At 65.8% G+C, this 56,660-nt stretch carries 49 protein-coding genes and 1 other RNA gene (2 of these 50 cut by a window edge); 37 read left to right on the top strand and 13 right to left on the bottom strand.

Annotation, left to right across the window (positions count from 1 at the left end):
• Both QQZ18_RS05295 and QQZ18_RS05290 read right to left on the bottom strand, forming a co-directional pair.
• Positions 1 to 243, bottom strand: the start of a protein-coding gene (locus tag QQZ18_RS05295; protein WP_284538599.1) for a 50S ribosomal protein L11 methyltransferase. It extends 630 nt beyond the left edge of the window; 243 of the gene's 873 nt are visible here — the first part of the coding sequence; the start codon lies at positions 241 to 243; the stop codon falls past the left edge of the window.
• A 108-nt stretch (positions 244 to 351) separates the two neighbouring features.
• Positions 352 to 1,404, bottom strand: a complete 1,053-nt coding sequence (locus tag QQZ18_RS05290) for a LacI family DNA-binding transcriptional regulator (RefSeq protein WP_284538597.1) — start codon at positions 1,402 to 1,404, stop codon at positions 352 to 354.
• A 200-nt stretch (positions 1,405 to 1,604) separates the two neighbouring features.
• Between QQZ18_RS05290 and QQZ18_RS05285 the strand changes: the two genes are divergently transcribed.
• The 10 genes from QQZ18_RS05285 (at position 1,605) to QQZ18_RS05240 (ending at position 13,941) form a co-directional block, all read left to right on the top strand.
• Positions 1,605 to 2,591, top strand: a complete 987-nt coding sequence (locus tag QQZ18_RS05285) for an ABC transporter permease (protein ID WP_284538595.1) — start codon at positions 1,605 to 1,607, stop codon at positions 2,589 to 2,591.
• A gap of 91 nt (positions 2,592 to 2,682) precedes the next feature.
• On the top strand, positions 2,683 to 3,666 hold the full coding sequence (locus QQZ18_RS05280; RefSeq protein WP_446728611.1) for a substrate-binding domain-containing protein: 984 nt from the start codon (positions 2,683 to 2,685) through the stop codon (positions 3,664 to 3,666).
• 106 nt (positions 3,667 to 3,772) lie between these two features.
• Positions 3,773 to 5,320 (top strand): sugar ABC transporter ATP-binding protein, encoded by a 1,548-nt coding sequence (locus tag QQZ18_RS05275; protein ID WP_284538590.1) that lies wholly within the window; start codon positions 3,773 to 3,775, stop codon positions 5,318 to 5,320.
• Entirely contained in the window at positions 5,317 to 6,357 is a 1,041-nt protein-coding gene (locus QQZ18_RS05270) for an ABC transporter permease (RefSeq protein ID WP_284538588.1), read from the top strand. Before QQZ18_RS05275 ends, QQZ18_RS05270 begins: the two co-directional genes overlap by 4 nt.
• A 12-nt stretch (positions 6,358 to 6,369) precedes the next feature.
• A complete protein-coding gene (locus QQZ18_RS05265) occupies positions 6,370 to 7,371 on the top strand; it encodes a dihydroxyacetone kinase subunit DhaK (RefSeq protein WP_284538586.1) in 1,002 nt (333 codons plus the stop codon).
• Positions 7,372 to 7,381: 10 nt separating this feature from the next.
• Positions 7,382 to 8,020, top strand: a complete 639-nt coding sequence (locus QQZ18_RS05260; protein WP_284538584.1) for a dihydroxyacetone kinase subunit L — start codon at positions 7,382 to 7,384, stop codon at positions 8,018 to 8,020.
• Between the two features lie 310 nt (positions 8,021 to 8,330).
• Positions 8,331 to 8,981 carry a TetR/AcrR family transcriptional regulator gene (locus QQZ18_RS05255; RefSeq protein WP_284538583.1) on the top strand — a complete coding sequence of 217 codons (651 nt, stop codon included), beginning with the start codon at positions 8,331 to 8,333 and terminating at the stop codon, positions 8,979 to 8,981.
• Between the two features lie 109 nt (positions 8,982 to 9,090).
• Complete coding sequence (locus tag QQZ18_RS05250; RefSeq protein WP_284538581.1) at positions 9,091 to 10,173, top strand: efflux RND transporter periplasmic adaptor subunit; 1,083 nt, start codon at positions 9,091 to 9,093, stop codon at positions 10,171 to 10,173.
• The gene (locus QQZ18_RS05245; RefSeq protein WP_284538579.1) at positions 10,170 to 13,217 is read left to right on the top strand and encodes an efflux RND transporter permease subunit; all 3,048 of its coding nucleotides are present in this window, start codon (positions 10,170 to 10,172) and stop codon (positions 13,215 to 13,217) included. Before QQZ18_RS05250 ends, QQZ18_RS05245 begins: the two co-directional genes overlap by 4 nt.
• Before the next feature lie 217 nt (positions 13,218 to 13,434).
• The gene (locus tag QQZ18_RS05240) at positions 13,435 to 13,941 is read left to right on the top strand and encodes a hypothetical protein (RefSeq protein ID WP_284538577.1); all 507 of its coding nucleotides are present in this window, start codon (positions 13,435 to 13,437) and stop codon (positions 13,939 to 13,941) included.
• Between the two features lie 102 nt (positions 13,942 to 14,043).
• On the opposite strand, the gene QQZ18_RS05235 is transcribed toward QQZ18_RS05240, so the two are convergent.
• Both QQZ18_RS05235 and QQZ18_RS05230 read right to left on the bottom strand, forming a co-directional pair.
• Positions 14,044 to 15,678: a bifunctional metallophosphatase/5'-nucleotidase gene (locus QQZ18_RS05235; protein WP_284538575.1), complete on the bottom strand. Its 1,635-nt coding sequence runs from the start codon at positions 15,676 to 15,678 to the stop codon at positions 14,044 to 14,046.
• A gap of 138 nt (positions 15,679 to 15,816) precedes the next feature.
• The gene (locus QQZ18_RS05230) at positions 15,817 to 18,243 is read right to left on the bottom strand and encodes an ATP-dependent helicase (RefSeq protein WP_284538573.1); all 2,427 of its coding nucleotides are present in this window, start codon (positions 18,241 to 18,243) and stop codon (positions 15,817 to 15,819) included.
• A gap of 296 nt (positions 18,244 to 18,539) precedes the next feature.
• Here QQZ18_RS05230 and QQZ18_RS05225 point away from each other — a divergent pair, with 296 nt between their 5' ends.
• On the top strand, positions 18,540 to 18,755 hold the full coding sequence (locus tag QQZ18_RS05225) for a hypothetical protein (RefSeq protein WP_284538572.1): 216 nt from the start codon (positions 18,540 to 18,542) through the stop codon (positions 18,753 to 18,755).
• Positions 18,756 to 18,992: 237 nt separating this feature from the next.
• On the opposite strand, the gene ligA is transcribed toward QQZ18_RS05225, so the two are convergent.
• Positions 18,993 to 21,149: an NAD-dependent DNA ligase LigA gene (gene ligA / locus QQZ18_RS05220; protein ID WP_284538570.1), complete on the bottom strand. Its 2,157-nt coding sequence runs from the start codon at positions 21,147 to 21,149 to the stop codon at positions 18,993 to 18,995.
• 70 nt (positions 21,150 to 21,219) lie between these two features.
• Entirely contained in the window at positions 21,220 to 21,789 is a 570-nt protein-coding gene (locus QQZ18_RS05215; protein ID WP_284538567.1) for a hypothetical protein, read from the bottom strand.
• 269 nt (positions 21,790 to 22,058) lie between these two features.
• Here QQZ18_RS05215 and QQZ18_RS05210 point away from each other — a divergent pair, with 269 nt between their 5' ends.
• From QQZ18_RS05210 to QQZ18_RS05180, 7 genes are all read left to right on the top strand, one after another.
• Positions 22,059 to 25,724 carry an AsmA family protein gene (locus QQZ18_RS05210; RefSeq protein ID WP_284538565.1) on the top strand — a complete coding sequence of 1,222 codons (3,666 nt, stop codon included), beginning with the start codon at positions 22,059 to 22,061 and terminating at the stop codon, positions 25,722 to 25,724.
• Positions 25,721 to 26,248 carry a GNAT family N-acetyltransferase gene (locus QQZ18_RS05205; protein ID WP_284538563.1) on the top strand — a complete coding sequence of 176 codons (528 nt, stop codon included), beginning with the start codon at positions 25,721 to 25,723 and terminating at the stop codon, positions 26,246 to 26,248. Before QQZ18_RS05210 ends, QQZ18_RS05205 begins: the two co-directional genes overlap by 4 nt.
• Positions 26,239 to 26,760 carry a dihydrofolate reductase gene (locus QQZ18_RS05200; RefSeq protein WP_284538561.1) on the top strand — a complete coding sequence of 174 codons (522 nt, stop codon included), beginning with the start codon at positions 26,239 to 26,241 and terminating at the stop codon, positions 26,758 to 26,760. Before QQZ18_RS05205 ends, QQZ18_RS05200 begins: the two co-directional genes overlap by 10 nt.
• Positions 26,761 to 26,961: 201 nt before the next feature.
• On the top strand, positions 26,962 to 28,086 hold the full coding sequence (gene hflK, locus QQZ18_RS05195; RefSeq protein WP_284538560.1) for an FtsH protease activity modulator HflK: 1,125 nt from the start codon (positions 26,962 to 26,964) through the stop codon (positions 28,084 to 28,086).
• A complete protein-coding gene (gene hflC / locus QQZ18_RS05190) occupies positions 28,086 to 29,000 on the top strand; it encodes a protease modulator HflC (protein WP_284538558.1) in 915 nt (304 codons plus the stop codon). Before hflK ends, hflC begins: the two co-directional genes overlap by 1 nt.
• The gene (locus QQZ18_RS05185; protein WP_251730531.1) at positions 28,997 to 29,185 is read left to right on the top strand and encodes a DUF2065 domain-containing protein; all 189 of its coding nucleotides are present in this window, start codon (positions 28,997 to 28,999) and stop codon (positions 29,183 to 29,185) included. The genes hflC and QQZ18_RS05185 overlap by 4 nt, the downstream gene beginning before the upstream one ends.
• A gap of 207 nt (positions 29,186 to 29,392) precedes the next feature.
• Positions 29,393 to 30,943 carry a DegQ family serine endoprotease gene (locus QQZ18_RS05180; protein WP_284538553.1) on the top strand — a complete coding sequence of 517 codons (1,551 nt, stop codon included), beginning with the start codon at positions 29,393 to 29,395 and terminating at the stop codon, positions 30,941 to 30,943.
• A 92-nt stretch (positions 30,944 to 31,035) separates the two neighbouring features.
• Here QQZ18_RS05180 and QQZ18_RS05175 read toward each other — a convergent pair whose 3' ends face one another.
• From QQZ18_RS05175 to QQZ18_RS05165, 3 genes are read right to left on the bottom strand one after another with little or no spacing between them, the layout of a single operon-like run.
• The gene (locus QQZ18_RS05175; protein ID WP_284538552.1) at positions 31,036 to 32,052 is read right to left on the bottom strand and encodes a DUF4424 domain-containing protein; all 1,017 of its coding nucleotides are present in this window, start codon (positions 32,050 to 32,052) and stop codon (positions 31,036 to 31,038) included.
• Entirely contained in the window at positions 32,049 to 32,843 is a 795-nt protein-coding gene (locus QQZ18_RS05170) for a thymidylate synthase (protein WP_284538549.1), read from the bottom strand. Before QQZ18_RS05170 ends, QQZ18_RS05175 begins: the two co-directional genes overlap by 4 nt.
• A gap of 34 nt (positions 32,844 to 32,877) precedes the next feature.
• Positions 32,878 to 34,203, bottom strand: coding sequence for a chloride channel protein (locus QQZ18_RS05165; RefSeq protein ID WP_284538548.1), 1,326 nt, complete (start codon positions 34,201 to 34,203; stop codon positions 32,878 to 32,880).
• Between the two features lie 112 nt (positions 34,204 to 34,315).
• On the opposite strand from QQZ18_RS05165, the gene ssrA reads away from it, so the two are divergent.
• The 5 genes from ssrA to QQZ18_RS05140 all read left to right on the top strand — a co-directional run bounded on the left by ssrA (position 34,316) and on the right by QQZ18_RS05140 (position 36,686).
• Positions 34,316 to 34,682: a transfer-messenger RNA gene (ssrA, locus tag QQZ18_RS05160) on the top strand.
• Positions 34,683 to 34,824: 142 nt separating this feature from the next.
• A complete protein-coding gene (locus QQZ18_RS05155) occupies positions 34,825 to 35,424 on the top strand; it encodes an SspB family protein (protein ID WP_284538546.1) in 600 nt (199 codons plus the stop codon).
• Between the two features lie 6 nt (positions 35,425 to 35,430).
• Positions 35,431 to 35,643 carry a DUF4169 family protein gene (locus QQZ18_RS05150; protein ID WP_284538542.1) on the top strand — a complete coding sequence of 71 codons (213 nt, stop codon included), beginning with the start codon at positions 35,431 to 35,433 and terminating at the stop codon, positions 35,641 to 35,643.
• Entirely contained in the window at positions 35,640 to 35,876 is a 237-nt protein-coding gene (locus QQZ18_RS05145; RefSeq protein WP_284538540.1) for a ribbon-helix-helix domain-containing protein, read from the top strand. Before QQZ18_RS05150 ends, QQZ18_RS05145 begins: the two co-directional genes overlap by 4 nt.
• A gap of 21 nt (positions 35,877 to 35,897) precedes the next feature.
• On the top strand, positions 35,898 to 36,686 hold the full coding sequence (locus QQZ18_RS05140) for a TSUP family transporter (protein ID WP_284538537.1): 789 nt from the start codon (positions 35,898 to 35,900) through the stop codon (positions 36,684 to 36,686).
• A 158-nt stretch (positions 36,687 to 36,844) separates the two neighbouring features.
• Here QQZ18_RS05140 and serB read toward each other — a convergent pair whose 3' ends face one another.
• Positions 36,845 to 37,735: a phosphoserine phosphatase SerB gene (serB, locus tag QQZ18_RS05135; RefSeq protein ID WP_284538535.1), complete on the bottom strand. Its 891-nt coding sequence runs from the start codon at positions 37,733 to 37,735 to the stop codon at positions 36,845 to 36,847.
• Positions 37,736 to 37,749: 14 nt separating this feature from the next.
• Here serB and miaA point away from each other — a divergent pair, with 14 nt between their 5' ends.
• From miaA to QQZ18_RS05105, 6 genes are all read left to right on the top strand, one after another.
• Entirely contained in the window at positions 37,750 to 38,697 is a 948-nt protein-coding gene (gene miaA, locus QQZ18_RS05130) for a tRNA (adenosine(37)-N6)-dimethylallyltransferase MiaA (RefSeq protein WP_284538533.1), read from the top strand.
• A 245-nt stretch (positions 38,698 to 38,942) separates the two neighbouring features.
• Positions 38,943 to 40,709 (top strand): acetolactate synthase 3 large subunit, encoded by a 1,767-nt coding sequence (locus QQZ18_RS05125; protein WP_284538531.1) that lies wholly within the window; start codon positions 38,943 to 38,945, stop codon positions 40,707 to 40,709.
• 60 nt (positions 40,710 to 40,769) lie between these two features.
• Positions 40,770 to 41,327 (top strand): acetolactate synthase small subunit, encoded by a 558-nt coding sequence (gene ilvN / locus QQZ18_RS05120; RefSeq protein WP_446728599.1) that lies wholly within the window; start codon positions 40,770 to 40,772, stop codon positions 41,325 to 41,327.
• Positions 41,328 to 41,634: 307 nt separating this feature from the next.
• On the top strand, positions 41,635 to 43,380 hold the full coding sequence (locus QQZ18_RS05115; RefSeq protein ID WP_284538529.1) for an acetolactate synthase 3 large subunit: 1,746 nt from the start codon (positions 41,635 to 41,637) through the stop codon (positions 43,378 to 43,380).
• Positions 43,381 to 43,388: 8 nt separating this feature from the next.
• The gene (locus QQZ18_RS05110; protein ID WP_284538527.1) at positions 43,389 to 44,045 is read left to right on the top strand and encodes a VOC family protein; all 657 of its coding nucleotides are present in this window, start codon (positions 43,389 to 43,391) and stop codon (positions 44,043 to 44,045) included.
• A 62-nt stretch (positions 44,046 to 44,107) separates the two neighbouring features.
• Positions 44,108 to 44,857, top strand: a complete 750-nt coding sequence (locus QQZ18_RS05105) for a pyridoxine 5'-phosphate synthase (protein ID WP_284538525.1) — start codon at positions 44,108 to 44,110, stop codon at positions 44,855 to 44,857.
• Positions 44,858 to 45,031: 174 nt separating this feature from the next.
• Here QQZ18_RS05105 and QQZ18_RS05100 read toward each other — a convergent pair whose 3' ends face one another.
• On the bottom strand, positions 45,032 to 45,745 hold the full coding sequence (locus tag QQZ18_RS05100; protein WP_284538524.1) for an aspartate/glutamate racemase family protein: 714 nt from the start codon (positions 45,743 to 45,745) through the stop codon (positions 45,032 to 45,034).
• Positions 45,746 to 45,908: 163 nt separating this feature from the next.
• Between QQZ18_RS05100 and QQZ18_RS05095 the strand changes: the two genes are divergently transcribed.
• The 4 genes from QQZ18_RS05095 (at position 45,909) to QQZ18_RS05080 (ending at position 49,529) form a co-directional block, all read left to right on the top strand.
• The gene (locus QQZ18_RS05095) at positions 45,909 to 46,373 is read left to right on the top strand and encodes an Lrp/AsnC family transcriptional regulator (RefSeq protein WP_284538522.1); all 465 of its coding nucleotides are present in this window, start codon (positions 45,909 to 45,911) and stop codon (positions 46,371 to 46,373) included.
• 117 nt (positions 46,374 to 46,490) lie between these two features.
• Positions 46,491 to 48,176 carry a methyl-accepting chemotaxis protein gene (locus tag QQZ18_RS05090; RefSeq protein ID WP_284538520.1) on the top strand — a complete coding sequence of 562 codons (1,686 nt, stop codon included), beginning with the start codon at positions 46,491 to 46,493 and terminating at the stop codon, positions 48,174 to 48,176.
• A 119-nt stretch (positions 48,177 to 48,295) separates the two neighbouring features.
• Positions 48,296 to 48,805, top strand: coding sequence for a DUF1993 domain-containing protein (locus QQZ18_RS05085; protein WP_284538518.1), 510 nt, complete (start codon positions 48,296 to 48,298; stop codon positions 48,803 to 48,805).
• 133 nt (positions 48,806 to 48,938) lie between these two features.
• On the top strand, positions 48,939 to 49,529 hold the full coding sequence (locus QQZ18_RS05080; RefSeq protein WP_284538516.1) for a hypothetical protein: 591 nt from the start codon (positions 48,939 to 48,941) through the stop codon (positions 49,527 to 49,529).
• Positions 49,530 to 49,574: 45 nt separating this feature from the next.
• On the opposite strand, the gene fumC is transcribed toward QQZ18_RS05080, so the two are convergent.
• The gene (fumC, locus tag QQZ18_RS05075) at positions 49,575 to 51,038 is read right to left on the bottom strand and encodes a class II fumarate hydratase (protein WP_446728598.1); all 1,464 of its coding nucleotides are present in this window, start codon (positions 51,036 to 51,038) and stop codon (positions 49,575 to 49,577) included.
• Between the two features lie 147 nt (positions 51,039 to 51,185).
• Between fumC and QQZ18_RS05070 the strand changes: the two genes are divergently transcribed.
• The 4 genes from QQZ18_RS05070 (at position 51,186) to QQZ18_RS05055 (ending at position 56,166) form a co-directional block, all read left to right on the top strand.
• Positions 51,186 to 51,809, top strand: a complete 624-nt coding sequence (locus tag QQZ18_RS05070; RefSeq protein ID WP_284538512.1) for a TetR/AcrR family transcriptional regulator — start codon at positions 51,186 to 51,188, stop codon at positions 51,807 to 51,809.
• A 77-nt stretch (positions 51,810 to 51,886) separates the two neighbouring features.
• Positions 51,887 to 52,906 carry a ketol-acid reductoisomerase gene (ilvC, locus tag QQZ18_RS05065; protein ID WP_284538863.1) on the top strand — a complete coding sequence of 340 codons (1,020 nt, stop codon included), beginning with the start codon at positions 51,887 to 51,889 and terminating at the stop codon, positions 52,904 to 52,906.
• A gap of 532 nt (positions 52,907 to 53,438) precedes the next feature.
• Entirely contained in the window at positions 53,439 to 55,112 is a 1,674-nt protein-coding gene (locus tag QQZ18_RS05060; protein ID WP_284538510.1) for a methyl-accepting chemotaxis protein, read from the top strand.
• A 343-nt stretch (positions 55,113 to 55,455) separates the two neighbouring features.
• Entirely contained in the window at positions 55,456 to 56,166 is a 711-nt protein-coding gene (locus tag QQZ18_RS05055) for an NUDIX hydrolase (protein WP_284538508.1), read from the top strand.
• Positions 56,167 to 56,248: 82 nt separating this feature from the next.
• Here the strand turns inward: QQZ18_RS05055 and QQZ18_RS05050 are convergent, their stop codons facing one another.
• Positions 56,249 to 56,660: the 3' portion of a BA14K family protein gene (locus QQZ18_RS05050; RefSeq protein ID WP_284538506.1), read on the bottom strand. 35 nt of this gene lie beyond the right edge of the window; 412 of the gene's 447 nt are visible here — the last part of the coding sequence; the start codon falls outside the window, past its right edge — the gene reads right to left on this strand; its stop codon occupies positions 56,249 to 56,251.

The raw sequence follows: 56,660 nt of genomic DNA, 5'->3' as shown, positions 1-56,660 counted from the left end.
ATCCTCCGGCACCGGCTCCACCGTCACCGAGGCGGTATCGACGATGCCGTCGAGCGCGGCGCGGGCCGGCGCCAGGATCTCCTCGGCATCGTCGGCAAAGAAGAAGCCGTCCACCGCCCAGCCGCCGTCGGTCTCGTACCAGCTCACCGGGCCCGCCTCGACGAACGCGGCCTCGACCGCGTCGGCGATCGTCTCGGCAGCCGCCGCGTCGGCGGCGGGAATGTGAAGCTGGTACTGGCGCATGGCGGTTCCTGAGCTGAAATCCGGGGCTGGCGGGGGTTTAGTCGGAGCCCGATGGCTTGTCAAAGCGGTACCGCGTCGTCGTGTCGCTCCGGGTGGTCCTGTGGCTTCCTAGGCTTTCTTCCGCTTTGCGTGCTTGTCGCTCGACCGCACGACCAGTTCGGCGCCGACCAGGATTTTTACCGACGGTTGGCGTTCGGAAGCGTTGATCAGGTCGTCGAGGATGGTGATGGCGAGGTAGCCGATCTTGCGCTTGGAAACTTCGATGGTGGTCAGCGGCGGGTCCATGGTGACGCTCATCGGCAAATTGTCGAAGCCGATGATCGACACGTCGAGGGGAATGCGAATGTTGTGTTCTCTCAGGGCCTTGATGAATCCGTAGGCGATGACGTCGTTGGTGCAGAAGTAGCATTGGGCCAACTTGCCGCCTGCGGCGAGATGTTGCGCCGTCGCCTCGTAGGCGCCGTCGAAGGTGGACTCCACCCAAAGCGTGTTGTCGTCGCGTATCGGCAGATCGAGCCGCAGCATGTTCTTGGTGAAGGCTTGCCTGCGCAGGCCGAAATTGGTCGTCTCGACGGGACTCGCCACGAAGCCAACGTCGTGAAAGCCCTGCGATTTGAAGTGCGAGAGAACCTTGTAGACGGCATCCTCGTTGTTCATGTTGACGAAATTGGCGTCGATCAGTTCGTGAAAGGTGTCGATGAACACGGTCGGGATGCCGGTGGTGAGAAGCAGGCGGATGTCGGCCTCGCTGAGCTCGGTTCCCAAGGCGACCACGCCCTTGATGCCGGTGCCGGCCAGCGACTGGACGATGTCCTGAATGGCTTCCCGCTCGTGGCTGACCACTTCCAGGGAGTAGCCGCGCCGCGTCGCTTCCTGCGACATGCCGTCGATGTAGTCGGAAATGAAGTGGCTATGGTCCCGATTCACGGTGTGTCCGTGCTTGGCGATCTTCAGGAAGCGCAAGGTGTCGTTGGTGCTGTCGGACGCCCGGATTCGCGCCGGCCGCGGCACGTAGTTCAGGTCGGCCACGACATCGAGCACCTTGGCGCGCGTTGCCCCTGATATTTCGCCCTTCCCGTTTAGGACCAGCGACACGGTTGCTGCGGAGACGCCTGCCGCCTTGGCTATGTCCCTCATTGTCAAGGTGTTCTTGTCGCTCATTCCGCCCTTGCTTCTTCGATTTCTCACACGCGGCCACCACTTTAGCGCGTTTACTAAACCAAAGCCAACTTGACCCGCCAACGCTGCCCGAAGCGGACTCGACTTTTGGCTAATGCATGGACTTGGCCTTGCGTTGCCAATAAACGCCGCCTATGATTTACTAAACTAACGGCTTATTCAATAAACAAATGGAGGGGGCGGTGCGGAGAGTGGACGGCCAGTTTCTGGTCCTCGCTGCCATCAATGTGATCCTCTTGGCGCTGGGGGCGGCCATCTCGGACGGGTCTTTCCTGTCCATCTTCAATCTGCAATCGATGGCCGGGCAGGTGCCCGAGATCGGGCTGCTTGCCATCGGCGTCATGCTGGCCATGTGCGCCGGCGACGGTGGCATCGATCTTTCGGGCATCGCGCTGGCCAATCTGTCCGGCGTGTTGTCGGCGGTGATCGTCGCCAGCTTCGTCTCCAGTGCGGAACAGGAGGGGCTCTACACCGCCCTGTTCATTTTCGGCGCGTTGGCCATCGGTTTCTTGGGCGGTCTCATCAACGGAACGCTGATCACACGTTTCGGAATCACGCCAATTCTCTGCACGCTCGGCACTCAGATGGCCTTCACCGGCCTGTCGGTCATCGTTTCCGGCGGCAAGGCAGTGGTGGTGGGCAGCCCCGAACCGCTGTCGTCGATCGGCAACGAGTTCTGGTTCGGCGCGCCGATCAGCTTCATCCTGTTCATTGCCGTGGCCACTCTGGTGGGAGTCACGCTGAAGTTCACGCCCTTTGGACGGTGGCTGATGCTGTTGGGATCCAATCCCAAGGCGGCGCTCTATGCCGGCTTCCCTCGGTCGACGGTGGTGACGGCCACATATGCGCTGAGCGGCACGCTTTCCGGGCTGTCGGGCGTGATCATCGCTGCGCGTAACGTAAACGTTAAGTGGGATTACGGTGCGTCCTATCTGCTGATCGCCATTCTGATCGCGGTGATGGCCGGCGTTCGCCCCGAAGGTGGTTATGGACGAGTGGTCTGCGTCGTCTTCTCGGCCGTCGCCCTGCAGCTCATGTCCAGCCTGTTGAACTTCGGCGGACTATCCAACTTCGTTCGTGATTTCGCCTGGGGTGCGCTGCTGCTCACCTTCCTTGCGATCGCCCGATACGACCTCGTCGGCTTCGTGTTCCCCGACCGGAATCGCTAGGTCAGCCGACCACGCGCCCCCCACGCGTCGGACGGGAGAACCTGGGGGAATAGTGGAGGAGAAAGAAATGAAGAGAAGCATTCGCACGGTTATGGCCGCGCTGATGACCGCCACGGCCATCGCCGCGACGACGGGTTTCGCTGCCGCCGCCGACAAGCCGGTGATCGCCACCGTCGTCAAGATTTCGGGTATTCCCTGGTTCGACCGCCTCGAGACGGGCGTCAAGGCGTTCCAGGCCGCCCACGAGGATGTCGTTGCCACCCAGTACGGTCCGGCAACGTCCGACTCGGCGCAGCAGTTGCAGATCGTTCAGGACCTCGTCGCCAAGGGCGTCAACGCGCTGGCGGTGGTTCCCATGGACCCGGCCGTTCTCGAAGGCACGCTGAAGCGGGCCATGGAGCGCGGCACCATCGTGGTCACCCACGAGGCCGACAACCAGGTCAACACCATGGCCGACGTCGAGGCCTTCGATAACTCCTTCTATGGCGCCGCCCTCAACGAGCGCCTTGCCTCGTGCATGGGCAAGAAGGGCAAGTGGACGACCTTCGTCGGTTCGCTCGGCAGCCGCACGCACATGCAGTGGGTCGGTGCCGGCGAGGAGAATGCCAAGAAGTACCCGGACATGGAGCTGGTCGATCCGAACAACGAGTCGTTCGACGACGCCAACGGCACCTACGAGAAGGCCAAGGAGCTGCTGCGCAAGCATCCCGATCTCGCCGGCTTCCAGACCTCGGCCGGTAACGACGTGCTCGGCGTCGGTCGCGCCATCGAGGAAGCCGGTCTTGCCGGCAAGGTCTGCCTCGTGGGCACCGGCCTGCCGAACCCGTCGGCGCCTTACCTCGATTCCGGCGCCATCACGGCCATCGGCTACTGGGATCCGCAGAAGGCCGGCATGGCGATGAATGTCGTCGCCAAGCTGCTCCTTGAAAAGAAGGAGCTCAAGACCGGCATGGACCTCGGTGTCGAAGGCTACAACAGCGTCACCGTCACCAAGGGTGCCGGCAACGGCCTGCTGGTCGTCGGCAACGGCATGGTTCTCGACGACAAGGATAGCTACAAGGCTCATCTCTTCTGATCGTCCAGCCATTGCAACGAGACCCCGAAGGACTTCGGTCCTTCGGGAGTTCCTGCGGCTGTCCGTAGCGCCGGCCCCGGGGTGAAATCATGAAAGGATTCTGGGAGTGGCGGAAGACTCGCAGACCGACCATTGTTTCCTGCAGCTCAAGCAGATCCACAAACGCTTCGGCGGCGTTCACGCGTTGCGTGGTGTCGATCTGAAGATTGAGCTCGGCCAAGCCTATCATCTGCTCGGCGAGAACGGCTGCGGCAAAAGCACCGTCATCAAGGTGATGTCGGGCGCCATCTCGCCGACCGAAGGCGAAATCATCCTGAATGGCGAGAGCTTTTCGGCCCTGACGCCCATTCAGTCGCTCGCCGCCGGCATCGAGACGGTCTATCAGGATCTGTCTCTCATTCCCAATCTGACGGTTGCCGAGAACGTGGCGCTCAGCGAACAGCTGGTGCACGGCGAGGGCCGTCTTGTTCGCCGGCTGGACCGAAACCAGCTGCGGGTGACCGCCAGCGCGGCACTGGCCTCGGTCGGTCTGCCGGCCACGCGGGCTTTCCTGACTTCCGTCGTGTCCGACCTGCCGCTTGCCCAGCGCCAGCTCGTGGCCATCGCCAGGGCGATCGCCACCAAGGCCAAGCTCGTCATCATGGACGAGCCGACGACGTCGCTCACCCGACGCGAGGTCGAGAACCTGATCGAGGTGGTGGCGCGTCTGCGGGCGGACAACATCGCCGTGCTGTTCGTCACCCACAAGCTCGACGAATGCTACCGCATCGGCGGCCATGCCATTGTCTTCCGCGATGGCGAATGCGTGGCGCAAGGGCCGCTCGCCAGCTACGGCAAGGCCGACATCGCCGAACTGATGACCGGTCGCAAGATCGACGCGCATCGCTATCGCGTCGGCCAGCCGGCTGACGAGACGTTGCTGTCCGTCGAGCGGCTGACCGCCGCGCCCGGCTTCTTCGATGTCGACTTCAGCCTTCGCAAGGGCGAAATCCTCGGCATCACCGGTCTCGCCGACTCTGGCCGCAACGAGCTGGCGCTGGCCATTTCCGGCGTTCGGCCGGCCGCTTCCGGTTCGATCTCGGTCGGCGGGGTCGCCGCTCGCATTCGCTATCCCTCCGACGCCATCCGCCACGGCATCGGCTATGTGCCGGAAAATCGGCTCGACGAGGGCCTGTTCCTTGAAAAGTCCATCCTGGACAACGAGACCGCGCTGGTGGTGGCCAAGCTGGCCAATGCCTGGGGCATCATTGATGACGGCAAGGGGCGCGCGATCGCTGCCGAGGTTGCCAAGGACATGCGCCTCAACACCACCGACATCGACATGCCGGTCGGCTCGCTGTCCGGCGGCAACCAGCAGCGCGTGCTGATCGGCCGCTGGCTGACCATCGAGCCGAAGATCCTGCTTCTGCATGGTCCGACCGTCGGCGTCGACGTCGGGTCCAAGGACACCATCTACCGCGCCATCCAGGTTCTGGCGGAGCGGGGGATCGGCCTCATCGTGATCAGCGACGACCTTCCGGAGCTGCTGCAGAACTGCGACCGCATCCTGGTCATGAACGGCGGGCGCTTCGTTGCCGATCTCGACGCCTCCGAGGCGACCGAGGAGGACATCTATCACGCCATGCTGGCGTCAATCTCGGAGACCGTCCAATGACCCTGTTCCCGATCGAAAAGGCGCGGGCGGCCGAACGGGACGGCGACCGCGTCAGCCTCGGCGGCTTCATCCACAAGCATCCGGAGACGGTGACGGCGGTGCTGCTGGTGGTGATCTGCGTCGTGGTCGCCATCCTCAATCCCGACTTCCTGCAGCCGTCGTCGCTGATCGACATCGGGCGTGCCAGCGTCGTCACCGGCCTGTTCGCGCTCGGCGTGTTCGTCATCCTCGCCGCTGGCGGCATCGACGTGTCGTTCACCGCCATCGCCGCCCTGACGATGTATTCGATCACGCTGCTGACGACGCGCTATGCGCCGGGCCTGCCGATGATCCTCGTTCTGGCCATGGCGGTGGGCGGCGGCATGCTGCTGGGCATGTTCAACGGCCTGCTGGTCTATACCTTCAGCGTGCCGGCGATGATCGTCACCATCGGCACGCAGTATCTGTTCCGCGGCATCCTGCTGGCCTTCGTCGGCACGGTGTGGATCATGGCCTTGCCCGAGCAGATGCTGGCCTTCGGCCGGGCGCCGATGCTGCAGTTCGCCAACTCCAATGGCGCCGTCGTCACGCTGCCGCTCTACGTGCTGGTGCTGCCGGGCGCTGCCGTGCTGACCTGGTGGATCCTGAACCGCACGCTGATGGGTCGGGCGATCTTCGCCATGGGCGGCAGCGCCCGGGTGGCCGAACGGCTCGGCTACAATCTCCGGACCATCCACCTGTTCGTATTCGGCTTTGCCGGTGCGCTGGCGGGGCTCGCGGGCATCATCCACGTCTGCAGCAATCGCCTGGCCAACCCGTTCGATCTGGTCGGTACGGAGATCAACGTTATCGCGGCCGTCGTGCTGGGTGGCGCCCGCATCACCGGCGGCACCGGCACGGTGGTCGGCACGCTGCTCGGCGTGCTCCTGGTCACCGTGATCAACAACGTTCTGGTGATGGTGGGCATTCCCAGCACCTGGCAGCGCTTCGTCGTCGGAGCATTCATTTTGCTGGCGGCGGCCTTCTTCGTCGTGCGCCAGCGCCGAAACAGATCTTAGGAAGGAACGGCCATGAAGAAGTTTCTCAACGATCCCAAGGATTTCGTCGACGAGATGCTCGAGGGCATCTACGCCGCCCATCCTGATGTGACCTACACCAACGACGACAAGCGCTGCTATGTCACGGCGCATCCCAAGAAGGGCAAGGTGGGCATCGCCACCGGCGGCGGCTCCGGCCATCTGCCGCTGTTCCTGGGCTATGTCGGCGATGGCATGCTCGACGGCTGCGCCGTGGGCGGCGTGTTCCAGTCGCCCAGCTCGGACCAGATGTACGAAGTGACCAAGTACATCGACCAGGGCGCCGGCGTTCTCTACATCTACGGCAACTACACCGGCGACATCATCAACTTCGACATGGCCGCCGAGATGGCCGACGTCGACGGCATTCGCGTCAAGTCGGTGGTCGGCAACGACGATGCCGCCTCGTCGATCGTCGGCGAGGAGCACAAGCGTCGCGGCGTCGCCGGCATCTTCTTCGTCTACAAGGCGGCCGGCGCGGCTGCCGCCGAAGGCCTCGATCTCGACGAGGTCGCCCGCCTCGCCGACAAGGCTCGCCTCAATACCCGGACCATCGGCGTGGCGCTGTCGAGCTGCGTCGTGCCGGAAATCGGGCACGCCACCTTCTCGCTCGGCGACGACGAGATGGAAATCGGCATGGGCATTCACGGCGAGCCGGGCATCAGCCGGCGCAAGCTGGAGCCGGCCGACGCCGTCGTCGACGAGATGATGGAGCGCATCTTCAACGAGCAGGACTACGGCAAGGGCGGTGAAGTGGCCGTGCTGGTCAACGGTCTCGGCGGCACGCCGCGCGAAGAACTCTACATCTTCTATCGCCGCGTCTCGCAGCTGTTTGCCGCCCGCAACGTCAAGGTGAAGCACGTGTGGATCGGTGAGTTCGCCACTGCGATGGAAATGGCTGGTGCCTCGATCTCCGTCCTCAAGCTGGATGCCGAGCTCGATCGCCTGATGGCCGCGTCGGCGCGCACGCCCTTCTTCACCCATGTCGGTCGTTGAGGTGACGACGATGCAGGCATTGACAGCCAATGACGTGGTCGGTCTGTTCGCGGCTCTGGAAAAGACGTTCTCCGATCAGCGCGAGTTCCTGATCGCGCTGGACGGCAAGGTCGGCGACAGCGATCTCGGCATCACCATGAGCAAGTCGTTCGCCGCCGCCCACGCAACGGTCGCCGCCGCGCCGGACGGCTCGGTCGGCAAACTGTTCAGCAGAGCCGGATTGTCGATCGCCAAGGCGGCGCCTTCGACCATGGGGACGCTGACCGCCACCGGCTTCATGCGGGGCGGCAAGGCGGTGGAAGCGGCGGAGACGATCGGAACCGCCGAGATGGCCGCCTTCTGGCGCGCCTATCGCGATGGCGTCCAGGAGCGCGGCAAGGCCAAGGTCGGCGATAAGACGGTGCTCGACGTGCTCGACCCGGTCGCCGTCAGCCTCGAAGCGGCAGCCGCGGGCGGCAAGCTGCTCGATGCGGCCCTCGCGGAAGCCTCGGAGGTTGCCGCCCAGGCGCTCGAAGCCACCAAGCTGCTCGTCGCCCAACATGGCAAGGCGGCGGCCTTTCAGGAGAAGTCGCGCGGCTTGCAGGATGCAGGCGCCACGGTGGCCGTGTTCATCGTCGACACCATGGCCAACTTCGTCAAGGCGAGCTGACGACGTCCCGCACCGCCGGACATGAAATGACGCCGGAGCACGCCAATGCTCCGGCGTCTTGCGTTCATTGCGAGGCTCTGCCCACGTTGCTCCTTTGGCGGCAGATGGTCGGCCGGCGTCGCGTCGGCGATCGTCTCTGCGGCGGGAATGCGAAGCCGATATCGGAGCACGGCTGTTCCTGAAACGGGTTCCTGCGTGCCTTCCCTCTTGTCAAAGCGCCCGCCGCTTCCGCGCGGCAAACTGGCGATTTTCCCTTGCAAGCCTGCCTACCTCATTATATGTACGGTCGTACATATTAAGCGGAGTGGCGATGGTGCGGGAGGCGGAGAAGCCGGCGGGGCCGCGCGGACGGCGGACCAAGGACATGCCGAGCGGACGCGAAGCGTTGCTTTCGGCAGCCATCCGCCTGTTCGCCGCCCAAGGCTACGATGGAACGGATATCCGGGGCGTGGCCGCGGCAGCCGGCGTCGGCGCCAACCTCGTCCGGGTGCATTTCGGCGGCAAGGCCGAGCTGTGGATGGCAAGCGCCGAGCGCATCCTGTCGCGCGCCGCGCCGATGATCGAGATCGTTGCGCAGATATCCGGCGATGCCGGGCTGAAGGTCGAGGAACGACTGGCGATCATCATTCGCAAGACGGCCGACTTCTACAAGGACAACCCGGAGATTCGCGACTTCGTCTACAGGTCCATTGCCGATGGTGGCGAGCGGGCCGACTTCGTCGCCGACACGCTGCTGGTGCCGGCCTACGCCTCGGGAAAGGCCACCTTTGACGAGGCGATGGCAACCGGAATCATCCGCAGCCGCCATCCGGCGCTGTTCTTCATCATCCTGACCAATGCGCTCAGTCAGCCGCACGGGTTTCCCGACATTCTCGCCAAGCTGGCGCCGGAGATCGGGCGGGACGATTCCTACCTCTACCTGTCCATGTCTGTGACGGAGCTTTTCTTGCACGGCATCTAGGCCGTTTCACCAGCAGTTCGGCTTCGGTTTCTCCGGGAAAGGGCTCTTTTTCCGGCGGGCGGAGCCTTGTCTTCCGGCGGGCGTCGTCCGCCATACGAGAGGTGCGAGGATGCGTGGTTGGTTTTCGGCGGCGAGCGTCGCGACGGCGGTGGTCGCCAGCCTGTTGGGCGGGTGCGAGCAGGACAAGCCGCCTGTACCGGAGGCTCGCCCGGTCAAGTCCGTGGTGGTCGGTCAGCGACCGGCCGGCGAGCCGGTGATGCTGACCGGGCAGGTCAGGGCGCGCACCGAGATCAACCTGGCATTCCGTCTGAGCGGGCACATGATCGATCGCGCGGTCCGCGTCGGCGATCAAGTGGTGCCGGGGCAGGTGATCGCCCATCTCGACGACCAGATTCAGAAGAACACGCTGCTGCAGGCCGAGGCGCTGCTGTCGGCCGCCCGGGCGCAACTGGTCGAGGCGCGCAACACCTACGCCCGCCAGAACGGCCTCTTGAGCAAGGGGTTTGCCAGCAACGCCCAGTTCGACCAGGCCCAGCAGGCGCTGGAATCCGCCGAGGCTCAGGTCGCCTCCGCCGAGGCGCAGGTGAAGAGCGCCAGGGAGCAGCTCGGCTACACCATCCTGACCGCCGATACCGCCGGTACCGTCATCGCCACGGGTGCGGAAGCGGGCGAGGTGGTGGCCGCCGGCCAGCCGGTGGCCCAGATCGCCAGCGACGGCGGCCGCGACGCGGTGTTCGCCGTGTCCGGTCAGATCATCCGCGCCCTGCCGGAGAAGCCGGCCTTCACCGTCGCCCTCACCGAGGACGCGTCGATCGCCGCCTCCGGCCACATTCGCGAGATCGCCCCGCAGGCCGACCCGGTCACCCGGACCTATACGGTGAAGGTGGCGCTCGACACTCCGCCGGAGGCAATGCAGCTCGGGTCGACGGTGTCGGGCACCACGCTGCTCGACGCGCCCGAGGGCATCGAGGTGCCATCCTCCGCCATCGTCCAGGGCGGAACGTCCAGCGCCGTCTGGGTCGTGGACGCAAAGGAGTTGACGGTGTCGCTGCGCGACGTCGCCGTCGCCCGCTACGAGCCGGCCAGCGTCATTATTTCCGGCGGCTTGCAGCCGGGCGAAACCATCGTCACCGCCGGCGTGCAGTCGCTGCATCCGGGTCAGAAGGTGCGTCTTCTGGGTGGCGCGACATGAAAAAAGGGCTCAACCTTTCCACCTGGGCGATCGGCAACCGATCGCTGATCCTCTACTTCATGCTGGTGATCTCGCTGGCCGGCGCCTGGTGCTACACCGGCCTCGGGCGCGGCGAGGACCCCTCCTTCACCATCAAGACCATGGTGGTCCAGGCCCAATGGCCGGGGGCGACCATCGATGAGACGCTGAAGCAGCTGACCGAGCGCATCGAGCGCAAGCTCCAGGAAACGCCGCATCTCGACTACATCAAGAGCTACACCCAGGCCGGCGTGACCACCATTTTCGTGACGCTGGAGGGATCGGCGCCCAAGGCCGATGTTGCGGACATCTGGTACCAGGTCCGCAAGAAGGTGGGCGACATCAAGGATACGCTGCCGCAGGGGACCCTCGGCCCCTGGTTCAACGACGAGTTCGGCGACACCTACGGCATCGTCTATGGCTTCACCTCCGACGGCTTTTCCAGCCGGGAGCTGCGCGACTATGTCGAGGACATCCGCTCGCGCCTGCTGCAGATTCCCGACGTGTCGAAGATCGACATGCTGGGCGTGCAGGACGAGCGCATCTACATCGAGTTCTCGACCGACCAGATCGCCGGGCTCGGCCTCGACAAGACGGCACTGATCGCCGCACTTCAGGCGCAGAACGCCATCGCCCCGGCGGGCGTGGTGGAGACCTCCAGCGAGAAGATCCTGGTTCGCACGTCCGGCGGCTTCAAGTCGGAGAAGGACATCCTGGCCGTCAACTTCGCGGCCAATGGCCGGCTGATCCGCCTCGGCGACATCGCCAAGGTCACGCGTGGGCCGTCCGACCCGCCGCAGCCGCTGTTCCGCGTCAACGGCAAGGAGGCGATCGGCCTTGCCGTCTCCATGCGCGACGGCGGCGACGTGCTGGTGCTCGGCAAGAACATTCGCGCCGCCATGTCCGGTATCCTGGCCGACCTGCCGGTCGGCATCGAGACCCACGAGGTCGCCGATCAGGCGGCCACCGTCGAGCATGCGGTGGGCGAGTTCACCGAAGCGCTCTGGGAGGCCATCGGCATCGTGCTGATCGTCAGCATCGTCAGCCTGGGCTTCAGGGCCGGCTCGATCGTGGCGCTGTCGATCCCGCTGGTGCTGGCCATCGTCTTCATCGCCATGCAGCTCTTCGGAATAGACCTGCAACGCATCTCGCTCGGCGCGCTGATCATCGCGCTCGGCCTTCTGGTCGACGACGCCATGATCACCATCGAGAGCATGATCACCCGGCTCGAACGGGGAAAGAGCAAGGAAGAGGCGGCGTCCTTCGCCTACCAGTCCACCGCCTATCCGCGCCTTGCCGGCACGCTGGTGACCATTGCCGGCTTCGTGCCGATCGGCTTCGCCAAGAGCATGGCCGGCGAGTATACCTTCTCCATCTTCGCCGTCGTCGGCATCGCGCTGATATCCTCCTGGTTCGTGGCGGCGCTGTTCTCACCGCTGCTCGGCGTGTGGATCCTGAAGGCGCCGAAGGGCGGACATCACGAGGCGGGGCACGGGCCGATCCTCCGGGCCTTCCGTGCGGTCCTCTCCACCGTCATGCGCTGGCGCTGGGCGACCATCGGCCTCACGCTCGTCATGCTCGGCGTCGCCGTCTACGGCATGCGCTTCGTGCCGCAGCAGTTTTTCCCGCCGTCGGACCGCCCCGAACTGCTCGTCGATCTGAAACTGCCGCAGAATGCCTCCATCGAGGCGTCGCGGGACATTTCGGCCAGGATCGACAAGATCCTGTCTGATGACGCCGACGTCCATCACTGGAGCACGTACGTTGGCCGTGGCACGGTGCGTTTCTACCTACCGCTGGACCTGCAACTGCCCAACGATTTCTTCGCCCAGTCCGTGGTGGTGACCAAGGGGTTGGCCGAACGCGACCGGGTCAAGGCCAAGCTCGAGACGGCGCTGACCGAGGAGTTCCCCAATGTCATCGGTCGCGTCTATCCGCTGGAGCTCGGTCCGCCGGTCGGCTGGCCGTTGCAATACCGGGTCAGTGGCCCGTCCGAGGACAAGGTGCGGGAGATCGCCTTCCGCGTCGCGGCGGCCATGAATGCCGACGGGCGCGTCCAGAAGATCAACTACGACTGGATGGAGCCGGTCAGGACGATCAAGATCCATGTTGACCAGGATCAGGCCCGCCTGCTTGGGCTCAGCTCGCTGCAAGTGTCGCAGGCGATCAACGCCATCGTCTCCGGCGGAACCGTCACCCAGGTGCGCGACGACATCTATCTCGTCAACGTCGTGATCCGGGCGAAGGCCGAGGAGCGCATGTCGCTGTCCAGCGTCCGCACCCTGCAACTGCCGCTCGTGGGCGGAAAGTCGGTGCCGCTCAGCCAGGTCGCCCAGGTGGATTACGGCATCGAAAGCCCGCTGATGTGGCGGCGCGACCGCAGCCCGACGCTGACGATCGCGGCCGACGCGGCGCCCGGCGCCATGCCTGCCTCGATCGTGCAATCGCTCAGCGGTCCTATCCACGAGATCGCCGCGAGCCTTCCTTACGGCTATCGCATCGATGCGGGCGGCGCCATCGAGGAGAGCGGCAAGTCGCAGGCCTCGGTGATGGCCGTGGTGCCGTTGATGCTGTTCCTCATGGTGACCATCCTGATGGTGCAACTGCGCTCGTTCAACGGCGTGTTCATGGTGCTGAGCGTGGCGCCCCTCGGGGTGATCGGCGTGGTGATGGCGCTGTTCGTCGCCCAGAAGCCCCTGGGCTTCGTCGCCATGCTGGGCGTGCTGGCGCTGATCGGCATGATCGCCCGCAACTCGGTGATCCTGATCGACCAGATCGAGCAGGAGAAGCGAGCCGGTCTCGACGACTGGAACGCGGTGATCGAGGCGGCGGTGATCCGCTTCCGGCCCATTCTGCTCACCGCCTCGGCGGCGACGCTGGGCATGATCCCGATCGCGCCGACCATTTTCTGGGGCCCGATGGCCTTCGCCATCATCGGCGGGTTGGCGGTGGCGACGGTCTTGACGCTGCTGTTCCTGCCGGCGCTCTACGTGGCGTGGCATCGGATCCATCCGGTTGGGACCTGACCAAGCCGATGGAGCATGCCCGCTTCGGAGAATGGGGGACGATGCGATGCCGAGAAAAGCCCGGTTCGGCCGGCCTTCCCAGCGGTGCCTCCCGATCCGCAGGGCGACTTCCGGGTTGACCGTGCGGATGCTGCGGGCCTTCAAGACCCGATACGACCGGACGTCGGGGCGCTTCGGCGCCCCGGGAGACTGGCGTCGGCTCTGCGCCCTCGGAGGCATGCTCCTCGGCCTTGCGGGGTTTCCCGTCGCCTCCTTCCTGGTCGGCGGGCCGACCGGCGACTATCTGGGCGGGCTGGCCTCCCTCGTCGGTGGCCTGCTCCAGATCCTGCTGATCCTGTGGATGGGCAGCCCGCAAATCTACGGCGACTGGGTGTCGCTCGGCGTGCTGGATACCTGCCTCGGCGTGGTGCTGACGTTCGATCCCGGCTTGGCGCTCTCGATGTCGCCGGCCCTCTTCACGCTTCTGCTGGCCGCGTCGTCGCTTCTCCGCATCTGGATAGGCCTCACCCTTGCCACCGGCAGCGCCTTCACGTGGCTGGGAACGAGCGGCCTGATGGGGCTGTTCCTGCTGCTCTGGCTGTGGGGGGCGACCTATGCCTTCAGCGGGTTCGATCGCCTCGTGGCGGTGGATCTGGTGCTGCGCGTGGATCTGGTGCTGCGCGTGGATCTCTTGCTGCGCGGGGCGGCCATCATCGGCTTCGGGCTGTCGCTGCCGCGCGACTGATCGCCGCGGGCGGCCTCGGAAGGATTTGCGTCCCTCGCAAACGCAACGACGGGCGAAGCCTGAAGCTCCGCCCGTCGCGTCGATCACATGCCCTTGGGGTGCCTACTTCTTCGGCGGCACGTAGTCGGCCGGCGTCGCGTCGGTGATGCGGCCGTCGGTGTAGGGTTTGTAGGGATTGTGGGTGGTCAGATACTCGGCCACCACGTCCTCCAGGTTCGGTCCGAAGTCGTAGGCGTTGACCGCCTTGTCGGCGAAGGTCTTGAAGCCGTCGCCGCCGCCACGCACGTAGTTGTTGGTGACGACGCCGTAGGTCTTGGCCGGATCGAGCGGCACGAAGCCGTCGCCATCCTTCACCTCGACGGAGGTGATGCGGCTGCCGACCGGCTTCGACCGATCGAAGGTGTATTTCAGGCCCGAGACCTGCGGGAAGCGGCCGGCGCCTTCGTCGACCTCGCTGACGCCGTTCTCCAGCGCTTCCTTGATGCCGGCGCCGTCGATCTGGAAGGTGGCGATGGTGTTCTGGAACGGCAGCACCGTCAGCACCTCGCCCATGGAAACGTCGCCGGCGTCGATCGACGCGCGGAGGCCGCCGCCATTGGCGATGGAGATGGTGATGCCCTGGCTGGCGACGCGGTCGAGCGCCGCGTCGGCGACGAGGTTGCCCATGGAGCATTCGACGGCGCGGCAGGACTTGCGATCGCCGTCGATGGCGTCGGCGGCCGATCCGACTACCTTGGCCTTCAGTTCCTCAAGCGGCTTGCCGAGTTCCTTCACGCGTTCGGCGTAGCCCTCGTCCGGCGTCACCGAGGCGTCGAGCAGGATCGGCGCGCCCTTGGTGGCGGTGACGACGCCCCTGTCGTCGAAGTTGACGGTGAGGTCGCCGAGATACTTGGAATAGGCGTAGGCGGTGACGATCGGCACCTCGATGCCGGACGGGTTCTTCACCAGCGTCGGATAGGGGCCGGACGCCTTGTCGTCGGTGGAGGACAGGTAGGTGTGGCTGTGGCCGCCGACGATGACGTCGATGCCGTCGACCTTGGCGGCGATTTCCTGATCCTTGACGTAGCCGACGTGGGTGAGGGCGACGATCTTGTTGACGCCCTCGGCCTCGATCTCCTTCACCGCCTTCTGGAGATAGGTGATCTCGTCCTCGAAGGTGATGTCCTTGCCGGGCGAGGAGGTCTCGGAGGTGTCCTTCGCCAGCACCGAGACGACGGCGACCTTCTCGCCGCCGATCTCCTTGATGATGTAGCCCTTGTACTTGCCGTCGAGCAGGGAGCCCTTGGCGCTGACGGTGTTGCCGGAAATGATCGGGAACTTCACCGCGCCGATCAGCTTGTCGAGCTCGGCCGGGCCGTCGTCGAACTCATGGTTGCCGATGGCCATGGCGTCGAAGCCGATGCCGTTCATGAACTCGGCCACCGGCGCGCTCTTGAAGGTGCTGTAGTAGAGCGAGCCCTGGAACTGGTCGCCGGCGTCGAGCACCAGGAGGTTGGCGCCGTCGAGTTCCTTGCGCTTGTCGTCGATGGCGCTCTTCACGCGGGCGATGCCGCCGAAGCACTCGCCGGCGTCGCTCTCCTTGGCCGAGCAGGTGGAATCGAACTTGTTGATGGCCTCGATGCGGGAATGGAAGTCGTTGATGTGCAGGATGGTGAGCTGGAAGTCGGCCAGTGCCGTGCCGGCCGAAAGCGCCAGTGCGCCCGCCGAAAGAATGCCGATGGCCAGTCTTTTCGTCATGCTCCTGTCTCCCCGTTCGTGCGGCGCCAGTTCCTGCCTGAGCCGCCTAAGCAATCTTGGCGTGCCTGGACGCCCGGACTCAAGCGCCAATACGCAGTTTTGCACGGTGAGGAGAGGCTTTTATGACGATGTGGGCGCTCACGCCTTGTCGAGGAAGCTGTCCACCACCCGCTTCTGGCCGGCCTTGTCGAAGTCGACGGTCACCTTGTTGCCTTCGACGGCGGAGACCGTGCCGGGGCCGAACTTGACGTGGAACACCCGGTCGCCGACGCCGAACTTCGGCGCCCCTGATACCACCGACTTGGCGATCAGCTCGCCCTCGATCAGCTTGGGTTGCGCCCGGCCATAGGACTGCTGAGCCGGCGAGGAGAAGCCGCCACGGCCGCCCGCCGCCTGACTGCCGGCTTTCTGGGCCTTCTGGGCGCGCTGCCAGCCGGGCGTCTCGTAGTTGGACTGGAAGCGCTCGACGCTGTCGAAGCGCGAGGCGCCGTAAGGGTTCTGGCGGCCGAAGGACGAGCCGTAGCCACCGTAGGCGCTGCCGGTTTCCTTGATCTCGACATGGGCGGCCGGCAGCTCGTCGAGGAAGCGGGAGGGGATCGACGACTGCCAGGAACCGTGGATGCGGCGGTTGGAGGTGAACCAGATCAGGCAATGCTTCTTGGCGCGCGTCAGGCCGACGTAGGCGAGGCGGCGTTCCTCTTCCAGGCCGGCTCGGCCGCCCTCGTCGAGGGCGCGCTGATGCGGGAATAGGCCCTCTTCCCAGCCGGGCAGGAAGACGGTGTCGAACTCCAGACCCTTGGCCGAATGCAGCGTCATGATGGAGACGGCGTCGAGCTCCTCGCCGCTGTCGCGGTCCATCACCAGGGAGATGTGTTCGAGGAAGCCTTCCATGCTCTCGAACTCGTCCATGGAGCGGATCAGTTCCTTGAGGTTTTCAAGGCGACCCGGCGCCTCGGCCGAACGGTCGTTCTGCCACATGGCGGTGTAGCCGCTCTCGTCGAGGATCAGCTCGGCAAGCTCGGTGTGCTTCATGGCCGGCACGAGATCGCGCCAGCGCTCGATGCTGGCCAGGAAATCGCGCAGGGCCGTGCGCGTCTTGCCCTTGAACTCCTCGGTGGCGACCAGTTGCCGTGTCGCCTCGGTCAGCGGCACCGTCTCGACACGGCCGTAGTCGTGCAGCGTGCGGACGGAGGTGTCGCCGATGCCGCGGCGCGGCGTGTTGACGATGCGCTCGAAGGCGAGGTCGTCGGCCGGCTGCATGACGACGCGGAAATAGGCGAGGGCATCGCGGATCTCGGCCCGTTCGTAGAAACGCGGGCCGCCGATGACGCGATAGGGAATGCCGGAGGTGACGAAGCGGTCTTCGAACTCGCGCATCTGGAAGGAGGCACGCACCAGGATGGCGATGTCGTTGAGCGGCGTTCCGCCCCGCTGAAAACGTTCGATCTCGTCGCCGATCGACCGCGCCTCCTCCTCCGAGTCCCAGGCCGAGGCGACGAACACCTTGTCCTCGTCGTCGGCCTGCGGCAGGTCGGTGAACAGCGTCTTGCCCAGGCGCGCCTCGTTGTGGGCGATGAGGTGCGAGGCGGCGCCGAGGATGTGGGCGGTGGAGCGATAGTTGCGCTCGAGACGGATCACCTTGGCGCCGGGGAAGTCGCGCTCGTAGCGCAGGATGTTGTCCACCTCGGCGCCGCGCCAGCCGTAGATCGACTGGTCGTCGTCGCCGACGCAGCAGATGTTGTGCGAGCCCTGGGCGAGAAGGCGCAGCCAGAGATACTGGACGACGTTGGTGTCCTGATACTCGTCGACCAGGATGAAACGGAACCGCTTGTGGTAGTCGGCGAGAACGTCTGGGTTCTGGCGCAGCAGCGTTACCGCTTCGAGCAGCAGGTCGCCGAAGTCGACGGCGTTGAGCACCTTGAGGCGCGCCTGATAGGCGGCGTAGAGCTCCCGCCCCCGGCCGTTGACATAGGCGCGCGCCTCGCCCTCGGGAATGTCGGCCGGCCTCAGGCCCTTGTTCTTCCAGCCATCGAGCGCCGAGGCGAACTGCCGGGCCGGCCAGCGCTTCTCGTCGATGCCGTCGGCCTGGATCAACTGTTTGATCAGGCGGATCTGATCGTCGGTGTCGAGGATGGTGAAGTTGCTCTTGAGGCCGACAAGCTCGGCATGCTTCCGGAGCATCCGCACGCCGATCGAGTGGAAGGTGCCGAGCCATGGCATGCCCTCGACGACGCCGCCGACCAGCTTGCCGACGCGCTCCTTCATCTCGCGCGCCGCCTTGTTGGTGAAAGTCACCGACAGAATTTGCGACGGGAAGGCGCGGTGGGTCGCCAGAATGTGGGCGATGCGGGTGGTCAGGACGCGCGTCTTGCCGGTGCCGGCACCAGCCAGCACCAGCACGGGACCATCCAACGTTTCCACCGCCTCGCGCTGCTCGGGGTTCATGCCCTGGAGATAGCCGACGGCGCCTGTGCCGGGTCGCGCGGCGGCCATGGCCCGGGCGGCGATGCCCAGCGAGGGAGAGGCGTCGAAGTCGGTGTCGTCGTGATTCTGGGAAGCAGTCATGACGAGAACAATAAAGCAACAGGGCGTCGGGGGCGAGAGTGTCGTGCGCCGGGCCGGGATCATTCTCCCTGAGGCCCGTGTCGGTTAATGATTGGTAATTCGCTCGGTATTTTTCACTAACGTAGCGTATTTTCATGCAGTACGTCAGGAAAGCGAAGGATTTCCATTTGTTCCGTGCGCCGCTTTGTTGATGTTTGAAAGGGAGTTTCTGGTTTTCGTTTACCGGTCCTTCAAGGATTGAAGGTTAAATCGTCTTGTCGGCCGCCAATCAGGCCTTTTCTCGATGGAGAGAGGACATGACCATGACCTCCGATGGGATACCTTCAGGAATCAATACCTATTTCCTGGGAGCCTTTGCGACCAAGGCCGGCCGTACGCCGGTGGTCATCGCGGAGGACGCGGACAACGATGCCTGGCGGCTCGAACCCGGTCACTTCCTGGACACGGCAGGCGGTCTCGTGGCGGCGACGCCAGAGCTGGCATCCCTTGCCATCTCCTGGTCGCGCGGCTGAGCGCATGCGGAGATATTCGACCGGCCGCGATTCCAAGCCCGATTTCCGGGCTTGTGGCGCCCACAGATATCACGGCGTTGGCGAGGAGCGGCTTTCACCGCCAACGCCCTGGCTTTCCTCAGGACGGAGATCGACGCGACAGTTTTGCTGGATCTGCTCGGAGCCTTTGACTCCGAGCTCTCGCAGACAAGGTCGCCTGCCGATGCCCGGCTCGTTTCAAGCCGAGCTGTCGGGCGTCTAAAGCCCCCTGATCCTTTCCAGCCAGGCGTCCTCGTCGATCACCTCGATGCCGAGTTCGGACGCTTTGGCGAGCTTCGAACCGGCGCCGGGGCCGGCAACCACCAGATCGGTCTTCTTCGACACCGAGCCGGCCACCTTGGCGCCCAGACGCTCGGCGGTGGCCTTCGCTTCATCACGCGTCATCTTCTCCAGCGAGCCAGTGAACACCACCGTCTTGCCGGCCACCGGGCTGTTGGTGGTCACCGGTGCTTCGGCGTCGAGCGGCGTGATCTCGTTGAGCAGGGCGTCGATGGCGACGCGGTTGTGATCCTCGCCAAAGAAATCGGTCAGCGCCTCGACCACCACGGCTCCGACGCCGTCGATGGCGTCGAGCTCGGCCAGCGTCTCCGGATCGCGGTCGGCGGCCTTCTTCATGGCGTCGTAGAAGTGCTCCCACGAGCCGTAGGCGCGGGCGAGCAGCTTGGCATTGCCCTCGCCGATGTGGCGGATGCCCAGGCCGAAGATGAGGCGGTGCAGGTCGATCCGCCGCCGCGCCTCGATGCTCTCGAACAGATTGCGCACCGATGTCGCGCCGAAGCCGGGGAAGTTGGACAGGCGATTGAGACCGGTGGCTTCGCGCCGGGCGAGGGTGAAGATGTCGACCGGCGTGCGGATCGACAGGTGCTCGTCCTCCAGCGCGTGGAAGAACTCGATCTGCTTGTCGCCGAGGCCTTCGATGTCGAAGGCCTGACGCGCGACGAAGTGCTTCAGGCTTTCCACCTGCTGGGCCGGACAGATCAGGCCGCCGGTGCAGCGGCGCACGGCGTCGGTCTTGCCGGTCTTCTCGTTGGTGTCGCGCACGGCATGGCTGCCGCAGCGCGGGCAGAGGGTGGGGAAGGCGTAGGGCACCGCATCGGCCGGGCGCTTGTCGATCAGCACGTCGACCACCTGCGGGATGACGTCGCCGGCCCGCTGGATCACCACCGTGTCGCCGACGCGGATGTCGCGACCGTCGCGCAGCGGCAGGCCATCCTGGCCGATGCCCTTGATGTAGTCCTCGTTGTGCAGGGTGGCGTTGGAGACGACGACGCCGCCCACAGTCACCGGTTCCAGCTTGGCGACCGGCGTCAGCGCGCCGGTGCGGCCGACCTGGATCTCGATGGCCTTGACGGTGGTGGAGGCACGCTCGGCCGGGAACTTATGGGCAGTGGCCCAGCGCGGCGAGCGCGAGCGGAAGCCGAGGCGTTCCTGCAGCGCGAGGCTGTCGACCTTGTAGACGACGCCGTCGATGTCGTAGCCGAGATCGGCGCGCTGGCTCTCGATCAGCCGGTAGTGGGCGATAAGCTCCTCTTCCGAATGGCAGCGCGCCATCAAGGGATTGACCTTGAAGCCCCATTCTTCGAAGCGCTTCACCGTGTCGTATTGCGTCCGGGCCAGCGGCTCGGACAGGTCGCCCCAGGCATAGGCGAAGAAGCTGAGCGGCCGGCCGGCCGTCACCTTCGGGTCGAGCTGGCGCAGCGAGCCGGCGGCGGCGTTGCGCGGGTTGGCGAACAGGCGGCCGCTCTCGTTCATCATCCGCTCGTTGAGGGCGGCGAAGTCGGCCTTCTTCATGTAGACCTCGCCGCGCACCTCGACGACGTCGGGCGCGCCGGCCGGCAGTTCGTCGGGAATCTCGGCAATGGTGCGGACGTTGGCGGTGACGTTCTCGCCGGTGGTGCCGTCGCCGCGCGTCGCCGCCGTGACGAGGCGACGATCGACGTAGCGCAGCGACATGGAGAGCCCGTCGATCTTCGGCTCGGCGGTGAAGACGGGCGTTTCGCTGGCGCCAAGGAAGCTCTTCACCTGCTTGACGAAATCACGGAGGTCGGCCTCGCTGAACAGGTTGTCGAGCGACAGCATCGGCCTGACGTGGCGAACCTCGGAGAAGACCTCCGAGACCGGGGCGCCGACCTTGAGCGACGGCGAATCGGAGCGGACGAGTTCGGGAAAGCGCGCCTCGATTTCGCGGTTGCGGCCGCGCAGCGCGTCATAGGCGGCGTCGGAAATCTCCGGCGCGTCCTTGGCATGATAGAGCTCGTCGTGGTGGGCGATCTCGGCGGACAGGCGCTGGAGTTCGGCGGCGGCCTCGTCCTGGGTGAGGTCTTCGACGGGAATGGAATTGGTTTCGGCCGACATCGCGCGTCTCTCGTGGGGACTCTTCTCGGCTCCGGTTAAAGCCGAATACCCGGGCGGGGCGCAAGTTCTCTCAGAGGCCCGCGACAGCCGTCGTCATCATCAGCGTGCCGGCGAAGGCGGCAAGCACGGCGGCGGTGGCCCGGTTGAGGGTGCCGGCGCCGACGCGATGGCGCCCGAATCGGCCGATGGCGAGGCCGGCAAGGCCCCAGGCCACCGTCGCCAGGGCGATGGCCGCGGCCGTTCCGGCGAGCAGAGCCGGAGACGGCAGCCCGGGCGGCAGGATGGCGAAGGCAAGCACCAGCGCCTTCGGATTGATGAGGGTGATCAGGAACAGCCGGCGCGTCGGCAGGGCCGCTCCGGCGGCGGGGTCGGCGCGCCAGAGCTTGATCGCCGACACCAGAAGCGCCGCCGAGGCCAGGAGTTTCAGGATGGGAGCGGCGGTGGGCAGGACTTCGGCGAGCGTGCCGGCGCCCAGGCCGAGCAGCGTCAGCGCCAGCCCGTAAGCCGCGAGAACCGCGGCCAGCGCGCCCAGCAGCCGGACGGCGCCGCCCGTCGCGGTCGCGGCGGCGACCAGCGCGTTGGTCGGTCCCGGCAGGAGCAGCAGCAGGAGGGCGGCGGACAGCGTTGCGGCAAGCGTCATGACGGCTCACGGGAGTGAAAAAGGTCACTCCGATTACCATATTTGGGCGACGCCGACAGCCGAGACGAACCCGCGCCGAATGGTGAACTATGTCTTAATCCTCGTTTCCCAGCGGCGTTCCGATTTGCTAAGTCTTTGGGAGAGGGCGCCGGTGCCGTGGTGCGAACCTTGCAAGGCGGCACGATGACGGGGCGGGGCGGCGCGTGGCCGAAGATGAGCCGCGCCGACGCCCACAAGGTGGGTATACGGGAGCCAAGACGCTGAATTCGTTGTATTTCGGTATCGGATTCACGGTCATTCTGGCGCTCCTCGTGGCGCTGGTCGGGCCGTTGTTTGTCGATTGGACGGCCTATCGGGCCGCTTTCGAAACGGAGGCGGCGCACGTTCTGGGACACAAGGTGTCCGTTCGCGGGACGGCCGACGCCAGCCTGTTGCCCTATCCCTCGCTGTCCTTCTCCGACGTGGTGATCGGCGACGACCCCAACGCGCCGCTGATGACCGTCGGCCGCTTCAACATGGAGATCGAGCTTTTCCCGCTGCTGTCGGGCGAAATCCACGTCACCGAGATGCAGGTGGTGCAGCCCGAGCTCAACGTCCGCATCGACGACAACGGCGCCTTCGAATGGATGGCCGCCGAGGGCGGCATCGGCATCAATCCCAGCCGGGTGATGCTGTCGGGCGTCGACATCGAGGACGGCCGTATCGTCATTGCCGATGCGCGGCACAGCCTGCCCGTGGTGGTGGATGGCATCAAGGCCCGCCTCGATGCGCCGGCTCTGGCCGGCCCCTACAAGGTGGAAGGCACGGCACGGGCCGGCGGCGACACCTTCTCCATCAAGGCGGCCACCGGCGCCGCCGACGGCAGCGGCGCCTTCGCGCTCAAGGCCAACGTGCGCTCGGCGGCCCACCCGGTGGCGGCCAGCTTCGACGGTCAGCTCAAGTTCGCCAACCATCGGCCGACCTGGGCGGGCAAGGCGACGCTCGACCGGGTGATCGCCAAGGAAGACAAGGCGACTTTGCCCTGGTCGCTCAGCGCCGATCTCGACGTGTCCAACCGGGCGGTGCTCGCCAAGGCGCTGGATTTCCGCTACGGCGCCGAGGAGCGACCGTTCACCATTTCCGGCGCGGCGACGCTGGACCTCGCGGCGGTGCCGAGCTTCGAGGCGGTGCTGTCGGCCCGCCAGATCGACCTCGACCGCACGCTGGGCGCGGGGCCGGACAAGCCGGTTTCCCTCGATGGTGCGCTCGCCGCTTTCGGCGCCGCCATCGCCGGCCTGCCGGTGCCGAGCGTGCCGGGCCGCATCGGCTTCGACATTCCCGGCGTGGTGGTGGGCGGCAGCATCATTTCCGATCTGCGGGCCGACCTCGTGACCGCCGCGTCCGGCTGGACCATCGACACGCTGGAAGCGACGCTGCCGGGCAAGTCGTCGCTCACCGCGCGCGGCCAGCTCGCCACCTCGCCGACCATCGGCTTCGACGGCGAGGTGACGCTCGCCTCCGAACAGCCGGCGACGCTGGTCGCCTGGTGGGCGCCCAACCGGCCGAAGGTCGGCCTCGATCCCTTCCGCTTCTCGGCCAAGGTGGCCGCCTCGATGGATGGGCTACGGCTCGATGAGGTCGACGCCCGCCTTGACGAGGGCCGGATCAGTGGCTCGCTCGATTTCTCGCCCGGCGTCGCCGGCCGCAAGCCAAGGCTGACGCTGTCGCTCGACGCCGACCAGTTGAGGCTCAGCGACGTGCAGACGGTGGCCGGCCTCGCAACCGGCCAGGGCGCCGGTGCCGACGTGGTGGTCAAGGCCGCCGTGGGGGCGCTGATCGCCGGCGACACCCGCGCCGAGGGCTTCGACGTGTCGGCCTCGCTGGTCGACGCCACGCTGGACGTCGACCGCCTGTTCGTCCGCTCGTTATCCGGCGCCCGCGTCACGGCGGCCGGAACCATCCGCGACGTGACGACCACGCCCGACGGTTCGATCCAGATGCGCGTCTCGGCCGAGAAGCTGGACGGCATCGCCGATCTTGTCCGCGCTCTCGCGCCCAATGCGCCCGTGGTCGGCTTCCTGCGCGACGCCGCGCCCCACCTTGGGCCGGCAAGCATCGAGGGCACGGTGCTGGCCAAGGCGTCCGGCGATGGGACCGACGTCAGGGTGGAACTGAACGGCTCGGCGGCCGCCACCGACATACGTGGCGAACTGGCCTTCAAGGGGCGCGTCGATGCCTGGGACGCCGCCGACATGTCCTCGGACATCAGCGTGACCGGCCCCGACGGCGCCGAGCTGATGCGCCAGTTCGGTCTTGAGGTGCCGGATGTTGGCCAGACGGGCGCCGGCAGCCTGACGCTGTCGGCCATGGGCAAGTCGAAGGACGGGCTCGCGGTGGTGGTGCGCGGCGCCATGGGGCCCACCGAGGTGATGCTCAACGGCTCGGCGACGCTCGTGCGGGGCGCTGCGCCGAGCGCCGAGCTCGACCTCGACCTGAAGTCGCCGGACGTCGGCTCTCTCCTGGTGCTGTCGGGCAACGTCGTCCAGGGCGTGATGGGATCGACGCCGGCCGATGTCGCCGCCCACCTGTCGATCGGCAACCGCAAGGTTCGGGTCAACCGCATCGAGGGCAAGCTTGCCGAGGTGCCGACCGTCGGCGACATCGACATCGACTTTGCGCCCGCCGTGCCGAAGGTGACGGGCAATCTTTCCTTTGACGAAGGCTCGCTTGCCGGCCTCGGCGAGGCCGTCCTCGGGCCGGCCTCCTTCGACTTCCCGATCGTCCAGAGCCGCAATCCCTGGCCGGAGGCGCCATTCGGTTCGGCATTGATCGACGGCTTCGACACCGATCTCGCCCTCAAGTTCGGCCGGCTCGATATCGAGGGTGGCCCGGCCGCCAAGAGCGTGTCGCTGTCCTTGTCCAGCAATGCATCCGGCACGGGGCTCGACGGCATCGAGGCGACGCTGGCCGGCGGCAAGCTCTCCGGCGATCTGATGATCAAGCGCGATCTCGACGGCACGGCGGGCATATCCGGCACGCTGCGCCTCGACGGCGCGGCGGCGGATGAACTCGCCTGGAGGCGCGACGAGCGGCCGCTGGTCACCGGCGCACTGGGCGTCGACGTGCAGATCAACGCCACTGGACGGACGCTGGCCGGCTGGATGTCGTCGCTGACGGGCGGTGGCAGCTTCTCGCTCAGGGACGGCCGGCTCGCCCACATGACGACGCGGGCGTTCGATCAGGTGATCCGGCTGGCGGATGCCGGCAAGGACCTCAGCGAAGATCGCATCCGGCAGGCCTTCACCGACAATGTCGACATGGGCGATCTCGCCTTCGAACGGCTCGACGCCGCCTTCACGCTGGCCGGCGGCACGCTGAGGGCGCCCAACATCGTGGTGACGACGAAGGACGGCGCCAGCTCCGGCTCGGCGACGGTGGACCTCGCCCGCCTCAGCGTCGACAGCGAATGGCGCCTGTCCCACAATGCCGGCGACGCAGCGGTCGGCGGCGGCGTGCCGCAGGTTTCCGTGCTGTTCAAGGGGCCGCTCGGCGGTCCATCCCGCCGCGTCGACGTCACCGCCTTCGCGTCCTATCTCGGCATTCGCGCCCTCGAGAAGGAGACGCAGCGCGTGCTGACGATGCAGGCCGACATTCTCGAACGCGAGCTTCTGTCGCGACAGGTGTTGCGCGATCGCGAGGCGCTCGACCGTCGCAACCGGCTGATGCTGGAAGCGCGCGAGCGCGCCGCGGCGGCCGCGCTGGCCGAGAAGACCAAGGCGGCGGCGCTCCTGGCCGCCCAAAAGGCGAGGGCGGACAAGGCGGGCGGCGACCCGCTCGACGCCATCGGCAAGATGTTGGAGAATACCGCGCCGGCGGCCCCCGGCACCAAGCTCAAGGAGCTGCCGAAGTCCGACGTCGGTCTGCCGCCGGGCGGTGTGACGGAGACTGCCCCATGAGCCCATCGTCCCCTCGTCTCGGCCGCCACGCCCGGCGCCCCAAGCCGACCACGCGTGCCGCCACGCCCGACGACATCGAGGTGATCGCCGGCTTCATCCGGTCGCTGGCCGCCTACGAGAACCTGTCGGAAAAGATGGTGGCGACGCCGGAGGACTATGCGGCCGCCTTCTTCGGCGACGATCCGCGCGTGTTCTGCGAGCTCGGTTTCATCGGCGACAAGCCGGCCGGCATCGCCGTGTGGTTCTATTCCTTCTCGACCTTCCTCGGCCGTCACGGGCTCTACCTCGAAGACATCTTCGTCGATCCGGCGGCGCGCGGGCAGGGCGTCGGCAAGGCGCTGCTGGCCCGGCTGGCCCGGCGCTGCGTCGACGAGGGGCTCGGCCGCTTCGAGTGGACGGTGCTCGACTGGAACAAGTCGGCCATCGACTTCTACGCGGCGATGGGCGCGCCCCTCAACGATGCCTGGGTACCCGTGCGCATGACGGGCGAGGCCATTGAGAAGCTGGCGAGGGAATGCCCGTGACCCGGCCGCTTCTCGATATCGTCGTCGCCATGGCGGAGAACGGCGTCATCGGTCGCGATGGCGGCATGCCCTGGCATCTGTCGAGCGATCTCAAGTATTTCAAGGCGCTGACGCTCGGCCGCCCGATGGTGATGGGGCGCAAGACCTTCGAATCCATCGGCAAACCTTTGCCCGGACGCCAGACCTTCGTGGTGACGCGCGATCCGGGATTTGCGCCCGACGGCGTCACCGTGCTCTCCGACCTCGACGCGGCGCTTGAGGCGGCGTCCGCGAGCGCCGGGGCGAAGGGCGTGCCGTCCTTCGTGGTGGCCGGCGGCGGCGCTCTCTACGCGGCGACGATCGGGCGCGCCGATCGGTTGTTCATCACCCGCATCGCCGCCTCGCCGGAGGGCGACACCCGCTTTCCGGCGGTCGATCCGGCGCTCTGGCAACTGGCCGCCAGCGAGCCTATGGTCCGTGGCGAGCGCGACAGCGCCGACGCCACCTTCGAGACCTGGGTCCGGCGCCGCTGACGCCGTCGAAAGAATCAGCTCACGAACGGTTGATCGGCGACGCCTCGCACCCCAAATGGCGTTTGATCTGTATGCGCATTGATGACAGGGGGCTCGCCTCCTATGATCGCGCCAGACCAAGCCGGAGCGTTTCCCGGTCGGCGGCCTTGGCAGGCCGGCGGGGAGCGCTCCAGATTTTTGCATTCGGAGGAAGGGACCCATATGCCCTGGAGCAATCAGAGTGGTGGCGGCGGCTGGAAAGGCGGCGGCAATGGACCGTGGGGGCAGCCGCCCCGGGGGCCGCAGGGCGGCGGGGGCAACGAGCCTCCCGACCTTGAGGAACTGCTCCGACGCGGACAGGACAAGATTCGTCGGCTTCTTCCCGGCGGCGGTGGCGGACGGCCCGGACAGGGCGAGCCCACCGGCATGCTGACGGCCTTGCCGCTGATCGCGGTGGCCGCCGTCGGCTTCTGGCTCTATCAGAGCATCTACGTCGTCCAGCCGGATCAGGTCGGCGTCGAGCTGCTGTTCGGCAAGGTCAAGCCGGAACTGAACGAGCCGGGCATTCATTTCGCCTTCTGGCCGATCGAACAGGTCGAAACGCCGGCGCTGCTCAAGGAAAACCAGGAAGTGCTCGGTGGCGTCGCCGCCGGTGGCGCCGATTCCATCATGCTGTCGGGCGATCAGAATCTCGTCAGCGTCGAGTTCTCGGTGCTCTGGCGCATCGCCGACCCCGTCAAGTATCTGTTCCGCGTCGCCGACCAGCCGGACATCGTCCGCAAGGTGTCGGAATCGGTGATGCGCGAAGTGGTCGGCCGCACCCGCGCCGACGAGTTCCGCACCACCGGCCGCGAAGTGGCCCAGACGGCGGTGCGCGAGCGCATCCAGCAGACGCTCGATTCCTACGATGCCGGTGTGTCGATCACCGCCGTCAACGTCACCCGCGCCGATCCGCCGCTCGAGGTGCAGGACGCCTTCGGCGAAGTGCAGCGCGCCCAGCAGGACCAGGACAAGTTCAAGCAGGACGCCCAGGCCTATGCCAACAAGCGGCTCGGCGAGGCGCGCGGCGAGGCTTCGCAGATCCGCGAGGCGGCGCTCGGCTATCGCGATCAGGTGATCGCGGAGGCGACCGGTGGCGCCCAGCGCTTTACCTCGGTCTACGAGCAGTATGTCAAGGCGCCCGAGATCACCCGCGAGCGCATCTATCTTGAGACCATGGAAGGTGTGTTCTCCAAGACCAACAAGGTGATCCTGGACAGCGGAGCCACGCAGGGCGTGCTGCCCTACCTGCCGCTGCCCGAAGTCGGGCGTCCGACGACCCCCTTGAGCACGGGAGCCGCCCAGTGATGCGCACGATCGCCTTGCCCTTCGTCCTGATCGCTCTCGCGGTCATCGCGCTGGTCGTCTACTCGTCGACGTTCATCGTCACCGAGCGCGATCAGGCCATCCAACTGCGCTTTGGCGAGATCCAGCGCGTCATCACCGAGCCCGGCATCTACTTCAAGCTGCCGACCAACACGGTCGATAGCGTGCAGATCGTCGACAGGCGTCTCAACACCATCGAGATTGACAACAACGTCGTCCAGGTTCGCGACAGCCGCCAGTATGTGGTGGACGCCTTCGCGGCCTATCGCATCGTCAACGTCCGCGCCTTCCGCGAGAGCGTCACCGGCAACATGGCTCTGGCCGAAACGCGTCTTCGCACCCGCCTAGATTCGGCACTGCGCCGCGTCTACGGCACGCGCTCGTTCGGCGACGCGCTGTCCGAGGAGCGGTTGGCGATGATGAAGGAAGTCGCCGACTTCGTCCGTCCGGAAGCGGCCAACCTTGGCATCGAGATCGTCGAGCTCAGGATCCGCCGCACCGAACTGCCGAACAACGTCCTCGAGCAGACCTACGACCGCATGCGGTCGGAACGTCTGGCCGAAGCCGCCGAGCTTCGCGCCGAGGGTACGCAGGAAGCGGCGCGCATCCGTGCCGAGGCCGACCGTCAGGCGACCGTGCTTCTCGCCGAAGCCCGGCGCGACGCCGACATCCTGCACGGCGAGGGCGATGCCGAACGCAACCGCATCTTCGCGGAAGCCTATGGCGCCGACCGCAGCTTCTTCGAGTTCTACCGCTCGATGCAGGCCTACGCGTCGTCGCTGGCCAGCGGCACGACCATGCTGCTGAAGCCGGACTCGGACTTCTTCCGCTACTTCCGCGGACCGACCGGCGCGCTTCCGGGTGCTTCGGCACCGTCAGCTCAGGCCCAACCTTGAACGACTTCCTGGTTGCCGTCGGCCTGATGGTCGTCCTTGAGGGGCTGCTGTACGCGGCAGCCCCTTCCTTGATGCGCAAGGGTCTCCGCCAGCTGCTGGAAGCCTCCGACTTCTGGCTCCGAACCGGGGGCGTCGCCGCCATGGCGGTGGGCGTCGCCGTCGTCTGGGCCGTGCGTGGCGGTTGATGGCCCCTCCGTGGATCACGGGTGGGGTTTGTCTCCATCCGTGAAACGGATTATGACTTCGCCAAATGCGTAGAGCGCGGTCGCGGATCGCGCTGCTCCGGAACAGAGGCCTCCCGGCCCTTGTTTCCGGTTTTGTTTTCTAGCGTCCAGGCGCTCCGGAAGACCTGGGACTTCGCGGGCGGACGCTCCAGGGGAGGAAGACCGGCTATGGTCTCATGGAACAGGACAGTGCCGGACGTCGGGCGGCGGCGCGGATCGGGGCTCGCGGCGCTGACGCTGGCGGCGGCGCTCGCCCTTGGCGGCGTGGCGCCGGTAGCCGCCGAGCAGGGGCCGGACTCGGTTGCCGACCTCGCCGAGAAGCTGATCGGCGCCGTGGTCAACATTTCCACCACCCAGACGGTGGCCGAAACGCGGCAGGTGCCGCTGCCGAAGGTGCCGGAAGGCTCGCCATTCCAGGACTTCTTCGACGAGTTCTTCGACAAGAACGGCGGCAAGGGCGGCGACCAGGGAGGCGACCAGGGCGATGGCGCCGACAACGGCGAGGGCGGCGGCTCCGATGAGGGCGGCGATCCGCGCAAGGTGCAGTCGCTCGGCTCGGGCTTCGTGGTCGATGCCTCGGGCATCATCATCACCAACAACCACGTCATCGAGGACGCCGACGAGATCGTCGCCAACTTCTCCGATGGCAGCAAGCTGAAGGCCGAACTGGTCGGCCGCGACGCCAAGACCGACCTCGCGGTGCTGCGCGTCAAGCCCGACAAGCCGCTCACCGCCGTCAAGTTCGGCGACAGCGAGCACATGCGCGTCGGCGATTGGGTGATGGCGATCGGCAACCCGTTCGGCCTCGGCGGCACGGTGACCACGGGCATCATCTCGGCCCGCAATCGCGACATCAACTCCGGCCCCTACGACAACTACATCCAGACCGACGCCGCCATCAATCGCGGCAACTCCGGCGGTCCGCTGTTCAACGAGAAGGGTGAGGTGATCGGCATCAACACCGCCATCATCTCGCCGTCGGGCGGCTCCATCGGCATCGGCTTCGCCATTCCCTCCGAGATCGCCATCGGCGTCGTCGACCAGTTGCGCGAGTTCGGCGAGACGCATCGCGGCTGGCTCGGCGTCAACATCCAGGAAGTGACCGACGACCTCGCCGAGAGCCTCGGCATCGCCAGCCCGCAGGGCGCGCTGGTGGCCGGCGTCACCGAGGGCGGACCGGCGGCGGTGGCCAAGGTCGAGCCGGGCGATGTCATCGTCGCCTTCGACGGCCACCCCATCAAGACCATGCGCGAGCTGCCGCGCCTCGTCGCCAACACGGCGGTGGGCAAGGAAGTGTCGATCACGCTGATCCGCAAGGGCAAGGAGCTTACGCTTCCCGTCACGCTCGGTCGCCTCGAGGAGGGCGAGAAGGTGGCCGAGGCGAAGGGCGAGGAGCCCGCCGCTCCGCCACCCAAGGACGAGACGAAGATTCTCGGCCTGACGCTCGGCGCGCTCGATGACAGTGCCCGCGAGAAATACAAGCTCAACGCCGAGGTCCGTGGCGTTGTGATCTCCGCCGTCGACCCGGCGAGCGCGGCGGCAGAAAAGGGCATCGCGGCCGGCGACCTCATCGTCGAGGTGGCGCAGGAAGAGGTGCAGTCGCCCGCCGACGTCGCCAAGACCGTCGAGAAGCAGAAGACGATGGGCCGCAAGTCGGTGCTGCTGCTCGTCTCCAATGCCGGCGGCGACCTGCGCTTCGTCGCGGTGAAGATGGACTGACGCGGGCCACCGGTCCGAACAAGATGACGGCCGGTTCCCGTGGGGACCGGCCGTTTTCATTGGATGGACAGGATCGGTTGAGCCGGCCGCCTTTAGTCGGCCGGGTGGCGGATCAGCGCGATGTCGATGTTGCGTTCGGGGTAGAAGTCGCTGGCCGTCAGCTCGAAGGTGGTCGGGCCGGTCTTCTTGACGCCGTCGCCGCAGAAGGACACCAGCGTGTCGGCGTCGCCCTTGTCGACCGTCAGATGGAAGCGGCCGATGGTTCCGCCCCAGTTGGCACCGGTGGTGAGCACGTAGGAAATCCAGCTTTCCTGGAGATAGGACTGCTGGGCCTCGGCGGCGTCCATGCGCTTGCCGACCGCTCTCAGAAAATCGTCGTCGAAGCAGAAGCGCTGCTTTTCCCGCTCGAAGCTTTCGCCGGAGAACGGATCGTTGTCGTCGGGACCGACGAAGCCGAGGCCGGCGGTGGCGCCGACGCTGGGCGTGTAGCGGTGGGCGACCTTGAGGTCGCGACCGGCCGGGAAGGTGGTGCGCCACCAGTAGGTGGTCTTGAGCCGCCAGACCGGCACGTATTCTGTCTTCCAGCCGCTGCCGTCGTCATACTCCATGGCGATGACGATGCCGCGCTCGATCCAGTCGGCGAGCATTTCCTTCGGCAGGGTCGAAAGAACGTCGCCGGTCGCCGCGCCGAAGGGCAACAGGGGAACGCCGTGTTCCTTCAGGAGATCGGTGATGTCGACATCGACGGCAAACGCGTGGCGGTCGATCTCCGGCTTGACCGGCTTGCCGTCGACCGTCACCGAGAAGTTCATGAAGTTGTCGGACTCGGGGTTGGGTACCGAGACCATGAAGTCGCCGCTGCCTTCGATATCCGGCATGGGGAAGGCAACCACGGTCGTCCGGTCCTTGTCGCCGTCGTTGTGGAAGACGTAGTCGACGCGCACTTCCTTCGGCGAGATGAAGAGATCCTCGCTCTGCATCTGGACGTTGTCGGCGTAGACGAAGGTGAGTCCGCCTGCGGCCAGCTCCGCCATGGTGTCGTTGGCGTGAGCCATGACCGGTACCGCCGCGAAGGCGGCGGCCAGTCCGAAAGCGGACAGTCTCTTCATACGGCGACCTCGGCCTTGATGTGCGGATGCGGATCATAGCCGTCGATGGCGACGTGCTCGAATCGGAAATCGCGAACGTCGGTTATCCCTTCGGCGAGTTTCAGCCGGGGCAGGGGGCGCGGCGAGCGGGTGAGCTGCAGCCGGGCCTGGTCGAGATGGTTGCGATAGAGGTGGGCGTCGCCGAGCGTATGCACGAACTCGCCGGGCTTGAGGCCGGTCGCCTCGGCCATCATCGCCGTGAGCAGCGCGTAGGACGCGATGTTGAAGGGCACGCCCAGGAAGACGTCGGCCGAACGCTGGTACATCTGGCAGGAAAGACGGCCGTTGGCGACGTAGAACTGGATCAGGAGGTGGCAGGGCGGCAGCGCCATCTTCGGCACGTCGGCCGGGTTCCAGGCGGTGACGATCATCCGGCGCGAGTCGGGGTTGCGACGGATGGTCTCCTGAACCTCGGCGATCTGGTCGATGGTGCCGCCGTCCGGCTTCGGCCAGGAGCGCCACTGGTGGCCGTAGACCGGGCCGAGGTTGCCGTTCTCATCGGCCCACTCGTTCCAGATGGAGACGCCGTTGTCCTTCAGGTACCGGATGTTGGTGTCGCCCTGCAGGAACCAGATCAGCTCGTGGACGATCGATTTGATGTGCAGCTTCTTGGTGGTCAGAAGCGGGAACCCCTCGGCGAGGTCGAAGCGCATCTGATGGCCGAAGACCGACAGCGTGCCGGTGCCGGTGCGGTCCTCCTTGGCAGTGCCGGTGTCGAGGATGAGCTTCAGGAGGTCGAGATACTGCTGCATGACGGTCCGCTGCGATTGCGTGGGGCAGGAGAGACTAACCGGAGTCGCGTGCCGAGTCAGCCGTCGGTGGGGGAAGGGCGAAGTTGCGGGCGAGGGCGTGGTAGACGCCCTCCGGCGCGATCAGGCTGGAGACCTTGCCGGCGATCAGTGCCACCAGCATCAGCGGCAGCAGCATGGAGTGGTTGAGCGTCATCTCCTGGACGATCACGACCGAGGTCAGGGGGGCCTGAACCACGCCGGCCAGATAGGCGCACATGCCCAGGAGCGCGATGGCCTGAACGGCATCGACGTTCAGAAAGTGGGCGACGTCGAGGCCGAGGCCGGCGCCGATGGACAACGACGGCGAGAAGATGCCGCCGGGAATGCCCGACAGGGTCGAGGCCAGCGTGGCGAGGAGCTTGGCCGGGCCGTACCAGAGGCCAACGTCGGCCGGCGTCTCGTGGATGGCGGCGCGTGCCGCCTCGTAGCCTGTGCCGCTAACGTCGCTGCCCGAGACGAGGCCGAGCAGGGCGACCAGCAGACCCAGGAGGGCGGCGGTGACGATCGGCCGCCGACGGATGAAGGCGCCCGGTCTGCCGGGAAGGCCGTGCGACCAGGCGACGTTGAGGCGGTTGAACAGGCCGCCGAGCGCGCCGCCCACCACCGCCACGATGGGGACGGCGATCCAGGCGATGCCCTGTGACAGCGTCACGTAGGACGAGCCGAAATAGGTGTAGTCGCCGAGCAGCGCCTGGGCCGTCAGGCCGGCGAGCATCACCGTCATGATGACGATGCCGCTCGCCTTGCTGTCGAAGGAGCGGCTGAGCTCCTCGATGGCGAAGACGATGCCGGCCAGCGGCGTGTTGAAGGCGGCGGCGACACCAGCGGCGCCACCGGCGAGCAGCAGCGACGAGCGGCGGATGGAGGCGACGCGGCCGGCCGCCTGCATGATGGCGGCGCCGACCTGCACCGTCGGACCTTCGCGGCCGAGCGAGCCGCCGGCCAGGAGGCCGAGCAGCATCAGCAAGATCTTGCCGCCGGCGATCCTGAGCGAGACGAGGTGCCCCGACGGCTCGGTGGAGGGCAGCTTGCGGGCGGCGATCACCTGCGGAATGCCGCTGCCCTGCGAACCGGGGAACAGGCGGCGGGCCAGAAAGCAGGAGAGTGCGAAACCGGCTGGCGTCACGATAAGGGGCAGCCAGGGCCATGCCGAGACGCCGGCCCGGAAGCCGTGCTGGGCGAGGTCGGCTGCGCGGGCCATCAGAACGGCGGCGACGCCGACGCCGATGCCGCCGGCCAGGAACAGGACCTGACGGCGGAGGCGCGACGCCTCGACGCGGGAATAGCGGGCGTAGACTTTCGGCCGATGCAGGCGTGGCATGGGAACTCGCCGGTTCTGTGCGTTTCAGCGCTTCTATCGGACTTGGGCCGCTACCCGGTCAAGGCGGCGCGGCGCATGGCCGCGTCCCAGGGTGGGGACGGATCGTTTGCGGCCTCTTCACAGGCGGGCCTCCAGCCCCTATATGTCTTCCTGCCGGAGCAATCCGGCTATGGTGATAAACGGACTGCGCAATAAACCATTCGGACCCGGGGGCGGTACCCGGCGCCTCCACCCAAGGCCTTGCAAAGCCAATCGGCGCAAGGCCTTCGGCGGGGGCGAAATAGGATCGACGGGGGCGTAAAGGCGGCTCTTTCACTCGGCATTGTACCACCGTTATCGGGCTAAACCTATAGTTGCGAATGACAACTATGCTCCGGTGGCCGTCGCCGCGTAATGCGGTGCCCAAACTGGGAATCAAGCCCTAGGGGGTTGCACCTTTAGGCGGGGTTCGGAGGCACCTGGCAACAGAAGCCTCCACTCAATCCCTTATCGATCAGTACTTTGTGTCGCGTGCTTTCGGCCATGGGCCGCGAAGCCGTTTACACTGTTGCGCCGGATGCTCTAAACTATGGGCACGACGGCCAATCGGCTGTCTCGCGATTTCCTCAAGGCGGAGCCTCAATGCCCAAGGACATGATCCGTTACGACGTTCTGGCTCAGGAAGCCTTCCGTGGCCTTGTGAAGAAGGTGCTGGCGGAAGTGGCTCACGCCGGCCTGCCGGGCGAGCATCATTTCTACATCATCTTCGATACCCGGGCCCCGGGCGTGCGCATTTCCGCCCGCCTGAAGGAGCGCTATCCGGACGAGATGACCATCGTCATCCAGCACCAGTACTGGGAGCTGGTGGTCAACGAGACCAGCTTCGAGATCGGCCTTTCCTTCTCCGGCGTGCCGGAAAAGCTGGTGGTACCGTTTGCCTCGGTGCGTGGCTTCTTCGACCCGTCGGTGGAATTCGCCGTGCAGTTCCCGCTGGTCGACGAGAGCGGCAATGCCGCCGACATGCCCGAGGAGGGCCCGCTCAAGGCGATCGGTCCGGCCAGCGGCGAGCCCAAGGTCGCGTCGCGTCCGCCCAGGGGGCAGGCCGCCAAGGAGCCTGCCGCCAAGCCGGCAAAGCCCGCCGCCAAGGCAGCCGAGGAGCCGAAGCCCGCCGAGGAGGCGAGCGAGGAGCACACGAGCGGACCGACGGTGGTTTCGCTCGACGCCTTCCGCAAGAAGCCCTGATCGGCGATGGGCGAACTGGTCAATCTCCGCCGGGCGCGCAAGGATCGCGATCGCCGCCGCCGCGAGGACGAAGCGGCGGAGAATCGCGTCAAGTTCGGCCGCAGCAAGGTGGAGAAACTGACAGCCAAGGCGCAGGACGCGCTGGAGGCGCGCCGCCTCGACGGCCATCGCCTCGATACCCCCACCGATCCGGAGACGCCGCCGGACGCCTCGTCATGAACGTCAAGCGGTCGCTGTCGCTGGCCGGGCACCGCACCAGTCTGGCGCTGGAGCCGGAGTTCTGGGCGGCGGCGGAGCGGCTTGCCGGCCGGCGCGGCCAGAGCCTTTCGGCCTTCGTGCTCGACATCGACAGGACGCGTGGCGACCGCAATCTGGCCAGCGCCGTTCGCCTGGCCGTTCTGGCCGATCTCACCGCGTCCCTTTCCGCCTTGGAGCGCTCCGTTTCCTCCTGACCCTTCCGATTGGGCCCCATCTTGGTCGATCTTTCCCTGCATCTCCTGACGGTGCTGTTCTTCGCCGCACTGGTCGCCGGCTTCATCGATTCCATCGCCGGCGGCGGCGGCCTCATCACCGTGCCGGCGCTGATGCTGGCCGGCCTGACGCCGATCCAGTCGCTCGGCACCAACAAGCTGCAATCGCTGTTCGGCTCGGGGTCGGCGACGCTTGCCTATGCACGGGCAGGGCAGGTGGATCTCAGATCGCAGATGCCGATGGCGATGATGTCCGGGGCGGGCTCGATCCTCGGCGCGCTGCTCGCCACGGTGTTGCCGGGCGACTGGCTCAGGATCGCCATGCCGGTGATGCTGATCGCCATCGCCGTCTATTTCGCCTTCAAGCGCGGCCTCAACGACCAGGATCGGCACGCGCGGATGACGCCCTTCCTGTTCACCCTGACCTTCGTGCCGTTGATCGGCTGCTATGACGGTCTGTTCGGGCCGGGCACCGGTTCGTTCTTCATGCTGGGCTTCGTGTCGCTGGCGGGGTTCGGTCTGCTGAAGGCGACGGCGCATACCAAGTTGCTCAACTTCGCCAGCAACATCGGCAGCTTCTTCGTGTTTCTCGCTTCCGGTGCCATCTTCTGGAAGCCCGGCCTCGTGATGGGCGCCGGTCAGTTCCTGGGCGCGCAGCTCGGCTCGCGTCTGGCCGTCAAGGGAGGCGCCAAGATCATCCGGCCGCTCTTGGTGATCACCTGCATCTGCCTTGCCATCAAGCTCCTGGCCGATCCCGCCAATCCGGTGCGGATGTGGGTGATGGGGCTGTAGCCCTATATTGTCGTTGTGCCTCTTTCTGCCCGAGGTCCTGCGCCTTCGCGCAGGATGACAATCTATGTATTTGTTTTCATTTATATAAAGCCGTCATCCTGCGCGAAGGCGCAGGACCTCGGGCAGAACAGAACTCGCCGTCGATATAGAGTTCAAACCTAAACCGCCGCGAATTCCTCGCGGGCAAAACCCTGCAGGTAGAGCACGGCGGTGAGATCGCCATGGCGAATCGACACCTGGGCCTCTTCCGCCACCTTCGGCTTGGCGTGGAATGCGACGCCGAGGCCGCTTTCGTTGATCATGTCGAGGTCGTTGGCGCCGTCGCCGATCGCCACAGTTTCGTGGTGGGCGAGGCCGCGCGCCTCTCTGAGCTCGATCAGCGTGGAGAGTTTCGCCGCCTTGCCGAGGATCGGCTCGGCGACGAGGCCCGCGAGCCGGTCACCCTCGGTCATGAGGCAGTTGGAGCGGTCCTCGTTGAAGCCGATCATGTCGCGGATGCGGTCGGTGAACAGCGTGAAGCCGCCGGAGACCAGCGCCGTATAGGCGCCGTGCGCCCGCATGGTGCCGATCAGCTCGCGGCCGCCCGGCGTCAGGGTGATGCGCTCGCGCAGCACCTCGTCGACGACGGCGATGTCGAGCCCCTTCAGAAGGGCGACGCGCTCGCGCAGCGCCGGCTCGAAGGCGATCTCGCCGCGCATGGCGCGCTCGGTGATGGCGGCGACGTGCTCCTTGAGGCCAACGAAGGCGGCGAGTTCGTCGATGCATTCCTGGCCGATCATGGTGCTGTCCATGTCGGCGACCAACAGCTTCTTGCGCCGCCCTTCGGCGGGGAGCACGGCGAAATCGACCGCTGCCTCGCCCACGACCTCGGCGATGCGATGCACCGCCTCGCTGTGCGAGAGGTAGTCGCCGACGGCGATGTCGGCGGCGATGCCTTCGGCCAGCACCTTGTGGGCGTCGCCGCCCAGGCGCCGCGACACGCTGACGATCAGGCTATCGGTCACTTGCGGATTGGCCGGAGATGAGACAAGCGTTGCGACAAGCGACATGGGAGGCTCCAGGCGTGACGGCGGAGACGGTAGAAAGGCGCGCGGTTCTGATAGCCGGCCCGACGGCGAGCGGCAAGTCGGCTCTGGCGTTGGCGATCGCCGAGCGCTGCGACGGCGTGGTGATCAACGCCGATTCGATGCAGGTCTATCGCGAGCTGCGCATCCTGACGGCGCGACCGTCCCCGGAGGACGAGGCGCGCGCGCCGCACCGCCTCTACGGCCATGTCGGCGGTGGCGAGGGCTATACCGTCGCCCGCTATCTCGACGATCTCGAACGGACGCTGAAGGAGATCGCCGGCCGGCCGGCGGTGATCGTCGGCGGTACCGGCCTCTACTTCAACGCGATGACGCAAGGGCTCTCCGACGTGCCGCCCATCGACAGCCAGGTGCGTGCCTTCTGGCGCGAGCGGGCACGGGCGATGAGCCCGGCCAGCCTGCACAGGGAGCTGGCGGTGGTCGACCCGGTGCTCCACGGCCGGCTGCATCCCAACGATACGCAGCGGGTGCTGAGGGCGCTGGAGGTTGCCGACAGCACGGGACGGCCGCTGTCGGAATGGCAGGAGAAGCGCTCGCGGCCGCTGATCTCAGGCGCGCATGTCGCTCATATCGTCATGGCGCCGGACCGTGACTGGCTGCATGCCCGCATCGACGAGCGATTCCGCGCCATGGCGGCGGACGGCGGGCTTGATGAGGCGCGGGCGTTTGCCGCTCTTCGACTCGACCCGGCGCTGCCGGCCATGAAGGCCATCGGCGTGCCGGAAATGATGGCGGCGGCGCGGGGGGAGATCGCCGTCGAGGCGGCCGTCGAGGCGGCGATCACGGCGACACGGCAATATGCCAAACGGCAGGAAACCTGGTTCCGCAATCAGATGCCGGACTGGCCGCGCCTCAATCCGGCGGCGTCGCGACATTTTGTTGCTGTGGTCGACGATACCGCGCAACGAATGAAACAAGGCTCTTGACCGACCAGCCGGCTACCGCTACGTTGCCGCCAATTCCGGGGTTGTCCCGGCATATGAGCCAGAGGGCGGCATGCGTTCCCTTCTCGTAGTACTTACATGGCGCACCGTGTCGGAGGTCTCTCACTGAGGCCTGCCGGGTTTTCATGGTGCGCGAAAGTCAGGTCCCTCTTCGGGGCCTTTTTTATTACCTGAACAACGCAACGATTTCCCCGGGATAACGGGACGAGAGCTTGAGGTAACAGGCGATGACACGGCAGATGACAGGCGCGGAAATGGTCATCCAGGCGCTGATCGATCAGGGCGTCGACACCATTTTCGGCTATCCCGGCGGCGCGGTGCTGCCGATCTTCGACGAACTGTTCCAGCAGGAGGAGGTCCGCCACATCCTCGTCCGCCACGAGCAGGGCGCGGGACATGCCGCCGAGGGCTATGCTCGCTCCACCGGCAAGGTCGGCGTGGCGCTCGCCACCTCGGGCCCCGGCGCCACCAACATGGTGACGGCGCTGACCGACGCGTTGCTCGACTCGATCCCCATGGTCTGCATCACCGGTCAGGTTCCGACGACGCTGATCGGCACGGACGCCTTCCAGGAGGCCGACACGGTGGGCATCACGCGGCCCTGCACCAAGCACAACTGGCTGGTGCGCCGCATCGAGGACCTGCCGGGCATCCTGCACGAGGCCTTCCGCATCGCCACCACCGGCCGCCCCGGCCCGGTGCTGGTCGACATCCCCAAGAACATCCAGTTCCAGACCGGCACCTACGAGAACTGCAAGGACAAGGCGCTGACGCAGTATCATCCGGCGGTGAAGGCGCCGGACGCTGCCATCCGCGAGGCGGTCGAGCTGATGATCGCCGCCAAGAAGCCGATCCTCTACACCGGCGGCGGCGTCATCAACTCCGGCCCGAAGGCGGTGGCGCTGCTGCGCGAGTTCGTCAAGATGACCGGCTTCCCGATCACCTCGACGCTGATGGGTCTCGGCGCCTATCCGGCCTCGGGCAAGAACTGGCTGGGCATGCTGGGCATGCACGGCACCTATGAAGCCAACCTCGCCATGCACGACTGCGACGTGATGGTTTGCATCGGCGCGCGCTTCGACGATCGCATCACCGGCCGCATCGATGCCTTCTCGCCCAACTCCAAGAAGATCCACATCGACATCGACCCGTCGTCGATCAACAAGAACGTCGTGGTCGACCTGCCGATCGTCGGCGACGTCGGGCATGTCCTGGAAGACATGATCGCCGCCTGGACGGCCCGCAAGCCGATCCAGGACAAGGCGGCGCTTGGGGCGTGGTGGAAGCAGATCGACGGCTGGCGGGCGAAGAAGTGCCTGACCTACCGTCCGTCGGCCGAGGCGATCATGCCGCAATATGCCATCGAGCGCCTCTACGCGCTGACCAAGGATCGCGACACCTACATCACCACCGAGGTCGGCCAGCATCAGATGTGGGCGGCGCAGTACTATGGCTTCGAGGAGCCGAACCGCTTCATGACCTCGGGCGGTCTCGGCACCATGGGCTACGGCCTGCCGGCCGCCATCGGCACCCAGCTCGCCCATCCCGGTGCGCTGGTGATCGACATCGCGGGAGACGCCTCGATCCAGATGAACATCCAGGAGCTGTCGACGGCGGTGCAGCACAACGCACCGGTCAAGGCGTTCATCCTGAACAACCAGTACATGGGCATGGTGCGCCAGTGGCAGCAGTTGCTGCATGGCAACCGGCTCAGCCATTCCTATGTCGATTCCCAGCCCGACTTCGTGCGTCTCGCCGAGGCCTATGGCGCCGTCGGCATTCGTTGTTCGAAGCCGTCCGAACTCGACGATGCCATCGAGGAGATGATCCGCATCGATCGCCCGGTGCTGTTCGACTGCCACGTGGTCAGCCTCGCCAACTGCTTCCCGATGATCCCCTCGGGCAAGGCCCACAACGAGATGCTGCTGGGCGCAGACGTCTCCGACGAGGAGATCGAGACGGCCATCGGCACCGCCGGCAAGGTTCTGGTGTGAGGCGCGGCCGCTGACGCGGCCCCTCGCATCCGCACGCAACACTTTATCGGAATTGACATCATGATGATCGTCGCAGGCCAATCCCAGTCCGCCTACTTCCTGGAAGAAGAGTTCCCCGCCACCGAGCGCAGCCACACGCTATCGGTGCTGGTCGACAACGAGCCGGGCGTCCTCGCCCGCGTCGTCGGCCTGTTCTCCGGGCGCGGCTACAACATCGAGAGCCTCACCGTCTCGGAGATCGAGCACGCGAGCCACATGTCGCGCATCACCATCGTGACGACGGGCCGGCCGCCGGTCATCTCGCAGATCATGCATCAGCTCGGCCGTCTGGTGCCTGTTCACAAGGTGGTCAACCTTACCTGGGCCGGCGATGCGCTGGAGCGCGAGCTGGCCTTGGTCAAGGTGTGCGGCAAGGGCGATATCCGCGACGAGGCGCTGCGCCTTGCCCAGGCGTTCAACGCCCGCATCGTCGACGCCACGCTCGACTCCTACGTGTTCGAGATCACCGGCGCGCCGGCCGATATCGACCGCTTCGTCGGCCTGATGAAGGAGTGCGGCCTCGTCGAGCTGGCCCGCACCGGGCTCGCGGCGCTGGCGCGCGGCCGGACGGGGATCTGAAGCCCCACCCGACCGGTACGGTTCGGTGGCTCCGGCGCATGTTCGGGGGAAGGCATTCTCCCGGACAACTGTCGGGGTCATCGCAGAGTTGAACGCAGGCAACGGCGGAGCGGGGTGCTCCGGCCTTCTCAAGAGGACGTCATGTCTTTCTTCTTCGTAGTACTTCGATGGCGCACCGTGTCGGAGGTCTCTTCCTGAGGCCTGCCGGTTTTTCATGGTGCGCGGAAATCGGGTCCCTCTTCGGGGCCTTTTTTATTGCCCGCATGTCTTGAACGAGAACTTGAGGTAACAGGCGATGACACGGCAGATGACAGGCGCGGAAATGGTCATCCAGGTGCTGATCGACCAGGGCGTCGACACCATTTTCGGCTACCCCGGCAGCGCGGTGCTGCCGATCTTCGACGAGTTGTACCAGCAGGAAGAGGTCCGCCACATCCTCGTCCGTCACGAGCAGGGCGCGGGACATGCCGCCGAGGGCTATGCCCGCTCCACCGGCAAGGTCGGCGTGGCGCTCGTCACCTCCGGTCCTGCCATTGCCAACATGGTGACGGCGCTGGCCGATGCGCGGAGCGATTCCATTCCCATGGTCTGCATCACCGGTCAGGTTCCGACGACGCTGATCGGCACGGATGCCTTCCAGGAGGCCGACACGGTGGGCATCACGCGGCCCTGCACCAAGCACAACTGGCTGGTGCGCCGCATCGAGGACCTGCCGGGCATCCTCCATGAAGCCTTCCGCGTCGCCACCACCGGCCGTCCCGGCCCGGTGCTGGTCGACATCCCCAAGAACATCCAGTTCCAGACCGGCACCTACGAGAACTGCAAGGACAAGGCGCTGACGCAGTATCATCCGGCGGTGAAGGCGCCGGACGCTGCCATCCGCGAGGCGGTCGAGCTGATGATCGCCGCCAAGAAGCCGATCCTTTACACCGGCGGCGGCGTCATCAACTCCGGCCCGAAGGCGGTGGCGCTGCTGCGCGAGTTCGTCAAGATGACCGGCTTCCCGATCACTTCGACGCTGATGGGCCTCGGCGCCTATCCTGCTTCGGGCAAGAACTGGCTCGGCATGCTGGGCATGCACGGTACCTATGAAGCCAATCTCGCCATGCACGACTGCGACGTGATGGTCTGTGTCGGCGCGCGCTTCGACGACCGCATCACCGGCCGCATCGACGCGTTCTCGCCCAACTCCAAGAAGATCCATATCGACATCGACCCGTCGTCGATCAACAAGACCGTCATGGTCGACCTGCCGATCGTCGGCGACGTCGGGCAGGTGCTCGAAGACTTGATCGCCGCCTGGACGGCTCGCAAGCCGGTGCAGGACAAGGCGGCGCGTGTCGCCTGGTGGAAGCAGATCGATGGCTGGCGGGCGAAGAAGTGCCTGACCTATCGTCCGCTGGCTGAGGCGATCATGCCGCAATATGCCATCGAGCGCCTCCATGCGCTGACGAGGGGGCATGACACCTACATCACCACCGAGGTCGGCCAGCATCAGATGTGGGCGGCGCAGTACTTTGGCTTCGAGGAGCCGAACCGCTTCATGACGTCGGGCGGTCTTGGCACCATGGGCTACGGCCTGCCGGCCGCCATCGGCACCCAGCTCGCCCATCCCGGCGCGCTGGTGATCAATGTGGCGGGCGATGCCTCGATCCAAATGAACATCCGGGAACTGTCGACGGCGGTGCAGCACAATGCGCCGGTCAAGACGTTCATCCTCAACAACCAGCATCTGGGCATGGTGCGGCAGTGGCAGAAACTGTTCCACGGCAACCGCGTCAGCCATTCGACCACCGACGCGCAACCGGACTTCGTCTGCCTGGCCGAGGCTTACGGCGCCGTCGGCATCCGCTGCTCGAAGCCGTCGGAACTCGATGACGCCATCGAGGAGATGATCCGCATCGACCGTCCGGTGCTGTTCGACTGCCGCGTGGTCAATCTCGCTCACTGCTTCCCGATGATCCCCGCGGGCAAGGCACACAACGAGATGCTGCTCAGCATAGACGATGAGAACGACATGGCGGACGGTCGCGCCGACAAGGTTCCGGCGTGAGGGCGACGATGGCATTGGAACTCGATCATCTGTTCGTTTTCGTCGAGCCGGAGGACGCCGCGCCGGGCGGCACGGCGTTCGAGGCCCTCAAGGCGCTCGGCCTCGAACCGTCGTTCACGCGCCGGCACGTGGGGCAGGGGACGGCCAACCTCTGCTATGCCCTGGACAATGCCTATCTCGAACTGCTCCACGTCGTGGACGTCGAGGAGCTGAACGCCTCATCGCTCGGCCGCGCCGCCTTTGCCGACCGGGCGGCGTGGCGGAAGACCGGCGCTTCGCCCTTCGGCATCGCCTCGCGCGGCGGCGCGCTGCCGGGCGAAAGCTGGTCCTATCGCAATCCCGATTTTCCGCCCGGCGTGTCGATCGCCGTTTCCGAAGAGAGCGACGATGCCGGCATGCCCTTCGTCTTCTCATCCCCCGGCAAGGCGCCGCCGTCCGAATGGAGCGACGGGCGGGCAGGGCGGCGCCAGACGGCAGCCGGCTTCACGCGCCTCACGGTGGAGCGCCTGACGCTGCCGAAGGTTCCGCTGGCGGGCGGTGCGCTCGACGCGTTCCACCACTTGGGACTCGTCAAGGTATTGGAGATCGCCAAGGGCGAACCGGAGATGCTGATCGGCGTGGAACCCGGCCGCAGGCTCCTGCTGCCGGCGTTCACCCCCGCCTGAAGGTTGCTTGTGTGGCACGGGCCGGCGGACTATCGTCGCGCGTCCCAACGTAGGCTCTCGCGATGTCCCACACCAAGCTCTCCGTCAACGTCAATGCCATCGCCCACCTGCGCAACCGGCGCGATCTGCCATGGCCGTCCGTTGCCGGCCTCAGCCGCATTGCGCTGGAAGCGGGCGCAGCCGGCATCACCGTGCATCCCCGCCCGGACGAGCGGCACATCCGCCGCACCGACGTGTTCGCCCTTCAGGAGATGCTGAGGACCGACTGGCCCGGCCGCGAGTACAACATCGAGGGCTATCCGACCGAGGACTTCCTGAAGCTCTGCGAGGCGGCGCGCCCCGACCAGGTGACGCTGGTGCCGGACAAGCCCGGCCAGAACACCTCCGACCACGGCTGGGACTGCGTGGCCAACCAGTCGTTCCTGTCGGACGTGGTGCGGCGCATCCAGGGGGAGGGCATGCGCGCCTCGATCTTCATCGACGCCGATCCGACGCAGGCGGCCGCCGCCGCGCTCACCGGCACGCGACGCGTCGAGATCTATACCGGCCCCTATGGCCACACGTTCGATCCGACGGAGCAGCGGGCGCGGCTCGAGGAAGTGGCGGTCACCGCCGAGGCGGCGGTCAAGCTCGGCATGGCCGTCAACGCCGGCCACGACCTGACGCTCGACAACCTGCCGCCGCTGGTGAAACGGACACCGCATATCGCCGAGGCGTCCATCGGTCATGCGGTGATCGCCGATTGCATGATCTACGGCATGGCCGAAACGGTGCGCCGCTATCGCTGCGCGCTGGGGGATTCGGATGCGTGATGGCGCCTGATGTTTTTGGTGCGCCTCTTTCTGCCCGAGGTCCTGCGCCTTCGCGCAGGATGACGTAATTATATAATTGAAACAAATATCTAGCCGTCATCCTGCGCGAAGGCGCAGGACTTCGGGCAGGAAGGGGCAGGGGGGCGATATAGCGCTCCCCTCGCAAAGTTGCCCTTACTCCGCGGCCGCCTTCATTCCCTCCGCCAGCGCGAAATCCACCGCAGCGGCGGCGTGGATCGCCGTGCTGTCGAAGCCGGGCAGCGGCAGGGCATCGGGGTCGAGCAGCAGGCAGATTTCCGTGCAGCCGAGAATGACGGCGTCGCAGCCCTCGTCCTTCGCATTGGCGATCAGGTCGAGGAAGGCGGCGCGGGACTCGTCGCGGACGATGCCGGCGCACAGCTCGTCGAAGATGACGTCGTGAACCACGGTGCGGCCCGCTTCGCCGGGCGTCGTCATGGCAAGGCCGTGAGCGGCCATGCGGCGGGCGTAGAAGCCCTGCTCCATGGTGTAGCGGGTGGCGAGCAGCAGCGGCCGGCGCACACCGGCGGCGGAGAGCGCCTTGGCCGTCTCGTCGATGATGTTGAGGAGAGGAATCCTGACGGCGGCGGCCACCTCGTCGGCGACGAGGTGCATGGTGTTGGTGCAGATCAGAGCGCAATCGGCGCCGGCTCGCTCCAGGCCCTGGGCCGCCTTGCCGAGATGGGCGGCGGCGGCGTCCCAACGGCCCGCCTTCTGCAGGTCGACGATCTCCTGGAAGTCGACCGAATGCAGCACGATCTTGGCCGAGTGCAGGCCGCCGAGACGGGTTCGCACCGCTTCGTTGATCATCTGATAGTAGACGGTGGTGCTCTCGAAGCTCATGCCGCCGATGAGGCCGATGGTGCGCATGGTGGGTCCCCTTGTCACGATGGCCGATCATAGCTTCGGTTGGACGCAAGGCGTTTGCAAGGGGTGGCGCTCATCGATCATATGGCGCAAATATGTGGCGCTATGTTCTAACATCGTGCAAAGTAAAGGCGTGACGATCCGCTATTGAGGGAATCGAAGGCGCATGCTCGACGAACGCGATCGCAAGCTCCTGGAGCTTCTGCAACGCGACGCCAGTCTTTCGGTGGTCGACCTCGCCGACCGGGTGGCGCTGTCGGTGTCGGCCTGTTCGCGGCGCATCCAGCGGCTAGAGGCCGAGGGCTACATCGCGCGGCGGACCGTGGTGCTCGATCGCGTCAGGCTCGGCGTGCCGACCACCGTCTACGCGCTGATCCGCACCGCCCATCATTCGGCCGACTGGATGGAGCGCTTCGCCGCCGTCATCGCCGACATTCCGGAGGTGGTGGAGGCGCACCGCCTGACCGGCAATGTCGATTACATCCTGAAGCTCGCCCTGCCGCGCGTCGAGCACTACGACGTCATCTACAAGAAGATCATCCGCAAGGTAGAACTGTTCGACGTGAGCGCCTCCATTTCGATGGAAACGCTGAAAGACGGGGCGCCATTGCCCGTCGACTATGCGCCGTAATGCTATTCTTAGGGACAAAACGGCTATTTCTTGGTCGGTCGGCTAGGACGGTCAGGAATCCTTAACCGCATTTATGCAGGCAATCCGATGTTTCGGGCGTATGTGCGGGAGGAATGCATGGCCCTCAAAAATCTGCGAATTTCACTCAAGATAGTGATTTCGCTCGTCTCCATCATTGTCTTCTCGCTGGCCGCGATCTTCTACGCCGCCGAGAGCATGATGAAGCTCAACGCCGAGCAGGCGCAGTTCGTCGATCGCGATGCCCAATCCAGCCTTCTCGGCAAGGATGTCGAGGGCGCGGCCTATCGGCTGAACACCACGCTCTATCGGCTCATCACCACCTTCGACAGCGAACAGCTGGACCGGCTCACCGCCGAGATCCAGGATGCCCAGCCGCAGTTCCTGAAGACGATCGAAGACATTCGCGCGCGCCGGGCCGACCTGTCGGCCGATCTCGACGCCATTGCCGCGCCGCTCGACGAGCTGTTCGCCAAGACCAAGGAGGTGGTCGAGGCGGCCAAGCTGATGGACTCCGGCCACGGCCGCGAGGTGATTTCGAGCGAGGTGGAACCGCGCATCGACACCATCCTGCAGGCCACCCAAAAGCTGCAAGCAACCATCGAAACGCAGCTCGTCTCCAATCGGGCTGCGCTTGAGACCGAGGCCAACTCCACGGTGCTGGTCATGGTGGTCATGGTGGCCGGCGGCCTGATGGCCGGCCTTCTGGTGGCGCTTCTCATCTCGCAGCGTGGCATTTCCGCGCCCATCAGCCGGCTGTCGGCTGCCATGTCGCTCTATGCCAAGGGCGAGTTCTCCGAAGCGCCGCACGGTACCGAGCGCAAGGACGAGATCGGCGCCATGGCGCGGGCGCTCGCGGTATTCCGGGAGAATGGCATCGAGGCTGAGCGGCTGCGGGCCCAGCAGCGTGACGCCGAGGTGGCCCGCGAGAACGACCGGCAGGCCCTGCTTGCCGAACTGGCCACCGATTTCGAGGGCACCATGGGTGGTGTGGTCGAGGCGGTGGGCAAGGCGGCGGTGGAAATGAACCACGGCGCGTCGTCGCTGCAGACCTCCACCGAACGGACGGCGTCCACCGCGCGCAGCGTTTCGACGTCGTCTCAGGTGATGTCGCAGAACGTCCAGGAAGTGTCGGCGGCTGCCGGCCAGATCTCGGCTTCGATCGAGGACATCTCCCGCCAGGTGGAGAATGCCAAGACCATCGCCGAGGAAGCCGGCACCCAGGCAACCCAGACGGCGACCATCGTCGGCGACCTCAGCGAGGCGACGCATCGCATCGGCGAGGTGGTGAGCCTCATCACCTCGATCGCCGACCAGACCAACCTTCTGGCTCTCAATGCCACCATCGAGGCGGCGCGGGCCGGCGAGGCGGGCAAGGGCTTCGCCGTCGTCGCCGGCGAGGTGAAGGCGCTGGCCGGGCAGACCGCCAAGGCCACCGACGAGATCTCCGGCCACATCTCCACTGTGCAGGACGTCACCAGCCGGGCGGTGAAAGCCATCAACCGCATCTCCACGACCATCGGCGAGATCAAGTCGGTGAGCGTCACCATGTCGTCGTCGATGCAGGAGCAGATGGCGGCGACCCAGGCGATCGTCCACAACGTCACCTATGCCGCCTCCGGCGCGCAGGAGGTGTCGGCCGGCATCAACGGCGTCGCCGAGACGGCCCAAACCTCCGGCACGGCGGTCGCCACCATCTGCGAGGTGTCCGACGGACTGCTCGGCGCCGTCGACCAGTTGAAGGCCAAGTCATCGGAGTTCGCGGCGCGCATCCGCGTCGGTTGAGCCGGAGGCGCAACGTGGAAGAGGGGCCGGGCAAGGCGATTGTCCGGCCCCTTTCGTTTGCGGCTGGTGACAGGTCTTGTCGGCTCCGGGGACGAGAATGCTGCCCAAGGGAGCGCAAGATGATCCGTCTTCAAGACATTTCCGTACCGGTGTTCGGCCGCTATCTCGAACGGCTCGATGGTCTGGTCATCATAGCGGCGGCGCATGTCGCCGATCGCGGCCTGCCGGAGGCGGCGCTGCTTCAGTCACGCCTCGCGCCGGACATGGATCCCTTCGAGGCGCAGGTGAGAATGGCTGCCCGCTTTCCGTTACGGGCGCTGAGGCCACTGGTGCCGCGCCTGCCCGATCTCCAGTTCGAGGAGGCGCGGTCCTTTGCCACGCTGAGGGACGATGTCGCAGCGGCCCTGGGCGTGCTGTCCCTGATGGAACCGGCCGATCTCGAGGGGCGCGAAGCCGAAATCGTCACCGACCGCGCCGGCCTTGCCGACATTGCCCTGCCGGCGGCCTGCTTCGTCGTCGACTACGCGCTGCCCAACATGCTGTTCCATCTCAGTATCGCCTATGCCATCGCCCGCTGGGAAGGCGTGAAGCTCGGCAAGGCGGATTTTGATGGATGGCACAGGTACTAGATCTGCAATCTATTGTTTTCTGTGTGCAGTCTTTCTAACGGATTAGGGGCTGGCCAGTCCCGAGGGCTCGAAGTTCACGCGACGGTGCGGAGACGCTGGTGAGTTGGTGACTAACGTAAGGAGAGAGGGACAAATGCGCTTTCGGTTCGCAGCGGTTCTCCTGGGGCTTTCTCAATTTGCATTCCCTTCTCTTGGTTTCGCCGACTGGCCGGGCATTCTTGAGGCTCCACCGGGACTCAATAATCTTCCTTTTTCGATTCCAACCGGCGACGCACACTGGTGCTACAATATCCGCGAGAAACTTGAGCCTGTTTCGAGAGAAGAAGCGTCATTTTTCTTTGAAGGCCAGAAAGACTACCTAGCTGCGCTTTTGGCCAGCCGCCGCGCAAAGATGTTTCGGTTACCACGCTCCGACATGGCAGTGGTAGCAAGACGTGGCTGTGATGAACTTTGCGAAGTCGACATTATAGTCAGATCTGCCTATAATGTCGATATATATAAGAATATTTTGGTCGGAAGGCAAGGTTCTATTGAGATGGTTCCATCTATTGATGGCTGGAAAACCTATTCTGAATTTAATGCTGTACTACATGATATTAAGTACAAAGGAGAAAAGGCTGCGTTTTTCTATCAGCTTAGCCGAAGCGTTGATCGATCGAAAGTCAATGATCGCGTCGAGTACGGCTTCGCATCGGAGATGTATGACGACTGCCAGACCAAATGATGCAAGGGGCTTGCCCTTGCATCTACCTCTTTCTGTCTAAGCCGCTCACTCCGGTCCGATCATCCGCTCCGGCCTGACCAGCGCCTCGAACTCGGCATCCGTCACGTAGCCGCCGCCGACGGCTTCCTCGCGCAGCGTTGTGCCGTTTTTGTGGGCCGTCTTGGCGATCTTGGCGGCGGTGTCGTAGCCGACCTTGGGGGCCAGCGCGGTGACCAGCATCAGCGACCGGCCGAGGGCGGCCTTGATGTTGTCTTCGCGCGGCTCGATGCCGACGACGCAGTTGTCGGTGAAGGAGATGGCGGCGTCGGCGAGCAGCGTCACCGATTGCAGGAAGTTGTAGGCCATCACCGGGTTGTAGACGTTGAGCTCGAAGTGACCCTGGCTGCCGGCGAAGGTCAGCGCGGCGTGGTTGCCGAACACCTGGACGCAGACCATGGTCAGCGCCTCGCACTGCGTCGGGTTGACCTTGCCGGGCATGATCGACGAGCCCGGCTCGTTCTCCGGCAACGACAGCTCGCCGAGGCCGGAGCGCGGGCCGGAGCCCAGGAGGCGGATATCGTTGGCGATCTTGAAGAGGCTCGCCGCAACCGTGTTGAGGGCGCCGTGGCTCATCACCATGGCGTCGTGGGCGGCCAGCGCCTCGAACTTGTTGGGCGCCGAGGTGAAGGGGTGGCCGGTCAGCTCGGCGACGCGGGCGGCGATCTTCTCGGCGAAGCCCTTGGGGGCGTTGAGGCCGGTGCCGACGGCGGTGCCGCCCTGAGCGATCTCCATCAGCATCGGCAGCGTCTGTTCGATGCGCTTGAGGCCGTTCTCCACCTGTTTGGCGTAGCCGGAGAATTCCTGGCCGAGGGTGAGGGGTGTGGCGTCCTGGGTATGGGTGCGGCCGATCTTGATGATGTCGGCCCAGCTCTTCGCCTTGGCGTCGAGCGCCTTGTGAAGGTGATGCAGCGCCGGCAGCAGCTTCTCGATCACCTCCGAGGCGGCGGCGATGTGCATGGCCGACGGGTAGGTGTCGTTGGACGACTGGCTCATGTTGACGTGATCGTTGGGATGCACCGGCTTCTTGGAGCCGAGGGTGCCGCCCAGGATCTCGATCGCCCGGTTGGAGATCACCTCGTTGGCATTCATGTTGGTCTGCGTGCCGGAGCCGGTCTGCCAGACGACGAGCGGGAAGTGGGCGTCGAGCTTGCCGTCGATCACCTCTTGCGCCGCCGTGACGATGGCGTCGCAAAGCTTCGGATCGAGCTTGCCGAGATCGCGGTTGACCTCGGCAGCGGCGCGCTTGACGACGCCGAGCGCCTTGACGATGGCCTTGGGTTGCTTCTCCCAACCGATCTTGAAGTTGCCAAGGGAGCGCTGCGTCTGCGCGCCCCAATAGACCGATGCGTCGACGTCGATGGGACCGAAGGTGTCGGATTCGATACGGGTGGACAAACGCGAACTCCCCTGTCTTGCCTGTCGTCCGAGGCGGCGGGACGTTAGGCGATTTTTATCAGGGATTCCACCCATGCCTAAGGAGAATGGCGGAGGTTTCACCGAAATGTGGTTGTGGTGGCGACGCGCTTGACAAGGCGGGTGGTCGGAACTAGAACATCGGAACCGTACCGTACGGTACATAAGTTTTTCGACCCCGCGACAGAGAGCGAACGCCTCATCATGGAGCCCTTCACCCCCCGCCAGAATGCCGTGCTGGAATGCGCGCTGCAGCTCTTGGTCGCCGGTGGCGAACGGGCGTTGACCACCGCCGGTCTCGCCCGCGCGGCCAACTGCTCCAAGGAAAGCCTCTACAAGTGGTTCGGCGATCGCGACGGGCTGCTCGCGGCGATGATCACCTACCAGGCGAGCAAGGTGAGGACGCCGGGGCCGCGCGACAGCATGCCGACGCTCGACGACTTCAGCCGCAGCCTTGCCGTGTTCGCCGAGGACCTGATGGGCGTGCTGTCTGGCGAAGTGTCGCTGGCGCTCAACCGCCTCGCCATCGGTCAGGCCGACCGCGACGGTGCGCAGCTCGGCGCGCTGGTGCGCGAGCACGGCCGGTTGCCGATAGAGACCCGCGCCCGCGCCCTGCTCGAACTCGGCCGGCGGCACGGCTACCTCAAGTTTTCCGACACGCACGAGGCCTATGAGACGCTCTACGGCCTCGTCGTGCGCGACGGCCACGTCCGCATGCTGCTCGGCGAGCCGCCGGCGGGCCTTTCCGACGACCGGCCGCAGCGGGCGCGGCTGGCAATCTCGCAGTTTTTCCGCCTCTATGGGCACGGCGCCCAGGATATCGAGTAACCCGATTTCATCAGTGAACCGGCGGCCGGCGGGGATCGGCCGTCTTGAGAACGCCAATGGCGAGGAAGGACAACAACATGCGCGTCTATTATGATCGTGATGCCGATTTGAACCTGATCAAGGGCAAGAAGGTGGTGGTCGTCGGCTACGGCTCGCAGGGCCGTGCCCATGCGCTGAACCTCAAGGATTCCGGCGCCAAGGACATCGTCATCGCCCTGCGTCCGGGTTCGGCGACGGCCAAGAAGGTCGAGGCCGACGGCCTGAAGGTCATGTCGGTGGCCGATGCCGCCAAGTGGGGCGACTTCCTGATGATCGCCACTCCGGACGAGTTGCAGGCCGATATCTACCGCAACGAGATCGCCCCGAATATCCGCGACGGCGCCGCCATCGCTTTCGCCCATGGCCTCAACGTCCACTTCGGCCTGATCGAGCCGAAGGCGACCCTCGACGTCGTCATGATCGCTCCGAAGGGCCCTGGCCACACGGTGCGCGGCGAGTACCAGAAGGGCGGCGGCGTGCCTTGCCTCGTCGCCGTTGAGCAGAACGCGTCCGGCAACGCGCTCGAGTTGGCGCTCTCCTACGCCTCCGGCATCGGCGGCGGCCGTTCGGGCGTCATCGAGACCACCTTCCGGGAAGAGTGCGAGACCGACCTGTTCGGCGAGCAGGTGGTGCTGTGCGGCGGCCTCGTCGAGCTGATCCGCGCCGGCTTCGAAACGCTGGTCGAGGCCGGTTACGCTCCCGAGATGGCCTATTTCGAGTGCCTGCACGAAGTGAAGCTGATCGTTGACCTCATCTACGAGGGCGGCATCGCCAACATGAACTACTCGATCTCCAACACGGCCGAGTGGGGCGAATACGTTTCCGGTCCGCGCATTATCACTTCCGAGACCAAGGCCGAGATGAAGCGCGTCCTGAATGACATCCAGTCGGGCAAGTTCACGTCCGAGTGGATGCAGGAATACAAGGCCGGCGCCGCCCGCTTCAAGGGCATCCGCCGCAACAACGACAGCCACCAGATCGAGGCCGTCGGCGAGAAGCTGCGCGCCATGATGCCGTGGATCGCGAAGAACAAGCTGGTCGACAAGGCCCGCAACTGATCGCAGTTCGCGATCCACGCTTTACGCTTTGCGCCGGGCGGTCAGCCGCCCGGTCGCGGGGTATCGCGAAGAACAAGCTGGTCGACAAGGCCCGCAACTGATCGCAGTTCGCGATCCACGCTTTACGCTTTGCGCCGGGCGGTCAGCCGCCCGGTCGCGGGGTATCGCGAAGAACAAGCCGGTCGACAAGGCCCGCAACTGATCGCCAAAGCGGGCAAGTCGTAGCCGCAAGGCCCGCGACAGTTTGACTGGTGATATTTGACAAGACGAAGCCGGAGAGCCTCGGGGCTTTCCGGCTTTGTTTTTGTGGCACTTAGGTCAAATCGAAAGTCGGTATGGAGCCATTTGGCCTAGTGAATTTTTACAAGAGGCAGGAGTCTGGGGAGCGACTTTCGTTGGTCTTCGCAACCAAACCACACCGTAAGTCGGTACCGTTCAATGGAAATATTCCATCCGTTAACAAGTCGGCAATGGAAGAATTACTATTCTACGCTGAGGGCAGCCGAGATTGCCTTGTTTTGGGACCGCTGAAATGAAAATCCAAGGAAAGCTCTATTCGATCGTTGCCGTGCTGGGCGTCATCGCCATCGGCGTGGCTCTGCTCGGCATCCGTCTCATGCAGGGATACAACGAGCAGGTCGACGCCTTCCAGCTCGCCTCGCAGCGCGCCTATGACGGCGAGCACCTCAACCGGCTCATCACCGCCGTGGTGATGGATTCGCGTGGCATCTACGCGGCCAAGAGCACCGACGCGTCCAAGCCCTTCGCCGAGGGTATCGCCAAGAACCTCAAGGCGATCGACGAACTGCTGGGCGACTGGTCGTCGCGCGTGCCCGATGACCGCAAGTCGGCGTTCGATGCCGTGGTGGCCAAGGCCAAGGAATTCCAGACCTTCCGTACCGAGACGGCTCGTCTTGGCGTCGAGGAGTCTCCGGCCGCCGCCAACGAGCAGGGCAACAACGACGCCAACCGCAACAACCGCAAGCAGCTGCAGGCCGACGTCGACAAGCTCGTCGAACTCGACCGTCAGGATCTCGATGCGGTGCGCGCCTCGATCGGAGAGTATTACGTCGCCGGCCGTCGCACCCTGATCATTTTCGCCGTCATCGGCATTCTGGCCGGCATCGGCATCGCCTCCTGGATCGGAACGGCCAAGATCGCCGGCCCGCTGAAGCGCGTCAACGGCGCCCTGTCCCTCCTGACCCAGGGCAAGATGGATGTCTCCATTCCCGCGAAGGTCGGCCGCGACGAGATCGGCGTCCTGTGGAGCACGGTCGGCACCTTCCGCGACACGCTGGTGGAAACCGAGCGTCTCAAGGCGGCGCAGGCTAATGTGGAAGAGCAGCGGCGCGCCGAGCAGAAGGCTCTGCTCGACAGGCTGGCCCGCGAGTTCGAAACTGAAGTGGGCGAGGTGCTCGCCACCGTGAGCCAGACCGCCCAGTCGACGCTGAAGGCCGCCGAAGTGATGGTCGCCGACGCCGAGGAAACCTCCGGCCGGTCAATGGCCGTGGCCAGCGCCTCCGAACAGACGTCGGCCAACGTGCAGGCTGTTGCCGGCGCGTCGGAAGAACTGTCGTCGTCGATCGCCGAGATCGGCCGTCAGATCAGCGAAGCTTCGACGCTGATCGGCGCCGCCGTCGAGCAGGCTCGCCTGACCGACCATGACGTGCGGTCGCTGGCCGACAGCGCCTCCAAGGTCGGAACCATCGTCGCCATGATTCAGGCGATTGCCGAGCAGACCAACCTTCTGGCCCTCAACGCCACCATCGAGGCGGCGCGGGCGGGCGAGGCGGGGCGCGGCTTTGCCGTCGTCGCCTCCGAAGTGAAGGCGCTGGCCAGCCAGACCGCCAAGGCGACGCAGGACATCGAGGCCCAGATGGGCACCATCCAGAGCGCCACCCAGCAGTCGGTGGAGAAGATCGCCGACATCTCCCGCCGCATCGCCGACCTCGACCACATCACCTCGTCGATCTCCGGCGCCGCCACGCAGCAGAACGCGGCGACCGGCGAGATTGCCCGCAACATCTCCGAGGCGGCCGTTGGCGCCGCCGAGGTGGCGCAGACCATCGTTGGTGTCCGCACCACCGCCGAGAAGAGCGGCGCCGCCTCGCGCGATCTCCTCGACCGCATGTCGCATCTCGCCAAGCAGTCGGCAGCTCTGGAACAGAAGGTGGCGGCCTTCGTCGGCACCATCCGCGCCGCCTGACCCGAAACTCTACTGGAGCGGACATCCCTGGGCATCCGCTTGGCCCGAAAAGTCTGCAACTTTTCGGGCGGATGCCCTTGGCTTAGTGTTCTGCGCTTCCGGTGCTCACGGACGCTAAGTCCGCTCCGCTCCGGTTCTCGAACCCGTCGCCAGTTGCCTCGCTCCAGCGAGTTTCAGATCAGGCTCTGGTCGCCTTTCTCGATCCTCTCGATCCCCGCCGGTCTTCGGCGGGGATTTTTGTTGGGTGGCGGATGGATCGGGGCTGGGTGGTCTTCCTTTGGTCGTATCGGCTGGCTAAAGTTTGCCAACCCGCTTGAGCGGCCGGCTTTTTCCGGAATCTTCCATGCTCCACGACATTACCGACATCCGCCTTCGCCTCAGGCCCGGCACATGGCCGATCGCCGACGAGATGCGTCCCCGGATCGACGCGCACTGGGCGGCGTGCGTCGCCGCCAACCCACATCTCTGGAACGGCCGCGTTCTCGGCACCATCGCGCCGGGCGAGCCGGGTGGTATCGTCATCGAGGGCGGCGTGCTGACGGGAGAGGCGGTGGAGGGTGACTTCGCCGGCTTTCTCGCCTGGCGCGATTGGGGTTTTCCGGAGATCGGCATCCGCAACCTGTTCGGCTCGGCCCTGGTGCTGTCGTCGGATGGAGCGCTGATTCTCGGCGAGATGGGTGCGAACACCGCAAATGCCGGCCGGATCTACCCGCCCGGCGGCAGTCTGGAGCCCGCCGACGTCGACGCTGATGGCAATGTCGGCGTGGTGGCGTCCATCGAGCGCGAACTGCGGGAAGAGACTGGGCTCGTCGCGGCGGAGGCGGTGACGGAAGGCATGCTGGCGGTCTTCGACGGGCCGCGCGTGTCGATCGGCCGGGTGCTTCGTTTCCCGTTGTCGGCCGACAAGCTCGTCGCTGTCATCATGGCGGAACTCGACAGGCAGGAAGACCGCGAACTGGAGCGGGTCATCGCCTTTCGCGCCGTCTCGGAACTCGACCGTCCCGAGGTCACGGCCTACAGCCGCGCCTTCGCGGCCCGGCTGCTCGCCGGTTGACAGCAATAAAAGAACCGCCCGCCTGGAGGTCATGGCGGGCGGCGAGGTACTGCGATCTGCCTGGGGTGGTGGCTTTTTCCGATCAGCCGCCGAAATACGGCGACTGACAGGGGCGCAGGTTTCCGCGGTTGTCGACCCACGTATTGTCGTACGCGTTATAGGAACGATAGCGGCCCGCGCACCAAGCCTGATGCTCGGACGACAGCGGCGCCGCCGCGTAGACCGGCGCCGGCTGCCGATAGACCACGACCGGGGCCGGCCGGTAGACGGGCGCCGGCCGGTAGACGACGGGCGGCTCATAATACACGGGCGGAGCCGGTTCGTAGTAGACCGGCGGCGGGGGAGGCGGGGAGGCCAGCGTCGCGCCGAGGAGGGCGCCGCCGAGCAGACCGATGGCGCCGACGGCGGCAAGGTCACCGCCATCATACCGGTGTCGATGATGATAGCCATCCGCCAGGGCCGGCAGCGCCAGCGAGGACAGGACGGCGGCTATG

Origin of the sequence: Pleomorphomonas sp. T1.2MG-36 (genome assembly GCF_950100655.1) — a bacterium.
Lineage (GTDB): Bacteria > Pseudomonadota > Alphaproteobacteria > Rhizobiales > Pleomorphomonadaceae > Pleomorphomonas.
This window is presented reverse-complemented; position numbering and strand designations above follow the sequence as displayed.

Excerpts from the sequence above, each read along its gene's own strand:
- QQZ18_RS05290 (WP_284538597.1), bottom strand. The coding sequence starts at position 1,404 with ATGAGCGACAAGAACACCTTGACAATGAGGGACATAGCCAAGGCGGCA.
- QQZ18_RS05280 (WP_446728611.1), top strand. The coding sequence starts at position 2,683 with ATGGCCGCGCTGATGACCGCCACGGCCATCGCCGCGACGACGGGTTTC.
- QQZ18_RS05270 (WP_284538588.1), top strand. The coding sequence starts at position 5,317 with ATGACCCTGTTCCCGATCGAAAAGGCGCGGGCGGCCGAACGGGACGGC.
- QQZ18_RS05265 (WP_284538586.1), top strand. The coding sequence starts at position 6,370 with ATGAAGAAGTTTCTCAACGATCCCAAGGATTTCGTCGACGAGATGCTC.
- QQZ18_RS05260 (WP_284538584.1), top strand. The coding sequence starts at position 7,382 with ATGCAGGCATTGACAGCCAATGACGTGGTCGGTCTGTTCGCGGCTCTG.
- QQZ18_RS05255 (WP_284538583.1), top strand. The coding sequence starts at position 8,331 with ATGGTGCGGGAGGCGGAGAAGCCGGCGGGGCCGCGCGGACGGCGGACC.
- QQZ18_RS05250 (WP_284538581.1), top strand. The coding sequence starts at position 9,091 with ATGCGTGGTTGGTTTTCGGCGGCGAGCGTCGCGACGGCGGTGGTCGCC.
- QQZ18_RS05245 (WP_284538579.1), top strand. The coding sequence starts at position 10,170 with ATGAAAAAAGGGCTCAACCTTTCCACCTGGGCGATCGGCAACCGATCG.
- QQZ18_RS05240 (WP_284538577.1), top strand. The coding sequence starts at position 13,435 with ATGCTCCTCGGCCTTGCGGGGTTTCCCGTCGCCTCCTTCCTGGTCGGC.
- QQZ18_RS05235 (WP_284538575.1), bottom strand. The coding sequence starts at position 15,678 with ATGACGAAAAGACTGGCCATCGGCATTCTTTCGGCGGGCGCACTGGCG.
- QQZ18_RS05230 (WP_284538573.1), bottom strand. The coding sequence starts at position 18,243 with ATGACTGCTTCCCAGAATCACGACGACACCGACTTCGACGCCTCTCCC.
- QQZ18_RS05225 (WP_284538572.1), top strand. The coding sequence starts at position 18,540 with ATGACCATGACCTCCGATGGGATACCTTCAGGAATCAATACCTATTTC.
- ligA (WP_284538570.1), bottom strand. The coding sequence starts at position 21,149 with ATGTCGGCCGAAACCAATTCCATTCCCGTCGAAGACCTCACCCAGGAC.
- QQZ18_RS05215 (WP_284538567.1), bottom strand. The coding sequence starts at position 21,789 with ATGACGCTTGCCGCAACGCTGTCCGCCGCCCTCCTGCTGCTGCTCCTG.
- QQZ18_RS05205 (WP_284538563.1), top strand. The coding sequence starts at position 25,721 with ATGAGCCCATCGTCCCCTCGTCTCGGCCGCCACGCCCGGCGCCCCAAG.
- QQZ18_RS05200 (WP_284538561.1), top strand. The coding sequence starts at position 26,239 with ATGCCCGTGACCCGGCCGCTTCTCGATATCGTCGTCGCCATGGCGGAG.
- hflK (WP_284538560.1), top strand. The coding sequence starts at position 26,962 with ATGCCCTGGAGCAATCAGAGTGGTGGCGGCGGCTGGAAAGGCGGCGGC.
- hflC (WP_284538558.1), top strand. The coding sequence starts at position 28,086 with ATGCGCACGATCGCCTTGCCCTTCGTCCTGATCGCTCTCGCGGTCATC.
- QQZ18_RS05180 (WP_284538553.1), top strand. The coding sequence starts at position 29,393 with ATGGTCTCATGGAACAGGACAGTGCCGGACGTCGGGCGGCGGCGCGGA.
- QQZ18_RS05175 (WP_284538552.1), bottom strand. The coding sequence starts at position 32,052 with ATGAAGAGACTGTCCGCTTTCGGACTGGCCGCCGCCTTCGCGGCGGTA.
- QQZ18_RS05170 (WP_284538549.1), bottom strand. The coding sequence starts at position 32,843 with ATGCAGCAGTATCTCGACCTCCTGAAGCTCATCCTCGACACCGGCACT.
- QQZ18_RS05165 (WP_284538548.1), bottom strand. The coding sequence starts at position 34,203 with ATGCCACGCCTGCATCGGCCGAAAGTCTACGCCCGCTATTCCCGCGTC.
- QQZ18_RS05155 (WP_284538546.1), top strand. The coding sequence starts at position 34,825 with ATGCCCAAGGACATGATCCGTTACGACGTTCTGGCTCAGGAAGCCTTC.
- QQZ18_RS05150 (WP_284538542.1), top strand. The coding sequence starts at position 35,431 with ATGGGCGAACTGGTCAATCTCCGCCGGGCGCGCAAGGATCGCGATCGC.
- QQZ18_RS05145 (WP_284538540.1), top strand. The coding sequence starts at position 35,640 with ATGAACGTCAAGCGGTCGCTGTCGCTGGCCGGGCACCGCACCAGTCTG.
- serB (WP_284538535.1), bottom strand. The coding sequence starts at position 37,735 with ATGTCGCTTGTCGCAACGCTTGTCTCATCTCCGGCCAATCCGCAAGTG.
- QQZ18_RS05125 (WP_284538531.1), top strand. The coding sequence starts at position 38,943 with ATGACACGGCAGATGACAGGCGCGGAAATGGTCATCCAGGCGCTGATC.
- ilvN (WP_446728599.1), top strand. The coding sequence starts at position 40,770 with ATGATGATCGTCGCAGGCCAATCCCAGTCCGCCTACTTCCTGGAAGAA.
- QQZ18_RS05115 (WP_284538529.1), top strand. The coding sequence starts at position 41,635 with ATGACAGGCGCGGAAATGGTCATCCAGGTGCTGATCGACCAGGGCGTC.
- QQZ18_RS05110 (WP_284538527.1), top strand. The coding sequence starts at position 43,389 with ATGGCATTGGAACTCGATCATCTGTTCGTTTTCGTCGAGCCGGAGGAC.
- QQZ18_RS05105 (WP_284538525.1), top strand. The coding sequence starts at position 44,108 with ATGTCCCACACCAAGCTCTCCGTCAACGTCAATGCCATCGCCCACCTG.
- QQZ18_RS05100 (WP_284538524.1), bottom strand. The coding sequence starts at position 45,745 with ATGCGCACCATCGGCCTCATCGGCGGCATGAGCTTCGAGAGCACCACC.
- QQZ18_RS05095 (WP_284538522.1), top strand. The coding sequence starts at position 45,909 with ATGCTCGACGAACGCGATCGCAAGCTCCTGGAGCTTCTGCAACGCGAC.
- QQZ18_RS05090 (WP_284538520.1), top strand. The coding sequence starts at position 46,491 with ATGGCCCTCAAAAATCTGCGAATTTCACTCAAGATAGTGATTTCGCTC.
- QQZ18_RS05085 (WP_284538518.1), top strand. The coding sequence starts at position 48,296 with ATGATCCGTCTTCAAGACATTTCCGTACCGGTGTTCGGCCGCTATCTC.
- QQZ18_RS05080 (WP_284538516.1), top strand. The coding sequence starts at position 48,939 with ATGCGCTTTCGGTTCGCAGCGGTTCTCCTGGGGCTTTCTCAATTTGCA.
- fumC (WP_446728598.1), bottom strand. The coding sequence starts at position 51,038 with ATGGGTGGAATCCCTGATAAAAATCGCCTAACGTCCCGCCGCCTCGGA.
- QQZ18_RS05070 (WP_284538512.1), top strand. The coding sequence starts at position 51,186 with ATGGAGCCCTTCACCCCCCGCCAGAATGCCGTGCTGGAATGCGCGCTG.
- ilvC (WP_284538863.1), top strand. The coding sequence starts at position 51,887 with ATGCGCGTCTATTATGATCGTGATGCCGATTTGAACCTGATCAAGGGC.
- QQZ18_RS05060 (WP_284538510.1), top strand. The coding sequence starts at position 53,439 with ATGAAAATCCAAGGAAAGCTCTATTCGATCGTTGCCGTGCTGGGCGTC.
- QQZ18_RS05055 (WP_284538508.1), top strand. The coding sequence starts at position 55,456 with ATGCTCCACGACATTACCGACATCCGCCTTCGCCTCAGGCCCGGCACA.